This is a genomic window from Oligoflexus sp. (assembly GCF_035712445.1).
In the GTDB taxonomy this organism is placed as follows: domain Bacteria; phylum Bdellovibrionota_B; class Oligoflexia; order Oligoflexales; family Oligoflexaceae; genus Oligoflexus.
On record NZ_DASTAT010000031.1, the window covers coordinates 1 to 45,812 of the forward strand.

Below are 45,812 nucleotides of genomic sequence, written 5' to 3' on the forward strand. Positions count from 1 at the left end.
GTTACTTTCTCAGACTTGCTGACAGAGTTTAGGCGGGAACTGCTGGAAAAAGTCGAATTTGCAATGGACGGACCACGACTGCATTTTGATAAATCAACAATAATATCGACAGCCGTGGCCTAGTTTTGTCCAAACTTGAGAGAGCTGAGGTCGCCCTCAGCTCGTCTTTTCCATCAGAGTCAGGCTGTTTTCAGCCGTTTTTTGCAACCTTCAGCACCTGACCGATCCTCAGATCGGTGCGGCGCAGCTTGTTCATCTTCTTCAAAGACTGCACGCTGACGCCAAAGCGTTTGGCGATCTCGTGCAGATTATCCCCGCGGCGCACGCGGTAGGTACCCGAACCCCGGGTATCAGTGTCCGCCACAAGTCTTTTATCGTCGCGGTCGTTTTTGTTATCGTCTGCCTCCGCGATCTCGGTGCCGCGGATCTTCAGTTTCATGCCGGGACGAATGGTGCTGCTCGTGAGGCGGTTGAAAACTTTCAGCTGGCCGACGGTCATCCCGTATTTTTCAGCAATCATCGCGAGGTGCTCACCGCGTCTGACCCGATGGAACTTCTTGTTGGCCAGTGCAGCCTTGGGCGAACTGTCCGCCTTGTCCGCGCGATCGGCTTTTTCCACCTTCGCAATGCGGGTTGACGAAATATTCAAGCGCGCCGTGGCCAGACGTTCCTGATTGTCATTGACGTTGCTGACAAAGGTCTTGGGCACCCAGATCTTATAGTTCTGCGTACCGGGAGGCGTCATGCCCTTCACAAGATGCGGGTTCGCGACCTGCAGGGTGACCAGGGGCACGCTCGCATATTCGGAAACGGTATGCAGCGAGATGGGCGAGGGCACATTCACAGCGACCAGATCTTCGTTGGCATCCTGGGTTGGACGACGGAAGCCGTATTTTTCGGGATTGGTGCCGATCAGGAACGCAGCCATGAATTTAGGAATGTAGTCCATCGTCTCGGCCGGCAATTGCTTGTCTTTCACGAGCTGCCAGAAATCACGAGACTTGCCGCGCATGATCGCATTCATAATGCGCATCTCACCCGCGTTGTAGGCGGACAGAGCCAGATACCAGGAGTCGAACACGTTGTTCAGATCGGAAAGGTACATCGCCGCCGCGATGGTCGCGCGACGCGGGTCGCGACGTTCGTCGACGTAATTATCCACGCGCAGTCCATAGCGACGACCGGTGCCGGGAATAAATTGCCAAAAGCCGACAGCGGCCATGGGGGACTTCGCGTGCAGCACGAAACCGCTTTCGATCATGGCCAGGTAATAAAGCTCGGTGGGAATCCCGCGATCACGCAGCATGGCCACGATCATTTTTTTGTATGGCTGCCCGCGGTCCATGAAACGCTGAAAGGCTTCCGGATTTTTATTGACGAAGTAGTCGATCCATTTTTCGACCTTGTCGTTCAACTCGATGGGAATGCCGTTTTTCAGGGCCTGGTTGATTTCATCTTCCTCGGACCCGATCTCTGGAACAGTCTCGGCCGATTTGGTGGTTGATTCATCATCTATGGCTTCGTCGATTTCGGTGGGTTCAACTTCGGGTTGAACGGAACCGTCGTCTTCGGATTCAACTTCAGCAATGTCCGTGCTCTCTTCTTTATGCGAGGTCGTCGAGCAGCCATAGGGAAGCGCGACGCATAAAGAAAGGAACAAAGGGTTGAGATTTTTTAGCTTCATGATGTCCCCTTGTTTCGAGAAAGGCTCGACAAGTCGCTAGAGACTTTGGATGAGCACAAGTCTGAATGGTAGAAAACCCCGTCCGGCTCAGCGATGCGGCGAGTCAGGGTAAAAGATGACTCTATAATAACACAGCTTCCGCCGTTTTGCAGGGAGAGGTTACCTAGTCAATCTTGGTAAAACAAGAAGTTATTTGAATTGGCTTATTGGACTGGGGTGTTTTAAGGGCGCCCGGATAGGCGCCCAGAGAGAGGTCTTAACGGTAAAAGAAGGTCACGGCTGTGCCGCCGGCGATCACGCGGCCCGACACCTTGCGCTCCTGGGTGGCCCGGCCTTGCTCTGCTGCGAGGTTCCAATCGCCCGAAGGCAGGAAATACTCGCGATCCGCGCCGGAGTTCAGGAGGACGAGAAGCTCGGAGCGATTTTTGCCATTGGGGCTGACCTTCAGTTCAAAAAGGCCGCTGCCCAAGGCTTTCACCGACATCGACTGATCTATTTCTTCTTTGGTGGGAAGACGGAGACCCGCGAAGCGGCGGCGGATATTCACCATCTGTTTATAAAAATCAAAGAGATCCTTGAATTCTGCCTTTTTTTCCCAGTGGACGCGGTTGATCGCATCGCCGGCCTGGTAAGAGTCCGGGACGCCGCCCTTGGTACGCGCAAATTCTTCACCACTGTGAATAAAAGGAATGCCCTGCGAAACGAGGACGATGCCATTGGTAAACGCTGCTATGCGTTTTTTGTAGTCATTGCTCACCTGGAAAGTCTGAATGCCGGCCCAGGCGTTGATTTTATCCCAGAGGTTAAGGTTATCATGCGAGGTCGCGTAGTTGATGGTCTGAACAGGATCGTCGCCAAATGCAGACTGATAGATATCATCATTACCCAGACTGCCGCGCAAACCATTGATGATAGCCGTAGCATTGTATGTGTCGTTGAAGGCGTAACCGCCGCCATAGCCGCTATCGTTGTTCCCCTTGATGGCTTCACGATAGGTGAAGTTGAAACCGCCGAACTGCGCTTTCTCACCTTTGGCGTTGACCATTTTCTGAGCATTGGACAGACGATAGTGATTCGGATCCGGATCGGGAAGCGCGGTATAGGGTTCACCGTAACCGAGGATCTGCTTCTCGGGGAAACGTTGATAGAGATAGGTCATCCAATCGGTGATTTCCGCGTAATCGAATACGCCGGCAACGTCGAAGCGGAAGCCATCGATGTTATAGGTTTTCACCCAGTATTCGAGCGAATCCTGTATGTATTTTTTCACCATGGGATCTTTGGGGTCGATGGTGTTGCCGGTCCCGGTCAGCTGATAGCCGAAGCCTTCGTTGTCGAAGAGGAAGTATTTCCCGGTGATGTCGCCGAAATATTTCTCGCCTTCATCGGCTTCACGGAAGGGGCGCATCCAGGTGTGGTTGTAGACCACGTCCAGGACCACGCGGATGCCGGCTTTATGGAGTTCGTTGACCATGGTCTGGAATTCGCGCACGCGATTCTCATAATCCATCGGCGTCGTGGAGTAGCGTTCCTCGGGAACGTTGAAGTTCTCGGGATCGTAACCCCAGTTGTAGCAGTTCGGGCCATTTTTCGGATCTTTCAGGCCGCAGGTCGCGAAATCGTAGACGGGCATGATCTGAACATGCGTGACGCCGAGTTCCTTCAGATGCTCGATCCCGGTTTTGATATTGGGATTGGCTCCGTTCTGACCCTTGTAAAGATAGCTGGCGGCTTCGACGAGGCCCATGAACTTGCCGCGATTTTCCGGACTGACGCCCGAGCTGGCATCATTGGTGAAATCGCGGATGCTCAATTCATAAACAATCGAGTCCTCGCGATTGACGAGCGGCGGCGTGGGAGCCCAGCCATCCTTCGGCGCGATGCGCGCAGGATCCATGACGATACTATAATCGGTGCCTGGCTGGACCATCACGGAGTAAGGATCACGAACCGCGACATCATCCAGCAGGTACTGATAGCGCTTCAGATAGTGATTGCCGGGGACGGTGACGGCCCAGACGCCTGGCATTTTCACCTGATCACCGATGTAGCCCATGGGAATGGTCTGCCCATCGAGCCAGAGTTCGACGCTGTTCCGATCCGGCGACCAGATGGCGAACGTGGTCGCGGCCTCGTTATAGCTCGCGCCGAGACCTGGGAAATTCGTGGCTGTATCGAAGCTCGGACGATAAAAGCGGAAGCACTCATCGGTCGCAGCCGCGGAACGCTTGTCCTGAGCATACGCGCAGACGAAGGCCTCGCCTTTGGCATCGAATTGCTTTTCCAGGATCAGGGCATTCTTGGGAAACTCCGTGCCGTTTTCCAGAGAAGGTTTGGAACCGTCTATGGTGAATCGCGTGGTGACGCTCGGGCTGCCCATGGTCATCAGATCGACGAAACCACTCGGACCCCAGATCGGGCCGCCGCGGCCTTCGGCGATGACGCGCAGGCGTTTGGGAAAGGCGGGGCAGTTCAGTGGACCATCCCAGCGACCATCTATGACGTTGCCGCGCAGATAGCGATTGTAGGAGAGGAAGCAGCCATCATAGTGGGCGAAATCACGGGTTTTCTCGCCGTTGTCGGGATTGCTGAAGACCACGCGAATCGGTTGCTTCACAAGATTTTTGCCGGCATAGATGGGATCATCCCAGCGCGGCAGAGCGATGAAAAACCAGCCCGGCATGCCGGCGACCGGCTGCATCGCAGGACCGGGAAACGCACCCTGACTGGGAGTGGTGATCGCATTGTGGGGCTTGCCGCTGTCGTCGATGCCGCTGATATTGGCTTTGCCATCCAGATACCAGTACCAGGCGTTGACCTTGCTCCAGTTTTTCGGAGCCTGGAAATACACGTAGACGGGTTCTTTCTGAACTTCGATTTCAAGGGACGCTTTCAGAGCGGGATTATCGACCGCGCTCACCGAAACCAAGGCCTTGCCCGCTTTCAGGCCCGTGACGAAGCCGCTGTCGGTTAGCTCAATGAGGTCACTCGTCGTGGACCAGCGCACGCGGCCATCGTAGGCCATCTTTTTTCCATCAGCTAAAAGTGCGATGGCGCGTAGGCGTTGCTGCTTATCGACAGCGACAGGAAATTCTTCGATCGAGTCGATGCTCAGACTTTGAATGGACAGTTCCGATTGTGCCGCGATCACCGGGACCGCGGCTGCCGGGCGCGCGAACGTGCCCAGTAAAGCCAGGGCCAGAGTGAGGTTCCTGAGTTTCATGATAGTCCCCCTTGAAGTGGCTGACAAAGCGTTCCTCACAGACGGATGACGTCTGTAAGGTCAATTTTTCAGGCTAGCGCGCATTATTCTTCGCGGGCCCAGCGGGCGCAACAAAAAATACTTATTCCAACCCACAGGTGGGTTCCTATTTATGAAACAACTGTACCCGGTGAAAAAGGCAGTAGATCAGGCTTTTATGACCTTGATAGGGAAACTGCTGATGTCAGTGTTCACTGTTCTCGATCTATCTCAGAGCGGCTGGGGTGGCTTCTGCATGTGACGAGGATTCTTTACATTTTTTACGGGATCACGCAGGGCTTCCGACATTTTCGTGGTTTGAATGCGAAGTGAAGAGCGCCGCTCTGTGAGCGGCGTTCCCCGTTTGACTTTGTTCGAGTCTTAAAAAATATCAGTGGCTGCAGAATTTTTCTTAGCGCTGAAAGGCGCTGATGTATTGGCCTGTCGGTTGACAGCCGTAACTCCAATCCCCGTCGCTGTTGGCACCGACGAGAATGTTGCCTTTTTCCAGAGTCAGAAGGTTTTCCAGAAAGCGCGCACCGCCCGAACGGAACTGATCCATGACGCCCGCAAGAATCTTGGTATACGTCTCCCGCTCATAGACAGCCTGCTCCGCCGAGGTCACGAACAGCACGGGATCACTCATTTTCAAGTAGTTCCAGCTCGCCGACCCATGCATGTGATGATTGGTGCGATAAACGTGAACGCGCACGCGATCCGGAAAATCATTCAGGATGCGATCCTGCTCCTGCGCGTAGATGTCGCCGCCCAAGGCATAGGTGAAGCCATTGTATTCCAGTCGAAACGAAAGCGAGCGATGATTTTCATCATCCGACCATTCATTCGTATAGAGTGAATTGAGGATGAACATCCGTGTTCCGCCCCAGTTGAATTCATCTCCGCGGCGGAAGGTCCGGTTATCCCAAAAATTTTTCACGGGGATGCGCGGGCTGGATTCATCGTAACGATAGCCGACGTAAACCTTGCCATCTTTCTCGATTTTTCCTGCGTAATGATCGCCATGATAATGCGTGACGATGAAGTAATCGAGTTCCTTGATGCCATGCTGTTGCAGAAAAGGAACAAGGTAATCCTTTACCGCGAAATCCTGGCCGCTATCAATCAAGGCAATTTCCCCACTCGGCAGGCGAATCAGGGTGGCATCGCCGTGACTGACCCAAAGGGAAAGGATCCTTAATCCATAGCGTGAGAAATCCTCTTGAGGTCCTGCGGAGCGAAAGCTGCATTTGGGTGACAGAGGTCGGTTTTCGGTCACGCCTGCCGTCACAGGCAAAGACGTGCCCAGACCGGCTGCAATGAGCCAGTGCGCAATCGTTTTCAACATCGCGTGTTCTCCCTATGTTCTTTACTTAGTTCTTTGACAGCTCAAGGAAGAAAACACAAGCGAAGCTTTTATAAATGTTTTGCGAATTGATTTTATAATTTTTGACCGAGGAAAATGGCTCGCCATTCACTATCCGCAAGCAGCATTTTCCTTTCCTTGAGATCAAACATGCCGCCTTTGATTTGCACATGCGAGCACAGCTGACCAGCTGCGTTCTCCATGGTTTGCTCCACGCGCCACAGCTTTCTATGCACATCGCGAAAGCGGGTTTTTATGAGCAGACCTTCACCAGCCCTCACCTCGCGGCGATACTGAATATGCGCTTCGATCACCACAAGGCCGATGCCGCGGGCCTGCATGGATTCGATCGTCATATTCTGCGCATGGCAGATGTCCCATCGCGCCTCTTCAAAAATAGTTAAATAAGATGCGTGATTCAAATGTCCCATCGCATCCACCAGATCGTCCCTGACCTTCGTTTCATACAGATATTCCTGGGATTCCATGCGGCATACTCCTGACACGGGCGCTCGGAAAAGGCCTGAGTCTAACGATTCGCGTTCCGGGAGGCGAGGCGAAAGTGTCGATGGACCGCGCTTTCGCTGCGCACATCGACAAGGCCCGGTAAAACAAGGCGTTTCGGCCTTCGAAAGCCGGTGCCACTCGGGAAGGGAATTTCATGGCAGGATGCGTGACAAGCCTCCATGGGGGAGGCCCTTGAAGGAGTCTCGTATGCGCACATTTATAGCCCTCATGATGGGTCTTTACCTGGGCCCGATGGCCACAGGGCATGCAGCTCCCATCGTGGTGCCGCAGCCCAAGGTTTTTTCATCCCATAAAGATGTTTATAACAGCGGTTCCAGCGAGCACGTTCTGATGATCCTGCACCTGCCGAAGGATTCCGGTGCGGCATTCGTCGAAGTCTACAATCGCAGCAAACAGGAAATCAGCCTTTTTCAATTCACCCTGACCGCCCTGGGGCACGAAGGGGAGCTCGTATTTGATGATTTGCCTGCGGGCTGGTCGGCCGTCAAGGAAGTGCAGCTCACAAGTCTGCGCGAGCTGGCCATCCGTGATGTCAAAGCTTACAACGCCAATGCCGATGAAATCACGCCGCGACTTGTCATCCATCAGGTCACGACTCTTGGTAAAATGCCGAAAATCGGGAAACGAAAAATTTAAAATTCTTTCCAGCCTGCCTTCCGCCCATGCTATCATGTTACAAAAATCCACGAGGCATTTCATGGGCGCATTCCAGGCTTTGGCTGAAAAGTTGAGCTGTCCCGTTTGTTCAGGCAAAGTGCAGGGCGGCAAGGATGCTTTGCGCTGTGAAGGCTGCCAGGCGGTTTTTCCGGTCTGGGGCGACTTTCCCTGGGTCTTCGCCAACGCGAGTGAATGGAAGGCTGACTGGACGCAACGCTTCCGCTTCTATCTGCAGCAGCTGCACGACGATGTTCAAAATCTGAAAATGGAATTGAAACTGCTCGATCTTCTGCCGAAGACGCGCGAACGCCTGCAGCATCTGGTGCAGGCCAAGACCGAGCAGCATCGCGAGTTGGAAAAGCTCTTCGAGCCCCTGCTCCTGGGCCAAGGCCCGAGCTATGAGCAGCAGCTGGCGGCCCAGACTCCCTTGCCGGAAACCCAGCAGCTGATGGGTTACTACGGTAACGTCCTGAGGGACTGGGGCTGGGGTGAAGAGGAAAATCAAATCTGCGAAGATATCCTCGCGGCGATCTTAGGGCCGCATCCCCTCGGCACCATGCTGGTCCTGGGTACCGGCCCGAGCCGCCTTGCCTATGATATCCATCGGCGCCTCGGCGGCAAGGACACCATCGCGGTCGATATCAATCCCTTTTATCTGCTGGTCGCCGAGCGCATGCTCGCCGGTCGGAATTTGAATCTTTATGAATTCCCGATCGCGCCGACCGACGCCAAGGCCTGCGCCAGCCGCGTGAAATGCCGGGCGCCGGAGACGTTGAAGCAGGGTTTTTCCTTCCTGATGGCGGATGCGATGAATCCCTGCTTTCAGGATGCCAGCGTCGACACGCTCCTGACGCCTTGGCTCATAGATATCGTGCCCCAGGATTTCCGCAGCTTTGCCAAGAAACTCAATCGCATCATGAAGCCGGGCGCACGCTGGCTCAATTTCGGTTCGACGGTGTTTCATCACCGGCTGCAGCATCTTTGCTACAGCCGCGAGGAAATACCGGATATCCTCGCCGAGAGCGGCTTTGAGGTTCTGCAGATGCGCGAGAACGTGATCCCTTATCTGCGTTCGCCAGCGAGCTGTCAGCAGCGCAGTGAAAAAGTTTTCACCTTCATGGCGCGCAAGGTTCAGGAGGTCGCTCCGGGCCCCGCGTACACGCCGCTGCCCAACTGGTTGAGCGACACCGGGATGCCGGTTCCCATTCAGGCCGATATGCAGCAGCAGATGATCGTGAATTTAACTCTGACCCAGGTGCTGGCCCAGGTCGATGGGCAGAAGAGCCTTCAGCAGATCGCCGAGGTCATGGCGCCGACCTTCGAACTTCCCGCCAGCGACGTCCTGCCCATGCTGAAGCGCATGTTCGGACGCTTTGTCGAAGGTCGCGGCCGCAGCGTGAACTTCTAAATCAGCGGGGCATGCCGGGGAAGCGCTGGCCATAATAAGCCATAATTTCCTCAAGCTGCTCCTGATCCACTTCGTCAAAGGCGTCGGGATCATTCGAATCCACGTCAAAAACCGCCAGAAGCTCACCTTTCGGATTGAACACAGGCACCACAATTTCACTCTTGGTCGTGCTGGAACAGGCGATGTGCCCGGAAAAGGCCTCGACGTCGGGAACCAGCTGGGTCTTCCCCGTGCGAGCCGCAGCCCCGCAAACGCCACGGGCGAAAGGAATATCAATACAGCCGTGGGTGCCCTGATAGGGGCCAATTTTCAGGTGCTGATCGCGCACCACGCGATAAAATCCGGTCCAGTGATAGTAGCCGAAACTCTGGTGCAGTTCGCAAACCACAGTGGCCATGCCTGCCACCCAATCGGTTTCATTCTCAAGCAAGGCTTTGATGCTCGCGAACACGGAGCTATAATGGGCTCGTTTGCTGGCGGTCTCGGCATTCAGGGGGAGGGCGTCAAGCATGATGGTCTCCTCATAAGATCGAGGCCTGTTATAGAAGAAAGGCTCTGATTATGCAAATTCCCGTGGATCGCCTGGATCCTGAGACCCTGACCCGTGTGATCGAAGAGTTTGTCAGTCGGGAAGGCACGGACTACGGCCAGTCTAACCCGGACTTATTAGTGAAAGTGGAAGGCATACGGCGCAAGCTGAAAAGCGGGGAAGCCGTCCTATGTTACGATGAACTCAGCGAAAGTTGCCATATTTTGTCGCGCGAGGCCTTCCGCTCCCTACAAAAAGGCGGCGCACAACCTGCACAGGACCGGCCTAATGAAATCAGCCGGGATTTTTAAATACGCTTAACCCAATGATTTGCATGGGATATTAAGGTTTTTCCCGGACCCCATGGGTGTTATCTCAAGTTTCCGGCTGGTGCTCCGAATACGGGAGTAGATTGGAGGACAGCTGGCGCTTGTGCAGCACGTAAAGGGCAGGTCCATGAAAACCGTTCTGTTTTTTGACAACGCAAAACAGAATTCCCGCGATATCCGCAGGATGCTCGCGGTTGCGTCGTGTGACTGCCTGATTCCAGCCTCCCCGGAAGAATTCATCAAGGAGCTGCGCGAGGGGACTTACGACCTGCTCGTCTATGCTCTGGAATATCACGACATCGTCCGCCAGGAGATGGCGGGCAAGTTGATCGAAACGCCTGTGATTCTCCTGACCAACTCCAAGTTCGAAGAACTGTCTCCACTGCTCCCGGAAATTCCCGCAACCAATATCATTGCGAAAAATAGTGACGGAAGCCTGAAGCTGCGGGACATCGTCAGTACCGTGCGGAAGATCCTGCACGGGGAAGACATCTTCGGCGTGAAGCATTATCTGAGCTTTGGAACCCAGTCGGAAGTCTTCCACATCCGCGATTCGGCGGAACGTGGCGAATATATCGAAGCCATCGTGGAATTCTGCAAGCGCTTTCATCTGCGCAACACCGTGGTGCAGGCCGTCGAGCTTTTCTGTGAAGAGCTTTTGATGAATGCCATCTATGATGCGCCGCGCGATGCCGATGGCCAGTCGCTTTACAATCATCTGTCACGGAAGAATCGGGTCATCCTGAAACCCAAGCAGGCGGCTCGCATGGAGTTTGCCTGCGACGGTGAGAAGCTGGCCGTTTCCATTTCCGATCCCTTCGGTGCCATCACCTGGGATACGCTGCAGAAATTTTTGGTGCATTGCTTCGGTGGGGACCGGGAGAAGGTGCAGAACCTGACCAACGATTCCGGTGGCGCCGGCCTTGGACTTTATTTCTGCTTCGCGTCCGTGAATGCTTTCATCGTGAACGTCGATCCCGAAAAACGTTCCGAGTTTATCGGGATCTTCGATGTATCGGCGAGTCCCAAAGATCGTCATACCCGCTATTCAAGCCTGCATTTCTTTTCGACCGAGAAAAAATCCCTGGTCGCCCTTCGGGACAATCAAAAACGCATAGCCTGATCAAAGATTCGTTTTATTGGACGCCTGCGCCACGACCGGAGTCACGTATCCCAGGGGGATGAAGTCGGGCTTCACGGGATAATTGTAACTCTGATAGCCCTGCAGCTTCGGACGGCCTGCGGCATCCCAGGCGGACACCCAGACGGCGGCCAGCGCATCCGCACCGACGCTCAGACGCTCGACCAGAAAGTTCCGGTAGTCGCTCGCCACGGCTTTGGATGGTTTGCGTTCCGCTTTCTTCCGCAGGTTTTTATCGCTCTTTTTCACGAGAGAAGTTTTGCGATCGAGTTCATTCAAAGCATCCAGACGGGCGTGACTGGCCATGGTCAATTCCCAGGCCATGCGCAGAGGGTCCTTGTCCTTGCCAAAGATTTTTTGCGCCGGCTGCTCTTTCCGGGCTGCCATGAACATCGCCGCTTCCAGATCCAGGTTCTGCGCATCGACCTGCTCGGATTCAAAGTAACTGTGAAGCCCGCCCTGATCGTTGTGCCAGCCATCATAGTCGGCACTGGTGTGATGCGGGTTGGCCAGGTCACCGACGAAGTGGGCGAGGATTCCCGTATAAAGAAGAGCCTGGTCGATCAAGGCATTGCGATCCTCGGGTTTGGCTTTGGGATCGTTTTCCAATTTTTTGACCTCAGCAAGAGTCTTCGTCAGATCCTGACTCAGACGCTGCACGCGGAAAGGAGCATGACCGGCCTTGCTGATCTTATCGGCATCGGTTTCCCCCGGCGCGCAGCTCAACTCACCGGCCTTGCGGCTGCAGTTGGCGAGCAGAGCCTTTTTATAGCTTTCAAAATCAGCGGGAGCATCCTTGGCCTCCAGCTTTTTATTCTCGGGCAGAATATAATCGAGGTCCACGAAATGGCTCGGAGAATTGGCGGCATCGACCTCGGGACCAGCGGAGCGCCAGACGATATCGGGAACGTTCGCCAGATGACCCAGCATGTGCTCTTTTCTTTGCAGAAGGGCTCCAAAGGCGGCGACCTCAGGGTCCTTGTTTTCCGCTACAAGCCGAGTCGCGACGCGCGCGATCGCATTATGTCCCCGTTCACCCCAGGCCGATGCCTCGCTGGTGGAAAGAATCAGAACCCAGGCGGCGAGTATCGAAGTGCCAGCACGCATCATGAACCATTCCTTTCAATGAAGACTGACGAGCAGCTGCTCGGCCAGAGCATTTTCAACCACAGCGCGACCAATTTTCACGCCATCCAAGGCCGCTGAAACGATGCCGCCCGCAAAGCCTGCGCCTTCACCCGCCGGGAAAATGCCCGGATGGCTTTCCGACTGCAGACCTTTGTCGCGGTGCATGACGATCGGCGCCGAGGTTTTCGTTTCCACACCGGCGACGATCGCCTCGGGACTCAAAAAACCCTGCATGCGTTTATTGTATTCAGTCAAAGCTCCGCGCAGACTGTTCACGACAAAGTCCGGCAGGATCTTATCCAGACGGGCATTGGTCACACCGGGTTTGTAGCTCGATGAGAGCGTGCCTTTGCTGTCGCGTGCTTTCAAAAAGTCGGTGAGCCTTTGCGCAGGCGAGAAGTAGTTGCCGCCGCCAGCTGCGAAAGCCGCGCGTTCAATAGCCGCCTGAAAATGCATGCCGTCCAGCGGATGCCCGCGGTAGAAGTCCTCGCGCGTGACGTTCACCACGACCGCGGCGTTGGCAAAGCCGCTGTTCCGCGCATGGTAGCTCATGCCGTTGATAGCCAGGTGACCTTCCTGAGCGCCGGTGGGCATCAGGTGTCCGCCCGGGCACATGCAGAAGGTCCAGATGCCGCGACCTTCGGCCTGAGCGGCGAGCTTATATTCCGCGGCCGGAAGCACTGTGCAGCTGCCGAATTGAATTTTATCTATGACATCCTGCGGATGTTCAAAGCGGGCACCGATCGCGAACGGTTTGGGACCGATCGCAAGACCCTTGTCGAGGAGCATCTGATAGGTTTCACGCGCGCTGTGACCGATCGCCAGGACCAGGTGATCGGTATCAAGGCGCGTGCCGTCATGCAGCGTTACGCTGTAACGGGCATTGGTTCCACCGCTTTCGAAGTTGACGAAGCGTTTATTGAAGAGGAATTGCGTGCCGAGCGTTTCCAGATGCTGACGCGTGCGCTTGGCGATGATCATCAGATAATCCGTGCCGATGTGCGGATGCGCATCGTAGAGGATTTCATCCGGGGCTCCAAAACGCACCCACTGCTCAAAAAGATAGCGGATCAAAGGATGATTGCGACCACAGGTGAGCTTGCCGTCGGAAAAAGTTCCGGCACCGCCTTCCCCGTAGCAGTAGTTCGATTCGTTGTTGAAGTCGCTGTTTCTGAGAAGGCGGTGCACCGTGCGCATCCGATTCTCGACCGCTTCCCCGCGTTCGATCACGATACAGGGCTGGCCCATCTCGCTCAGGACCTGGGCCGCAAAAGTTCCGGCCGGGCCGCTGCCGATGATCACGGGCGGATGGCGGAAGCGTTTGCCTTGGAGGCTGATGCCTTCCATGGGGTGATAATGCGGGCGCTCGACGTAGGTTTCGACCTTTTCGCCCACATTGCGCAGAACCGCAGCGGTATCCACGCAATCGAAATTCACCTGGTAGTGATAGACGATGCGCGATTTTTTGCGGGCATCGAGGGATTTTTTTAAAATGCGGAGCGAGGTGATCTCCTGCTCGGGAATGCCGAGTTCCTGGGCCAGGAGAGGTCGCAGCTGCGCATCAGGATCACCCGATGCCACGGGAATACTCAGCTGTTTTAGGACAAGACTCATAACCACGTTCTCCTGCAAAGGCAGCACTTTGAGGGAAGGACTATAGGTCCCGGGTGCCCCATGTCAAATGAATTATGAACCAGGCAAGTCGTGAATGACGCAGTGCCTGGGCCCTCAGGCGGCACCAGGTGGCTTTCATGCTTGATTATGTTCATTAATTTCATTGGTTTAAGAATTTGTCTTAGTAACTAAGATAATGAGCCGATAAGCTAGAGGAAGGGAGGTGGCGCTTGAGTCAGGATGATGTCGTGAAAATTCGAAAGCTCTATCAGACTTTCTCTTTCGTTTCGATTCGCATGCACGAAGCGATCGGGCGCAAGGCTGGACTGTCGGGGACGGACCACAAGTATCTCGGCTTTTTAATCCAGAAGGGTCAGATGACGGCCGGGGAGTTGGCCGTCCTCTGCGGCTTAACAACCGGCGCCATTACGGGAATGATTGACCGCTTCGAAAAAAAAGGCCTCGTCCAAAGGCAGCCGTCGCCTGACGATCGCCGCAAAGTCATCATTGTTCCCGATAAAGCCAGGATCATGGAACTCCTGTCTCCGCTCTATCAAAACCACCAGGCGCAGATCGAGGGCGTGATCAGCCGGTATACAGAGGCCGAGCTTAAGCTGATCGAACGATTCCTTGGCGACCTGATTTCCGTCATCCATGACACCACTGCCGAACATAAGAACTAAAGTTTCACAGGAGTTCCCATGACCGCAAAAATCAAAGAATTCGTGCAATGCTTCTTTCACGGCACCAAAGCGGCGCTCAAAGTCGGCGATCATATCTCTCCTGGCAATGACTCCAACTATGAGGACGGACGAAGATCAAAATACGTTTACCTCACCTCGAATCTCACCGTTGCAGCTTGGGGTGCCGAACTTGCTGCCGGGGACAATCCCTGCTCCATCTATGTCGTCGAACCTACCGGAGAGCTGCAGGATGACCCGAACGTCACGAACAAAAGGTTTCCCGGCAATCCGACCAATTCCTTTCGGACCGCCAGTCCCCTTATGGTGGTCGGTGTGGTGACCGCCTGGCAAGGGCATTCCCAGGAAGAAATCGCAGCGCGCAAAGAAGCCCTTAAAACGCTGATGCAGAGCGGCGCGCAGATCATCGAAGACTAAGTCTTGCCCCTCTGGCAGGCGCCTAAGTAACGTGGCCCATCCCTGGCGGGATGAAGCCGTGCTGCGAGCGCCTGGTCGCAACTGCCTTAAGAAACACTACATTTATCCATAAACATTGAAATTTTTCTGATGCTTGCTATAACTGGACACTTTTTCCAGACGGAGGATCAGATTTGGCAACGATAACGAAGAAGGGGGCCGCGAGTGCACCGGCCGGCCAGTTCAATGATGTGGGGGGCAGTTTTCTCGGCCATCCCAAGGGCCTTTTCGTACTGTTCCTGACTGAGATGTGGGAGCGCATGAGTTACTACGGCATGCGTGCCCTGCTCGTGCTTTACATGGTGGATCACCTCTTTCTACGCCCCGATGTGAATACGCAGGTGGTGGGCTTCGCGACGATCAAGGGGATCCTGGAGTCGATCTTCGGAACACTTGAGATTCAACCTCTGGCTTCGCAGATCTACGGCCTGTACACAGGTCTGGTGTATGCCACGCCGCTGATTGGTGGCTGGGTGGCGGACCGTTGGCTCGGGCAGTATCGGACGGTGATCGTCGGTGGTATCCTCATGACCATCGGTCACTTCCTGATGGCCTTTGAAAACCTCTTCTTCCCCGCGCTCTTTTTCCTGATCATCGGTAACGGCGCCTTCAAGCCGAACATCTCGACTCAGGTCGGTGACCTCTACGGCAAGGATGACCCACGCCGTGACGGTGCGTTTACACTTTTTTATATGGGCATCAACCTCGGCGCCTTCCTCTCGCCGCTCGTGTGCGGAACGCTGGGACAGAAGCTCGGCTGGCACTGGGGCTTCGGCTCCGCGGGCGTGGGCATGATCATCGGCCTGATGGTCTATATCTTCGGTCAGCGTTTGATCCACGTGCATCCTGATCACGCCGGAGCCAAGCTGCAGAACAAGACCGAAGCGCAGAAAAATGCCAAGAAAGAACCCTTCACGCCTGCCGAATGGAAAGCCATCTGGGCTCTTATCATCCTCTGCGGACTGAACGTGGTCTTCTGGGCTGTTTATGAACAGCAGGGCAACACCATGCAGCTCTGGGCTGATAACCAAACCAACTGGAACCTTATGGGCTTCGAAGTGCCCTCGACCTGGTACCAGTCCTTCAACCCGCTCGCGATTCTGATCTTTGCACCGCTGCTCGGCATCTTCTGGAAAAAGCAGGCGGCCAAGGACAAGGAACCTTCCTCGGTCACGAAAATGGCCATCGGCTGTCTTCTGCTCGCCGCTGCGTTCTGCATCATGATCTTTGCCGCTTCGGTGGTGGGTGATGCGCGGGGCTCGGTGCTGTGGCTGGTCATGACCACGATGGTCCTGACGCTCGGTGAACTCTACCTTTCGCCTGTGGGCCTTTCGCTCGTGACCAAGGTGGCCCCGGCTCGCATCGTTTCGATGATGATGGGCATGTGGTTCCTGTCGAGCTTCCTCGGCAACTATCTGAGCGGTTACCTCGGCACCTTCTACAGCACCATGTCGAAGGGCAGCTTCTTTACGATGATGGCTGTGCTCGCGGCGATCGCGGCCGTGGCCATGGCAGCCTTCAATAAGCCTCTGCGTTCGGCGCTGGGGCACCACTGATCGGGTGCGGTGATGGTGTGACAAAGGTGCGGTGAAGTCGGGAATCTCTTCTCTCGACTTTCGCCGCCCTGACAGCCAGAATAGATGGACAGTTTTTCAAGGAGACCCGCCCATGTCGTTTCCCTGGCGCCATCTGTTTCTGGCTTTATTTTTGACCTCCTGTACGCACGTGGAAAGCGGACAGCCGCAGGTGATGCCGTCCCAGACGGGGCAGGCGGCGCCGGAAGCGGATGATGTGGAAAGCCTCGTGCGCCCCAAGCTGTCTGACTTCAATGCCTGCTACAAGGACGAGCAGCAGCAGAATCCCAAGGCCTTTGGCAAAGTGCTTATGTCCTTCACCATTCAAAAGGATGGTCGGACCAGCGATGTGCGTCTGCTCGCGAGCACGCTCAAAAGTCCGAATATGGAAGGCTGCCTTGTCGGCAGGATTGAAGCCTGGCAATTTCCTCCGCCGCGCGATGGTCAGGAGATCAAGGTTCGCTATCCTTTTTCATTCCAGCCCTAAGCCTTGACCATGACCGCCTATTCTTCTTGAGCAGGCCAGCTTATCCTTTGCATTATAGGCACTTATGGATGGAGCTGGCGGCGAATTCATCATGAATTAGCTCAATCCCTTCCCCTCGTTACACGACTCTTTTGAGAAGCGGGCGCAAATTCCGAAAATATTAAGGCAAGCCCGCTGACATCCTAAGAGGAGTGTGACTTTGGACTTGATGCAATTGACCCAAAACATTCTGCAGATCGTGGCCCCAGCAACCATAGGCATGATCGCTTTTGAGGCCGCCTATAGTTATGCGAAGCGCGATGGCGTTTATGAAATCAAAGACACGATCGCCAGCGTGATCACATCGCTTGGCTATCAGTGGATCCGAAAAATTTTGCTCGGTGCCGTGTTCGTCAGCGGTTTGGTGTGGGCGCAGAGCCTGAGTCCATTTGAATGGTCGATGACGAGTCCCTGGACCTGGCTTATGTGTTTCCTGCTCGTGGATTTCTTCTACTACTGGGATCATCGTCTGGGACATGAGCTGAATATTCTGTGGGCCTTTCACAATATTCATCATTCGTCCGAGAAATTCAATCTGGCCGTCGCCTCGCGCCTGTCGTGGGTCGAGGAAGCCTATCGCTGGATCTTCCTCGCGCTGCTGGCGCTGCTGGGTATTCCCGTGCCGATGATCGTTCTGATGAAGCTCTTGCACCGTGTTTATCAGGTGCCCGTGCATAGCATGTATATTGGGAAACTGGGCATACTGGAATATGTTCTGGCCACACCATCCCAGCATCGCGTGCATCATGGCCGCAACGAACAGTATCTGGATAAAAACTACGGCGGGGCGCTGTGCATCTGGGACCGTTTGTTTGGAACATTTGAACCGGAAGTTGAGACCGTGGAATTTGGCCTTGTGAAGCAGATCAATACGACCCATATCATCAAGATTCAAACGATTGGCCCCGAGCGTCTGTGGGCCGAGCTGCAGCAGCCTGGGACCTTCATGGAAAAAGTTTTGTATCTCTTTAAGAAACCGGGCTCGCCCATGCAGAGCGCGAAGCCCGATCAGGCCGCGAGCGTCAGTGTTCTGATGCCGCTGCGTGAAGTCTGCGAAGAACCCATGCCGCTGAATGAGTCAGCTTAAGGACGAGGATGGATGGGAGCGGGCCACCGCTCCCTTTCTTTTTAAAAAGGCTTGTCTTCGGCATCATAGTACCGCAGATCCAAAAGCCCGGCTTCGCTCGGATCCTCTTCCACAGCTTTTCGCTCCAGCCATTCTGTGAAGGACCAGACCTTCGGATCATGACGCCGCAGAACAAAGGGCCTTGATTTGAAGCGCAGAAGATCATCTTCCGAATCCAGGGCAGCGATCTCGCGCAGGAATGCGGCGGCATCTGAAAAGGCCAGATCCACATAAAGATACGGCGTCACACCCATGAAGCCGCGCACTGCGTGCAGACGATCTTTTTCCGGGCGGCGTGAGGCTTTTTCCAAACCGGGCTCGGAGCGTTTGGTGTAGGCATAACCGCGGTTGACGGTGAGTGAGTAAAGGTGCTTCTGACCCAGGCGTACGTGAATGATATTGGGGAGGTAACGGGCAAAGCGCGAACTGTTGAGGCCGTTCTCGCCGGTGAGGGTACGCAGGCCTTGCTCCCACTGCTCAAGATTGGAAATATCGTCCGGGATACCGCGAGCCAGCTGCGTGAGCGGCCAGTTGTTCAGTTCATCCTTGGTCCCGACGACCTCGGGCCCCATGCGCTGCATCATCGTCTGGGCGAGGCTGTATTCGGATTCGCCACGATTGTCCCGCGTGTTGCGACCTTTGGCGTAATCCTGAAGCCCCACGAAAATACGGAAAGCCGGTTCGGTCATGCGATTGCGCAGGGACTGGCGATAGTCTTCATCCGAGAAAAGAGCCGCAAAGAAGTCTTCGGACTCGGTGCGCGTATACATGACCCAATTCCAGGTATCCAGTTTGTGGAGGCTGCTCGCCCAGTAGCGGAAGCGTGCCGCCTCGTTATAATAAATTCTTTCATGCGCCGCATAGCTGATCAGCTGAACGCTGCGGGGAAAGCCGGGCAGGCTTTTCTGGGTTCCGGTCAGAACCTCGGCTGTGAACTGATGGCGATAGATCGCGAGCCATGCGTTGGGATTCTTTTCCGCGGCTTCTCCCTTCGGATTCCAGTTGTCGCCGAGCCAGATATCATCGAGCGTGATGCCCTCGGGTTTCACGCGACGCAGGGTTCTTTCAAAGGCGCGGCGATAGCGCTGCTCGGCTAAATCATCGAGGATGGCGGTTTTTTCCTTATAGGCTGGATAAAAGTCACTGTAAGACGCAAGACCCAGCTTGGGATCGAGTACGGACGGATCCTGCTCGGGTTTCAAAAACCACTTCCAGAAATATTCATCCACGCCGTTGGCGGCTGCCTGGTCAAAGCAGATGGGCCCGCGGGCAATGGCCTGGTTGATGATTTTCGATTCCTGGATCATGAAGCGGGCGCGGGCGAGGACAGGAATCGCTTCGAAATAAACAAAGGGATTGATGCTGGTGTAGCCGGGAAGTTTGGTCAAAGGCCCCTGGGGCCAAGCCTGATCCAGCATGAAGAGCCGTTCAAAGTAGGCCAGCTTATTCAGATTCAGATGCCAGACGGTGTGGGTTTTGGCTTCGATCACGCGGGCGATTTTTTCCAGGCGATAGTAAACCCTCCCTTCCGTTCCGGGATGATCCATCGGCAGCTCGCTTGTGATTTTGCTGATGGGGTTCGGAGCCGGTGTCGTGGAGCGCACGATCTGATAGAATTCACCCGGGTTTTCTTCGAGTTCAATATGCGCGAGGAAGGTATGTTCATAGATGTAGCGTGCGACCAGTTGATAGCGCAGATCATCATGATTGAAGAAATCCTCCCACTTGTGCACCACTGCATTCGGGGCCATGGCCGTGGAGCTGAATGCGCTTCGCTGGGGCTCGCGTAGGAATTTCTGAGCTTCTGCGCCCGGGCCCTGCGCACCGGCTTTGACCCAGTCCATCAGGGTCAGCAGTTCACTGTCGGGGATAGCGGCAAGACCAAGAGGCATACCGCCCAGCTGATGTTTGCTGGTGAGGCGGCGAAAGGCAGCGGCCGTGGTGGGGCACTCATACTTCTGCTGCATGTGCTGGCTGGCGAAGGTTCGTGCTTCGGGAAAGGCGAGCCTGGTGTTGCGTTCGCGGCCCAGTTCGAGCGCGAGGAAAAGCAGGGAGTCCTCGGCGGCCTCGCCGTTTTCAGGATCAGGAAGCACGGATGTGAAGCCGAGCTTTCGCCACTGTTCCACGGACCAGTTGTGGGAAAGCCGGGTATCCGGTGTTCCAAAGGTCACCGACTTATAGGGATCCACATTCAGCATGCCGCGCGCCAGCCCTTCGTAGGAGGTCATATTCAGTTGGCAGGGACCATTCGTACAGGAGTGACAGCCGATGCAGTATCGGGCGAGGATGGGCTGGATGCGATCGGTGTAATCATCCTTGGCTTCCAAAAAGCGATTGCCAGCCCGGTAGAGGGACAGGTGCTCGGCATAAGGCTGAGACTGGGCTGCGGCCGGTTCGATCAGAAGCAAAAGCCAAAACCACAGAACTCGATAAAGGGTTTTCATAAGCCTCCCTGATGGATAGATACGCGTTGTAAAGCTTGCCATTCCTTGTGTTCATGGCTTGATACGCGTCCTGGGCGAGGAGAGGAAGAGAAAAAAAGAGACGTATCAGGACTTTTCCCAGTGCGCCCCGACTTGATCGTATGAAGTTTCGCGAGCTTGCAGCGCTGCGCTGGGAAAAGGCTTGAGGCAGGAAATCGCTTACACTGTAAGTTGAGGGACGATCACGGCCTTGCCTGTGATCTGACGCGTGTACACGGCTTCAAGAGCTGCGCTCGCATGCTGCAGATCGAAACTTTTGGAAACCAAAGGTTTGATCGCGCCCTGCGCCAGCCACTGAAGCAGTTGATTCATCTCCGCCATGGCCTCGCGGGGTTGGCGTTTCATGAACTCTCCCCAGAAAACGCCCACGATCGAACAGCCTTTGAGCAGCGCCAGATTCAGAGGGATTTTAGGAATATCGCCGGCGGCAAAACCAATGACGAGGTAACGGCCGCCCCAACCGGTCGAACGCAAAGCTGCTTCCGTGTATGTTCCGCCAACGGGATCGCAGACCACGTCCACGCCCTTGTCACCCGTGATGTCTTTCAAACGAGCCCGCAGGTCCTCGCGTGAATAATCAATGAGGTGATCCGCACCACGACTCTGCGCCGCTTCGAGTTTATCCGCAGACGATGCGGCCGCGATCACGGTCGCGCCCATCAGTTTACCCAGCTCGACCGCAGCGAGCCCAATGCCACCACCAGCGCCCAGCACGAGGAGGGTTTCACCCTTTTGCAGCTGCGCACGATCCTTTAGAGCATGGAGACAGGTTCCATAGGTCATAGGCATCGCTGCAGCGGTCGCCCAATCCTGGTCCGGTGGCAAAGGAATAACCTGCGTTTCATGCGCAAGGATTTCTTCCGCGAACGCGCCTGATGGCATCACGACGAGAACAGCCATGCCTTCTTTCAGGCGACTGACGCCCGGGCCGAGGGCCGTGATCACGCCCGAACATTCCGAGCCTGGGATGAAGGGGAGGGTGGGTTTGAATTGATATTTACCCTGGACGATGAGGGCATCGGGAAAATTCACCGACGCCGCTTTCACGGAGATAAGGACCTGGCCCTTTTCCGGAGTCGGACGCGGACGATCTTCCACAGTCAGATGATCGAGGGATTGGAATTCACGACAAACCAAAGCTTTCATGCGGTCATCCTCTTTGAAATTTCCCCGGAGCATAGTGCGGAAACCGATGATTTTGCAAATCATATTCGCGAATTACTGGTTGATATTATTGATGAAAATGGGATGTAGTCAGAATCGGTGAGGGGTTTTTGCAAGTGCCGGCCAAATTCCGAAAAACGATGGTCAGGAGTTTTAGGGGCTTACACAGAAAAGTTTGCAAAAAGACCTGCCGTACTATTCAGAAAAATGGTTTTCTATCTGTGATAACAGGAAGATAAAATTTTTGCTTAATTGCAAAAAGAGACCGCCGATAAGTCTTTTGTAGGTTGTGATGGGAGGTGCCCATCGGTCTGAAACCCTCTTGGAGACTTCGCATGAAAAAGTTTACTTTCGCTCCTGTTTGTGTGGTTCTCGCGGCTTCCCTTTTTGTCGGCTGTGGTGCCAAGGATGAACGCGTGGCCCCATCCTCGGGCCTTGCCAGCGATGATGCGCAGAGTGAAGCAGCCGTGGCGGCGAGTTTCGGTGAAGCGATGGACAGCATGAGCGACACCAATATGTCGAGTAACTCGGGGACAGCCATGGCCCTGGAAAACGGCCTGGGTGTTGAGGTGCAGATCACCATGGACCGCAGCTGCGCGGCGTCGGATGATAAAGCCGTCGTGACGATAACGCGGGATAAGGAAATGAGCTGGAAACGTTCCAATGCGCGTATATCTGTGAGCGCTTCGGCCAGTATTGAAAATGATATCGTGCGCACCTGGTCGCTGGACGGTGGATCGGTCGGCTGCGAACTGAATAATAAGGTGGCGGCGATTGATTTCGAAGCGGATCTGACCGGCTATGAACTGGATGTTTCCATCAAGCGCAACGCCACCCGCAGTCTGGAAAAAACCGTCGCCCGGACCCGGGAAACCACAAAGCGGTCCTTGACCAGTGCTGTGGACGGCACCCGCCATGCGAAGTGGCTGTCCCAGGAAACCAATGACGACGGCAGCATCAGCCGCAGCAAAAGCATCAGCTTCAGCGTCAGCCGCACGGACAACTTCGTGGCGAAGGATGGCAGCGTGAAGGATCTGGCTCTGAGGGTGGAAACCAAGGAGGATCTGCAGGTGACCACGACCTGGGATAATCTTGCCCACGATCGCCAGCTTCTGTCGAAGCTGATCAGCTCGGGTGTGGTGAAGGCTTCGAAAGCTGCCGATAGTTATGTGGAAGCCAGCTTCAATAAACTTCTGATGAAGTTTGATGCCAAGGCCTGCTCGGTTTACTCAGGCAGCATGGAAGCCCGCATCTATGCGGAAGGTTCCACCGAGGCTGCGAAGATTTATATGCTGACGGCTGTTGAAGGCAGTATCACGGTCAAGGATGTGACCGATCCTGCGAATCCCAAAGATGTGGAAGACTTTGAATACTCGCCCTGTGATCTTAAGGATTTTAATTACTGAGCGAGGACGGGATCGAGTCCTCAGTGAACTGGTTGTCAGGGGAGCGAGGGCTAAGAACCCCCGCTCTTTTTTCTTCAGTGCGTGTGTTTCAGAAAGTGAAGCATGAAGGAATAGGCATCCAGATTCTGATCAATTTGCTGCGCAACGGAACTGCCCATGCCATGACCCGCATCAAAGCGCGTATAAAGCAGCGCCGGAGCGCCGGACGCGGAGGCCGCCTGCAGACGGGCCACCATCTTCCGGGAATGCCAGGGTGCGACGCGCATGTCGGTGGCTCCGACCTGCATCAGCATCGGAGGATAGTTCGTGCCATCCTTCAGGCGATGATAGGGCGAGTACGCGTACATCGCTTCGAACTGCTGCTTATCGGCAATGGTGCCATATTCCGTGGAATTGAAGGCGCCATTGGGTTCGCTTTCAATGCGAATCATATCGAAGTAACCCACCGAAGCCACCGCAGCCCCGAAGAGTTCAGGACGCTGGGTGATCGCAGCTCCCATCAAAAGGCCGCCGTTGGAACCGCCGATGATCGCGAGTTTTTTCGGAAGGACATAGTTCTTCGCCACCAGGTGCTCAGCGGCGGCGATGAAGTCATCAAACACATTTTGTTTTTTGGTCAGATATCCCTGCCGATGCCAGGCCTCGCCGAACTCACTGCCGCCGCGCAGGTTGGCGATCGCATAGCCGACGCCGGACTGAAGAAGGACCGCGCGCGAACCCAAAAACGAGGGTTCGATGCTGATGCTGAATCCACCGTAACCATTCAGCACGAAGGGAATAGGCGTGCCGGGTTTGGCACCTTTGGGCAGAATGATATTCACTGGAATCAGCGTGCCATCCTTTGACTTTGCCATCTCGCGAATGACAGTCACACCGGAAAGGTCCACGGGACTTTTTTCCTGCAGCGCTGTTTTCACCGTCGCTCCGCTTTGCGGCGAGAAGCGGTAGTAGGCTGTCGGCTCCAGATAGGATCTCTGCGCGAACAGGATATCACCGTTATCAAGCCCGACCACGTTGCTGACGCCCGAGACCGGCGCAGCCTTGGGTCCTTTTTTGCTTTTGCCGTTCAGATCAAAGGTCCGGATCTCGGAAGGCCCACCCAGCTGATAGGAAACATAGAGCGTCCCCTTGTGCACGGCAAAGCCCTCACCGCTCGTGATGTCGGTGATGATCGCTTCCTTGCCCTCGGGGATCACGACCTTGGCCTTGGCGAGGTTCACATCCTTAAGGCTCACGTTCATGACCTTGCCAAAGGGCGCGTCTTTCAGCGAGATGAAATAGAGATCACCGCGCTCGCCAAAGAAAAATTGCGCGATGTGATCGGGATAGTCGGCGATCATCTTCCATTGGCCATCCAGGCCTCTTAGAAAATGCTGAAATTCCCCGCCATCACCTTTCTGGACGGCAGCCAGCGCATAACCCGAGGGATGCACGTCGACGAAGAACATGGCGATGCGTGAAAAGTCCTTGCCCAGCTCAAAGCGATCCTTTTCCGTCGGTGTCCCCAGCTTGTGATAATAAAGCTGGGTATAAAACATCTTGTCCTGGGCGGGACGTTCGTCGCCGCGCGGATAACGCGTGTAATAGAAACCGCTGCTGTCCGGTGCCCAGGCGAGGTCGCCGCCGGCCGTGCCACCGTTCACACCGGGAACGGTTTCAAAAACCCGCTTGCCCGTCGCGATTTCAAAGACGGAGACATCACCGGATTCGCTGCCGTCCACCGACAAGGACGCGGCCACATATTTCGCATCGGGCGAGATTTCATACCAATCGATCGCCACCTTGCCTTTGGGTTCGATGGCATCCGGATCTATCACGATGCGTTCCTGGGCCGTTTGATCCGGCGAGGGCAGAGTCACGAGAAAGCGGCGCTGCTTCGGCGGCTGCTGCTTGAGCGCAAAGATCTGGCCTTTCACCGCCTTGAGATCGCGATAGCTGACCGAGGTGCTGCCCAATATTTCATTGAGTTGCTGGCGGATTTTATCGCGGCCTTCGAGGCCATCGAGATAGGAGCGGGCATACTCATTCTGCTGCTTGATGAATTCCTGAACGTCCTTGCTATCATTCGATTCCAGCCAGCGGTAAGGGTCGGTGACCTGGACGCCGTGATGCTCATCGACCACGGGTTTCACCAGAGTGGCTGGCGGGGGACCGAGTTTGGTCGCGGTTTTTTCCGCGGAGGTGTTCGCGGGCGGAACGGATGTGCAGCCAAAGATAAGAAAAAAGGCGGTCGAATAGGACAGCCATCGGGCAGGGGCGTGCATGAGAACTCCTTATGGGCAGATAACGAAGACCTGAATGCAGCAGGCCAGCTGCTGCTTTAGCACCTGGAAGGGGTGGTCATCAAGAAGAAGCCGCAGCCGTCGCGGCCCGAAGTGGAAGTTCGAAGAGCATGGTGTCGCGAGGGCCATCCCGCAGCATCATGTGCTCATGAATAAGGCCCATGGATTTAAAGCCGCATTTGCGCAGAACGCCCTGCGACGCCTTGTTACGACGATCACAGGAGGCCGTCAGACGAGTCAGGGGCATCCGTTCTTCGACATGGGCGATCAGTCTTTGCGCGGCTTCAGTCGCATAGCCCTGCCCCCACACATCGCGAGCCAGGGAAAAACCAAAGGCCGCATAGGGCAGCTGCTCATCCACTTCCAAGGAAACGGCGCCCAGCATGCGGGGATCGCTTTTTTTTCGAATGGCAAGGACGATGTAGCGCCGTGGATTGTCGTCCTGCCAATCCAGGACCTGCTGAACGAAGTCCTGAGTCTCTTTGAGAGTATTGGGCCCCCAATTCTGATAGCGCACCACATCAGGATCAGACGCGTAACGATGAATGGCCGTGACATCGTCTTTGGTGACTTCATCCAGAATCAGACGCTGACTTTCCAAATGGATGGGCATGCTGCGACTCTTTCTTCCAGTTCGTTTCATGATCCGCATGGTAGGGCATCAGTTTCAGGCAAACAATTACATTTTGCGCCGGCTGCATAATTGTCTGTAGACGGGCCGAACCGTGGGGAAGCCGGCCGTTTCGCAATGCGTATGATCATGGCAACGCATTCGGCGGCCTGCATTCCCGCAGCTTTTTTCAAGAGTTTCTGCAGTTTCCAGGTGATCCTGACATCCAAGTAATCTAGTATGGAAAGAGTACAATCCAGCAAAAGGCTCGCCGTGTTGCGGGCATTCGCCAGGGGGACCCTTGCATGGCCCGACCAAAGCAGCGCATGTTTTCGGCGCCGGACCTACTACCACCAGGGCTTCGCACCTGTTTTCTGGTCGTGGATATCGGCTTTATCCTCTATTGGGTCCTGGTGGCCTTCGAGCATATTCCGCGCGCGTGGTTATTCAAGAACCACGATGAACCCCTGCTCATGGATTGGAGCCGGTCCTTTCTGGTCCTTTATGCTTTGATTGCCTTCACGGGTCTTCTGACCCTTTACCTGGCCGCCCGCCGCTCGGGCAAGGCCCTGCCCATGGCGCTTTTATCGCTGGCTTTCTCATTCTGCGCGGGCCTTCAGGCACTCAGCTTCTGGACCCTGCGCAGCGATTTTTCCTGGATCTGGTGGCTGCCGAATCTCTTTCTTTTGCTTTATCCGCTGCCTTTTCTGCTCTTCATCGTGAGGCGCAGCGGCCGCTGAGTTCAATCGCGCAGCAGGATGGTTCCATCACGACCCAGCGCGAAGACGTCGCCGCCCGCTGTCACCTGCAGGGCTTCGGGCAGACCGATAACACCATACAAATGACTCCATAGTCTTTGGCCATCAGCCGCGTATTTTAAAATTAAATAACGATCGGCGGTTCCCGCCCATCCTGATTTCACATAACTCGAAGCCAGCACATACGCATAACCTCCAGCATCTGTCGCAATATCCACGGCGCGATCCTGGTAAGGTCCCTGATAAAGATCGAGAGTTTGCAGCTGCCCGTTCTCTGTGAGGTGCAGCACGCGGAGATCCCAGCCTGCGGTCTGATCCGTGACGCGGGTGCCGGTTAACCAAATCGAATGATCCGCGGCCAAGGTCAGCGCAGAGCCGCCCTGATCGAACTGCCAGAGTTCCCGACCATCCGCATCGAAGCGCATTGTTTTGCCGAGCGGCGCACGCATGTGGGTCGCCGTCACGGTTCCATCCGCCGCGCTTACGATCGCTGTGGTGGGAACATCATGCTTCCAAAGCAGAGCGCCATCGGCTGCGACACGAAAGAGCTGAGAAAAACCGCCTATGTAAAGGCTCTGATCAGGTCCCGAGGCGCCGCTGCGCCGGTCGAAGCCTAGACCATCATCACCACCGCTGTCATACCGAAAGGAAGCCTCCACCTCGCCCGCCGTGCTGTAACGCAGCGCGAGGATGTCGGCATCCCGCGCATCATTCACACCGAGCCACCAAAATCCCGCGTTCGCCAAGGCCACGAGGGTATTGCTGACGAAATGCGGCTCCTCCTTTTGCCAAAGCGGATCGAGCGTGAGCGGATCCAGGGCGACGAGCAGCGAATCGGTGCCGTCCGCTTTTTGCATGCTGAGGCTGAGATAAAGAATTCCCTCGTGCCACAGAAGATCGCGCGGCAGCCAGCTTTCACCCTGGGCAGCGGGAAATACACGACTGATCGCCAAACGTCCACCCAGGTCATAGCTGTTCACGAGTATGGCCTCGCCATAGGATTCCTGGCAGGTCACGTAACTCTGTCCCGACGGTGCAAGAGCAAGGTCAACGGGCTGGCAGTCACCCAAAGGGGCATTCCATTCCACACGCGCAGCGCCCAACGCAGTCCATGACAATGCAAAGCCGAGCAGCCAGAGGGCTTTCATAAGGGATCTCCATAATAGGTCGTGAAGCTCCCGAAAGAAGGCGTGGGCGAAGTGCATGTCTTTCGGAATGTGAATGTTGGGAAGGTTCCCTCTCTTTAATTAGCGATCCCCGTCTTTAAAATCAAGGTGAAATGCATGGGGCGCATTATGAAGAAAACGCGAACAGTATCGGGTTTGACAGCCTGAGGGGGGAGGGATAGCATGAACATTCAATCGCTCCCGATTTGAAGGAATAAAAGGTCATGAGTAACCATAAAGAAGCAGCTGATAACGAAGTCCAGAAAATCATGGAACAGGAGGCGCTGGATTATCACCGCCGTTCGCCGGCGGGAAAGATATACACGGGCATCAAAAAGCCTGCGGCGACGCAGCGTGATCTGACTCTGGCTTATTCTCCGGGTGTCGCCATTCCCTGTCTGGAAATTGAAAAGAATGAAGAGGACTCTTTCATCTACACAGGGCGCGGCAACCTGGTTGGCGTGATTTCCAACGGCACGGCGGTCCTGGGCCTGGGTGATATCGGCCCGCATGCAGCCAAGCCGGTGATGGAAGGCAAGGCCATGCTCTTCAAAAAATTTGCCGACATCGATGTCTTTGATATTGAAGTGGACGCCAAGGATCCTGATCAGTTCATCGCCTGCGTGAAAGCCCTGGAACCCACCTTCGGCGGGATCAACCTTGAGGATATCAAGGCGCCTGAGTGTTTTTACATTGAAGAAAAACTGCGCGAGCAGATGAATATACCTGTTTTTCATGATGATCAGCATGGGACGGCCATCATTGCTGCTGCAGCTTTTTTGAACGCGCTGGAAGTCGCCGAGAAAAAGATTGAAAACGTGCGCGTGGTATTTTCCGGTGCCGGTGCGGCGGCGATTGCCTGCGCCAATCTCTTTTTATCGCTCGGTGTGAAGCCGCGGAATCTGATTCTGTGTGACAGTAAGGGTGTGGTTCATAAAGGCCGCAAGGATTTGAATCAGTATAAGGAAAGGTTCGCGCTTGATATCGAGCTGCGGACTTTGGCCGAGGCGCTGGATGGTGCGGATGCCTTTGTCGGCGTATCGGTGGCCAAGGCCTTGAGTGCCGACATGATTCTGAAAATGGCGCTCAATCCCATTATCTTTGCACTCGCGAATCCCGAGCCGGAAATTCGGCCCGATGCGGCGCGTGCGGTGCGGCCGGATGCGATCGTGGCGACCGGGCGTTCGGATTATCCGAACCAGGTGAATAACGTGCTGGGTTTTCCCTTTATTTTCCGTGGGGCCCTGGATGTCCGGGCGCGGGTGATCAATGAGGAGATGAAGCTGGCCGCTGTGCGGGCGATTGCGGCGCTGGCGCGCGAGAGCGTGCCGGATGCCGTGATGAAGGCTTATAAGGATGGTGAAGTTTATCAGTTTGGTCGGGATTATTTGATTCCGAAGCCGGTGGATCCGCGGGTGCTGTTCCATGTCGCGCCCGCTGTCGCGAAGGCGGCGATGGATTCGGGGGTGGCGCGCCGGCCGATTGATATTGCGCGTTATGCGGAGCAGATCGAGCATATCCTTGGACCAACGCAGAGCATGATGCGGTCGATCCAGCGGCAGATTCATGCGGTGCATAAGAACAAACAGAGGAAGGCGCGGATCGTTATTCCGAATTCCTATGATCGGCGGATTTTAAGAGCCGCGGCGCAGGTCATTGATGAAGGGGATTTGGAAATTTCTTTGATTGGGAATCCTGAGCGGATTCTGATCAATGCCGAGAAGTTTGGGCTGATCAATTTTAGAGATAAGGTTGAGATCATCGCGCCGGTGCATAGCAAGAAATTTGATGAGTATGCCGCGCGGCTCTTTGAAGAGCGGCAGCGGAAAGGTGTGTCGCAGAGCGGGGCGCGGCAGCTGCTTCATAACTATAACTACTTTGCGGCGATGATGCTGCAGTGTGGGGATGCGGATGGGATTGTGTCGGGTGTGGTCGAGCCTTACGGGCCTTCCATTCGGCCGCTCTTGGAAGTGATCGGCGTGCATGATGAGCAGACGCTGGCTGGTATCTATATGGTGATGCAAAGGGATCGGCAGTTTTTCTTCGCGGATTGCACCGTCAATGAAAATCCGAATGCGGTGAAGCTGGCTGAGATTGTTTTGAGCACAGTGGCGGTGGCGGAGCGTTATACCAACGATCCGATTCGCGTGGCCATGCTGAGTTTTTCGAGTTTTGGTGCGAGCCGTTCGCCCGATGCCGGGAAGGTTGCCGAGGCGGTGAAGATCGTGAGGAAGCTGCGGCCGGAGCTGGAGATCGATGGAGAGATGCAGGCGGATGTGGCTTTGAATGAAGGGCTGAGGGAGCGGGAGTTTCCTTTCTGTGGTTTGACCGGGGATGCCAATGTTTTGATTTTCCCGGATCTGGCCTCGGCGAATATTTCGTATAAGATGATGGCGCAGATTGGGAATGCGTCTTTGATTGGACCGATTCTGCATGGGATGAGAAAGCCGGCGAATGTGCTGCAGATCAGCGCGACGACGGATGAGGTGGTGAATATGATTTATGTGACCGCGCATCAGGCTATGGAGCGTTGGTGAGGAAGGAAGGGATCTGGCGAGAGGCCAGATCCTTTTTTCTTATTTCAGGTCAGCGCCGCCGGCGAGCCAGTCGAGAAGGATTTTGCCTTCGTCGGTGTTTTTGAAGTTAGGTTCGTCTTGAGGCATAACTGAGCTGTCAGTAGCCTTGATCCGTTTCGCCATCTCAGCGGCGACAGGCTTGATTTGAGCCAATGACGTCAACTCGGTGTTTCTCGCACTGTTGCCTTTGCCGTGACAGTCACTTGTCGCACAGTTTTTGTCGATGATCGCTTGAGTGTTGGCTTCATAGGTGTAGGTTGAAGTTGGAGCAGCCTCTTCCTCATCATCTTTGCTGCCGCAAGCGGTGAGGACCAGACTCATGAAAGAGACAGAAATCAAGCTAAAAGCCAGTGCTTTCATAACGGGAACTCCAGTAGTGTAAAAATGGCTATAGAAAATGTTAGGGCTTTCCATAGCCGAGAGCAAGTGATCGCGCGCATTCTTAAAAGACTCTTTGCAGTTCCTGGAAGAAACTTTCCGTATCCTGCCATTTGCTGACGAAGGTATAGGGGTGAAGAACCACTGTGGGATCAGCATCTTCCACATGATTGGTGGTGCTGATGAGGGCCACGGGCCGGTTGATTTTATATTGATTGAGGATCTCCAGGACTTCGTCTCCGGTTCCATCTGAAAGATCGTAATCGACCATGAAGGCATCGTAGCCTTTCAGATTGGTGAGTTTGAATTGTTTCAGGCTGGAGACGCTGACAATGTCGAATCCATAGTCTTTCGAGGCTTTTTCGGCGATCGAAACAAACACGGGATCATCGTCGATCAGCAGTACTTTTTTCATGTCGCATCTCCTCTATCCAGGGCCCATGGCATCAGGTGCCCTCATTTTTTATCGAGGAAGAGTCGCAAAGACTGTCTTACCATTTGGGACGGATTGGGATTTGGGAAGGGTTCCGGATGGTTGGCGTTGAAAAGAGGAGGACGGAAGGGCGGGAATTAAAAGGCTCCAGCCGAGGGGCCGGAGCCGTTTTGTTCAGGTTCAGAGTGGAGGAAGTCCGAGGGCGCGTTCCAAACGTTCGATGCGAAGCTGCAAAGGCGTCAGGTCCGGTGTGGATCCGGTTTCACCTTTGGGCCCGCGCGGACCCACGGGACCGATGGGACCTTCGAGACCGGGATCGCCCTTGTCGCCCTTGTCACCTTTCGCACCTGTTTCGCCTTTGACGCCGCGCAAACCTTCGGGACCTTGCGGACCGATCGGGCCTGCAGGGCCGGTGGCGCCTGTGGCTCCGGTTTCGCCTTTAAGACCTTGTGGGCCTTGAGGGCCGGTAGGTCCGGGATCGCCTTTGTCGCCTTTGGGGCCTTGCAGTCCGGTGGTTCCTGTTTCGCCTTTGGGGCCTTGCAGTCCGGTGGTTCCTGTTTCGCCTTTGGGTCCTTGTAGGCCGGTTTCTCCTGTTTCGCCTTTCGGTCCTTGCGGGCCGGTGGGACCGGGATCGCCTTTGTCACCTTTCGGACCTTGTAGGCCGGTTTCTCCTGTTTCACCTTTGGGGCCGCGAAGGCCGGGTTCGCCTTGTAAGCCCTGTGGGCCTTGAGGTCCCATCGGGCCTATGGCACCGGTGGCACCTGTTTCGCCGCGAATGCCTTGAAGGCCTTGCGGGCCAATGGGTCCGGGATCACCTTTGTCGCCTTTCGGACCTGCGGGTCCGGTTTCTCCTTTGAGACCTTGAGGACCTGCAGGACCCGTGTCGCCTTTTGGACCTTGGGGGCCAATGGGTCCAAGGTCACCCTGCGGTCCTGTGGGACCTGCCTCACCTTGGGGGCCTGTTGGTCCTATCGGTCCTGTATCGCCTTTCACGCCTTGCGGGCCTATGGGTCCAATATCACCTTTGGGTCCTGCAGGGCCTGGGTCTCCTTGCGGTCCGCGTTCTCCTGTGGCACCGGATTCACCAGGAATGCCGCGCGGGCCTTGTGGTCCTGGATCTCCTTTGTCGCCTTTTTCACCGGGAAGACCTTGGGCGCCGGTGGCTCCTGTTTCACCGCGGATGCCTTGGAGGCCTTGTGGACCTTGAGGTCCTGGGTCTCCTTTGTCGCCTTTGTCGCCTTTTTCACCTTGTGGGCCTGCAAGTCCAACATCACCTTTCGGTCCGATGGGTCCTGCAGGTCCGATGTCGCCTTTTTCACCTTGTGGTCCGACGTCACCTTTCGGGCCTATGGGTCCTGTATCTCCTTTAGGTCCTGCGGGTCCGATTTCGCCTTGTGGGCCGCGTTCTCCTGTTGCACCCGATTCGCCTTGAATGCCGCGCGGGCCTTGTGGTCCTGGATCACCCTTGTCGCCTTTTTCACCGGGAAGACCTTGGGTGCCGGTGGCTCCTGTTTCGCCGCGAATGCCTTGGAGACCTTGTGGGCCTTGAGGTCCTGAGTCTCCTTTGTCACCTTTTTCACCTTGTGGTCCTGCAGGTCCAACATCACCTTTCGGGCCGCTGGGTCCAGCAGGTCCAATGTCGCCTTTTTCACCTTGTGGTCCGACGTCACCTTTGGGGCCTATGGGCCCTGCATCTCCTTTAGGTCCCGCGGGTCCGATTTCACCTTGTGGTCCTGTCGGTCCGATTTTTCCTTCTGGTCCCATGGGTCCAGCATCACCTTTTTCCCCTTTTTCTCCCTGCAAACCCTGGGGTCCGATCGGGCCTATTGCGCCCTGTGGTCCTGCAAGTCCGGTGTCGCCTTTTTCGCCCTTGGGTCCTGCAGGTCCGATTTCACCTTGTGGCCCGACGTCACCTTTCGGACCAACGGGTCCTGCATCTCCTTTTGGTCCCGCAGGTCCGATTTCACCTTGTGGTCCTGCAGGTCCAACATCACCTTTCGGGCCGCTGGGTCCAGCAGGTCCAATGTCGCCTTTTTCACCTTGTGGTCCGACGTCACCTTTCGGACCGCTGGGTCCAGCATCACCTTTGGGACCGGCAGGGCCTGTGTCGCCGTTGGGACCAACAGGACCCATGGCTCCAGCAGGACCCTCGGGACCGGGATCACCTTTTAAACCCTGGGGACCGGCAGGACCGGGATCACCTTTTGCGCCCGGTTCGCCTTTGATGCCGGATTCTCCGCGAGGTCCTGGATCGCCTTTATCACCTTTGGGGCCGGTCGGGCCGATGTCGCCTTTATCACCTTTAAGACCCTGCGGACCGATGGGACCCGTATCGCCCTTATCGCCTTTAGGGCCTGTGGGCCCGGCGGGACCTGTGGCTCCGGTATCCCCTTTCTCACCCTTTAATCCCTGCGGACCTGTAGGGCCGATATCGCCTTTTTCACCTTTGATGCCCTGCACACCCTGAGGCCCTTGTGGACCCTCATCGCCCATTTCCCCGCGAGGACCTTGCGGACCGGCAGCACCACGAGGTCCGGGTTCGCCCTGCTCACCACGAGGCCCAACAGGCCCGGACGGTCCCACGGGACCGACAACACCGCGCGGTCCTTCGGCACCGGGATCACCTTTGGGACCGATCAAACCCTGGGGACCAACAGGCCCGACATCACCCCGAGGACCTTGAGACCCCGATGGACCTGCAGGGCCCGTATCTCCGCGCAGACCCTGAGGCCCTCGATCGCCGTCCTTGCCTTTCCCGCTGAGCCAGAAGAATTCCAAACTTTGTTCCGTTTGATTGGGCCCACGAAGGATGAGTTGCAATTCAGAAGGATCGCGCATGGGCAAGGCTGGATCGAGGCTCACATCGCGGCCCAGCAGCATCACCGCCTGGCACGAAGAATCGAGCAATGTGGACTGTGTTTCAGGACCCCAGAGCAAAGTCGCCGAGGATTTCTCGCGAATCAAAACCTGCCAGGTCTGTTTTTCCAAACAGCTGGCCGTCTGCGTACGGCAGCTGCAGTTCGGCTCCGTGTAAATAACAGCCGCTCCCGACGCCACGGCCGTGAGCATCATCCTCGCACGTCCCGCCACCGTGCTGCTCGCTTTAGGAGCAATCAAAGGTTCGTTCGCATCGCGCTGGTCATTCAGGTTCCAGTCAAAGGTCAGCTGCCAACTGATCGTGTCATCAGGAAGATCCGAGGGATTCAGCTCAACATTCCCAAAACATTTCAGCCGAGGTTCCCGCAGCTCACAGCGAATGTTTTTGAAATCAAAAGCCGCGGTGAGCATCTCGTGCCCATTCCAAAGGCGGGCCTTGCTGGCCAGAAGCTCAAGATCCTGGGTATTCGGGTTCATATTCATATGGATCGGAAAACTGAGGCGATCCGTCTGGCTTTGGGCGATCGGAGCCAAAGCCATCCCGATCCCAAGCCCGAGAGCTTTCTTAAGCATATTCTTTCTCCCACAGACTCACATTGTGTGCGCACTCGGAGCGTGGGAGGTCGGTCTTGATAGAAATGTCAGCGAATTCCCAGCATTTTTACCAAGGCAGGCGAGTTTACGGACCTTTCGCAGACCTTACTTTTCGATCAGCGTCGCGCGGAATACCAAAGCTGCCTCGCCTTTTTTTCCAGAAAAATTTTTTTCTGGCCTTGAATCTCGGCCCAGCGGTCTCCCGAGGCGATGGCTTTCACCAAAAAATCGAAAAGGAAGAAATGCCTGCGTTCCGCCCGCTTGATGCGATGAGGCAGGACGGGATTGAAAATTCCTAAACTGCTAAACATCTGCCGCGGGTTCTTCTTCACCCAGTGCCAGGAGCCCATTTCCATGGTGAGGGGAATCATCACGCCCGGCAGTTTGAGATCCTGATGCTCAAGACTCAGATAATCCCAAAGATCGCCATGCGTGGTATAGGAGTGATGCTGCGGCTCCAGAACGTAGACATGATGCGGATAACTCTGATCGAGCAGCTTCTTCAAAGCCAGGATGCGGGGCGCATGCGGATAATAGCGCTGAGAATAGGCGTAAGGAAACCAGACGCGATCGACAAGTCCGAAACCGGAATGAACATCCAGGATCAAAGAGGTGCGGGCGGGGAACACCTGCTTGCGCACAAAATCACAAAGAGCCGCGGATTCCGTTTCCATCGGCTCGAATTCGTCGCCGCGATACCAGGGCAGCCAGTTGCCGATGCGGTGACCACCGACCAGGGGCAGCGTGCTGTGCTCGGCGTCGATGGGGGCATTGCGCATCAGATCCACGCCGCGGCCGTTGGCCCTGGTGTTCTGAAACATGCCGACCGGATTCACCAGCGGATAAAAGAGAATGCGGCAGCTGCTGAGCAGATGAATCAGAGTCTGATCCCACTGCACGAGTCGAATGAAGGATTTCAAGAACGAGGTGACGACGTGCGTGCCGATTTTTTCAAGGCCATGCACGCCGCCGACGAAAAGAAGGGTAGGCGCCGCGGGCTCGGTCGTTCCAAAGCGAAAGCTGAGAATGGGGAAGTCGTGATGCCGGTAGCGAACCCAGGCCTCTTCACGAACTTCCCCTACAGTGCTGATGCTATCGGCACAGGCGTAGAGGTCTTCCATTTCCGGAAAGTCTTTGAACGCAGAATACAAAATCACCACTCATTTCTGGAGGAGCGCAAATACTTGCGCCCATGCGCTTCGGAAAGTCGATCAAAATCCAATACCGTGAAAAGATCCAGGCACTGAAAATCCTGATCGAAAGCAGGAGCCCCATAAACCCGCGCACCCGCTTTCAAATAGGCGCCGAGGATCGGCGGCAGGAGGTTTTCTCCATCGCCGGCTCCGGTTTTCAGGATCATGGCCAGAAGCCCTTCGCGTTCAATGATGGAATAGCCGGACACAGGCTGAATTGGGAAGCGATCATCGAGGCAGCCGTTTTGATAAAGGTACTGATAGACCTGAACGAGATGGCGAAGATCGAGACTCTGGACGCTGGAGCAGCCAAAGAGATAGCGGCTTTGAATCGCGGCGCTATAGGCTGCGAGGCCGCGCCAGAGGAGGTGGACGAAGATGCCTTTGCTTCTTTTATCCGGTCGCACGCAGGCGCGGCTCAGTTCGAGCTTTCTGCCGGGCGTTTCCAGAAAGCTATCGATCATGAATTCACTGCAGGAATAAAAATCCTGGGTGAATTCCGAGCAGAGCAGCCGATAGCTGGCCAGCACTTCCCGCGTATCGCGATCCTGAATAATCATGAAGTCCGCATCCTGATCCCGTGCTTCCAGATCCAACCTGGGCGCCCCTTTTTTTCCAGCGAATTCCTCGATGAAGACGGCCGAGCGGAGGTCGATCACCTGACGGAATTCCTCAAGGCTGTCAGCTGTCTTGATAATGTAGCGGGCCTGTTCAAGATAAATGGGAACCTTGGCTCGCCAGGTGGATGGCAGCTCGGTATCCAGTCCCAAAGATTCGCTCGTCCACATCGGGGCTAAGGCGTGATCGGGTTGCATCGTCCACTCCTGGTTCGCAGAATGTTAATCCTCATGCTGAAAGGCTACGTCATTCATTTGAATCCGTATTAAATTCTGCGTAAAGAGTGCATAAATTACATGACGGCGGCCTGCGATCATGCTTCCATAAGGCCAAGGGGAATTTTATGCTGAAGACAATGCGAGCCCTGGTTCGTCTCGTTATGCTGGGTTGTGTGATCCTGAGCCTTTTGAGCATTGTGATGCTGCTCGGTGCTTTCCAGGGGCAGCGCACGATCAGGCGTAAAAAGCTGGTGGCTGCGGTGATGCAGGCGCACCTGAGGGCCATGAGCCGCTGTGCGGGTTTAGAGGTTCAGGTTTTGGGAACGAGGCCTTTGGATGACAGGCCTTTTCTTCTTCTGAGTAATCATGTTTCCTATTGGGACATCCTTGCCCTCGGTTCGCTTTTTCCTTTGGGCTTCATGGCGAAAGACTGTATTGAAAGCTGGCCTGTTCTGGGGACGGTCACTCGACTTTGTAATACTGTTTTTGTGAATCGTGAGAATGTGCGGGATCGTGTTCGTGCCCTGCGTCGACTTCAGACGCAGATTCATGATCTTTCGTACTGTGTTTTTCCTGAAGGGACGACAACCGCTGAAATCGCGCCGCGGCTTGAACTTTGGTGCCGGGGGAATATTGCGGTTCTCCGTGAACCCGGGGCTCCGGTGTGGTTGGCGGGACTTCATTATGAAAAGCATGCGGAAGAAGCCTGGATTGATGACGATGAGCTGCTGCCGCATCTTTTCCGGCGTCTGAAGGAGCCTTCCATTCGACTTACAATATACCTTGAACCTCTTCAGGTGAATCGAGCTGCGTCGCTTTCTGAGGCGGCGCGCGAGGCCTGGGAAGGAACGGTGGGCCTTTGTCAAAAGGCTCAATATGATGGGGATACTTCGGTGTCCACGCAGCCTGTGCGCCTGTGCGTCGTGAAAGATTCTGCCGCCTCGTAAGAACCTCCGTGCAAAGCTGATTTCCTGGGACTCTTTACCAAAAAGAAATAATTATTTCGGTGGTCTAAACTCCCGATGGTTGCCGGGGTTTATGGGTGTCTTTGGTCTTTGCTTAAAGACCTGCACCGGGACACCGAACAGTGATTCAAATGGATAGCTGGGGAATAGCAAGAGCCGTTCTTTACGCGACGAAGAATTCGACGTGATAATCAATAGGAGTCGTCCATGAAATTGAACTTAGGTCAGGGTTTGGTGGTAGTAGGCTTGGCGATGGGTCTGGCCGCCTGCGGACCGAAACTTCAGAGTGTTGCGGAGCAGGATGGCTCGAATACTGCGGATCCGTCACGGCGGGAAACTGTGAAGGTTGGCATCAGCCTTTCAGAAAAAGGCTCAGGTATGCGCCTCGCTGATGCGACGACTTTTTCCATGTCGTTGGATGGCTGTGCATCTGGTTTGAACTACCCCTCCATAACGGAGAACGATGTTACTGTCGATCTGTATAAGTTCGATCAGGGTTGTCTGATCAAACTCAACTCATTCTCTTTAAATTCCGTCAACTACGTTCTTTCGGCCGACACTTTTGAAAGTTGGACGGCAGGTGACATTGCCATCTTCCAAGATAGTGCCAATACCAACAATAAGCTGACTGTAAGAGTCGTTACGCAATTGCCAACTGCTATAGCCGGGTCAGAAACTGTATCCTATAGCTACACGCAATTGGTTGCCGGCGCGGATGAAAGTATTGCCAAATCGGTGGTGAGCGATACCCACACTGTAAGCGTGAATGGTGTCGATGCGGCGAAGGTGGAAATCACTTCTGTGAACATGACTGGTATGACGGCTCAGGGTGCTGGCCGCTTCACATTTGATGTGCTGTGTCTCCAGGGTGTCAGCTCAGGGTCTTGTGATACAAATCCATTGACCTCGCTCAAATATATGCTTGTAAAAGATACTTACTCGAATAACCCGACTTATGAGCAGCTCAATACCCTGTTCTCGACCGGTGGTACAGCTGTCGCTGCAGGTGATATTATTGCAACCGGCAACGGTGGCTTCAAAACTCAAGTTATGAGTACTCCAGATGAGATGGCTCTTCCAGGAAACTCAAATCTTCTGTTCATTGTTCAGTCGGGTGGTTCTTCCTACAAGTACTTCAATGTTGATGTTGCAGCGTTGACCTATTGATCACTGAGTGTTTGTAGCGAGCCGTGAAATCTGATTCAGGTTTCACGGCTCGTAGCCGTCAGAAGAGGTGGAACTTGCGGTTCAGCGTAACATGGATTTTATTTCTATTTGCCGGCCTCATGGGAAGCTGTGGCAATAATAAGATCGATGTCTCCGCAATTCCTCAATTTCGCTATTTTATTGAATCGAAATACACGAGCCAGGTGGAAAACACCCTTGTGATCGAAGGCCCAGGTGTGGAAGCATTGTCCTTTAAGCTAAGTGGACGTGGTTTCTCAGCTGAAGTGCCTCTGGATCAGGAAATTCCGGTTCGCCCACGAACTAAAATTCAATACAGTGAAGTGGGCGATTATGTCGTCAACATTCAGTTCTTCAAGAGTGATGGTACTCCGCTTCTGCAAGATACTTTAAAGTGGTCTTTCAGTCTGGAATCCCCTGACAATCCAATCGTCGGTTTTGCAAGTAACGCAACCAATACATCGCGTGTGGCCCTCCTCGTCTCTGAGAGCCGCGACCCTTTGACAAACGAGATTTGGATCGAAGGAGATCTTTCCATAGAAGAGAATCCAAAAGGGGCTTGGCGATCGATTCCTGAAGGGAGCAAAGTACCTATTCGTCTGACGGAAGAAGACGGAGTAAAAACTTTGCGCGTGAAGCTCCGCAACGATTATAAGAATGAAACTGAGTTAAAGACCGTCCAGATTCGCAAAAAAACCACTATGCCGGCCAACTGCCGGATTGAGGTTCGTGGTCAAGGTTCACAAAATAGGTATTTTGAGATCCTGCTTGCTGCGGATAATGATGGACCACTTTTTTATCGAGTTATTGGTGACATCGGTGAACTCTCAACTTTCAAGGAGTTCAATGGTTCCGGTGAGCGTGTGCCCATAATCATGACACAGGGTGCGGGGAAAAAGAGCCTGACGATACTGGTTCGAGACGAAGCCGAGAATTATTGCCCACGCAAAGACATTCTTGTGACCTCAGATCCTGACTATGAAGGCGAGGGGATTCGCATCAAAGATGGCAAGGTATGGACGGATAGCAATACACTCACTGTCCAACCCTGGACCGATGGCTTTGCAGACGATCAAGTTGAAATGTACATTCATGGGAATATCGTCGATGATGATGCTACCTTTCAGTGGATTCCATTCAGGCCTGAGTTGGATGTTACGCTTCAGCCAACGGAAGGTACACGCTGGGTTCGTGTCCAGTATCGAATCAATGGAAATTTGACAAGCTTCCGTGCGACTCCAGTCTATTTAAAACCATTCGTTCTTATCCAGATTGGGACAGAAACACCTTATAAAGTGATTGCCTCAAACATCATCCAACTCAACCACCTGACCCTGACCGGCTGCGTCGAGCCCTATAACCAGGTCGCGTTCGCCGCATCCTATAAATGCACGCCCAATGCCGCGGCGGCCACCATCGTCTATACGCTGAAAGACGGCAGCACCATCACAAAATCGGCGAATTTCCCGCCCTGATCAAAGAATGAAAGTAAGATGAAAGGATAAAGACATGGCCTGAAGCTGATAGCTTCCGCTGGTGTTTTTTTCGATGCTATTGACCTTGCCCGTGGAAGGGGAGGTGGCGACGACGGTATCATTCCGCTGCGAAAAACTTTGGATCAGCGTGCTGAGCGAACCGCCCAGAAAAAGTTCCGCCCGGCCGAGCTTCCAGTTCATTTTCTTTCCGACATAAATCGGCACACGAATCGACCCATTCCCCGAATAGGTGGACAGCGATGCCGATTGAAAATTCTCACCGTCGATCGTGGTTTGGGAATAGGAGGCGACGCTCATGCGCGAGAAAAGGACGAACTCCGGCGTCAGCTGCAGAAGCCAATTTTTTCCGCCGACAAAAGCCATCCAACCCGTGCGCGCGGTGAGGAAGAAGTTGCCGCCCGTGTTTTTCACGCCGCCCGCGCTATAGCTGACCTGGCCCGTATAAAGACCGAGTCCCAAACTCCAGCGCTCATTGCCGCCACCCAGTAGCCCGCGGCTCAGATTCCCCACATAATCGCCGCTCAGGGCAAAACTTTGCTGGGACAGCGGCGAACTCGTGCCGGTATTGATGCTGCCGCTGATGCTTTGCCCAAAACTGAGGTCCACAGCCACGCCGGCAAAGGCCGGGGCGCTACCCAGGCCAAAAGCCAAAAGAATGAGGCGCAAGCGGGTCATGGGAGTCCATTCGGATAAAGTTATGCGGGCATTCTCCCCATTATAGGTGGGAAAAGAAAGCCCCGGCAATGGGCAGGGCAAATCCTTGGGATTTTAGCAGGAAAGCTGGCGAATGCGCAAAATTGCGGTAAACCCTTAATCCTTCTCGAAATTTGGGACACCTCCCGGGAAAACTTGTGGGCTAGAAAAAGAAAAGTTAACCGGTGCACCTGTTGACATTCCTATTGTTGAAGCTGAAATGGAGTTGATAATGAAGCTGAAGAACATGCGGCCCCTATCCCATCACCGACTCAAACCCTGGATGCACATGGCTCTCGCGCTGGCAAGTCTGTCCAGCATCTATGCCTGTCAACCCTCGACCAAACTGGAAAATCTGCGGCATGGCGTTCCCGCCAGCATCGTTCCCGGCAGTTATAAGCTGACGGTCGATGCGGAAAAGAACGATGATGCATCCCTGGTTGCGATTGGCGAAGATGCCAAGGCCGTCGCGGAAGAACAGGGCTGCGAATTCGATGGCCTTCAACCCTTGTCCTGGGAACCAGGAGCCATCTCCGCGGATCTTGCCTCGACTTACCAGCTGAAACTGAAAGGCTGTGATCAGACCGAGGACCAGGTCGCGGACACTCTGCGCAAACTTCAAACCCTGGAAAGCATCAAAGACGTCGAAGCGGAAGCCTCGATCCAACTCGCAGTCGCGGAAAATGACCCCTACAAGAGCCGTCAGTATCACCTTGATAAGATCAAGCGTGAACAGACCTGTGATCTTTTGGGCGGCAAATCCGGTCAGCAGGTGATCGTGGCCGTTGTGGACTCGGGTGTCGACAAGGATCATGCGGACCTGCAGAGCCAGTTCCTGCGTGATGCCAATGGCCAGGTGATCGGCGCGAACTTCGTCGGCAAAGGTGCCAGCGGCCGTCCCGATACCAACTGGGATGACCAGAATGGTCACGGAACGCACGTCGCCGGCCTCGTCGGTGCGGCAGCCAATAACGGCGTCGGTGTCGTCGGTGTCGCGTCCTGCGCGAACGTGAAGATCATCCCTGTCCGTGTTATGGATGCCAGTGGCCGCGGTTCTTCGATCGAAATCGATCGCGGTGTGCAGTGGGCTGCGGCTCAAGGCGCTGACATCATCAACCTCTCACTCGGTGGCAATAACTTCTTTGCTCAACCGAAAAGCTCGCACCCCAGCGCTCTTTATTCGGACCTTGCCAGCAAGGGCGTCATCGTCTTTGCAGCGGCGGGTAACGAAAGCCTACGCCTTGGTGTGAACAACGGTCGCGGTTATGCCTACAGTTATCCTGCGTCTTATGACAATGTGATCTCTGTCGCCGCAACCGATTCCCGTGATGCTCTGGCTGGTTTCTCGAACCGCGGTGCAACCGTTGATATCGCGGCTCCTGGTGATCAGGATGTTTCCACCTATATGGGTGGCGGTTACAAAGCCTTGAGCGGAACGTCGATGGCCAGTCCTGTGGCCGCTGGTGCTTACGCATTGGCTCTGAGTATCGCCCGCACCTCGCCCAAGGAACGTCTGAAGCACAATGATCTTCAGTCTCTCCTTATGAAAGCCGTGCGGACCAGCAACCTGAGATCCGACGTCGCGTCGGGCGGTGTGATGGATACTCTGGCTCTGACCAATGCGCTCCTCGCTGGTCGCAGTCCTGACAATGAGACCCCTTCGATGCCGGCTCCTAATCCGACGCCTGCACCGAAGCCCACCCCAACGCCTGAGCAGCCGGCTCCTACCCAGCCGACTCCAAGCGGGATGAGCTTTGTGGGTCTTACCGATGGTCAGACTCTCTATTCCGCCACACGCTTTGCTGTGACGGGCTGGCCCAAGGATAGGACGGTGCGGATCTACCTTTACTGGGTAACCAGCAGTGATCCTACGCCTTACTCCTTCGCAACCCTGGATCGCAGCGACCTCGATGCGACCGGGACCAAGGTTCAGACTCCGGATTCCTATTATCTATATGGTAGCGGAACGCTGGTGGCTGAAGCGGTCGATAGTCGCGGTCAGCAGCTTCAGCTGATCCGGATTCGCCTGAACGGCCGTTAATAAAATCCTGCTTGAAACCTTACCGGAAGGGCCTAACGGCTCTTCCGGTAAGCGCATTTTCAGCCTTTTCCGTAAGTTTCTTCATACCTTTCCCCCGAACTGGCTATTCTGCCCTCGGCAAAGATTTTGGAATTTTCACAATTCTTCCTCGCTAAGTCTTCAGAAGCCATACCTAAATTAAAAAGCACCATGAGACCCTAAAGAATTTCGCCGTTTTGCCGATATTACAACATAGCTTTTTGTTGACTCTTCAGACTCTCATGACAAGGGGTTAGGGAACTATGAAACACTTCGCATCAGGATTATTGGTGACTTTGCTCCTGAGTATGCCGGCTTTTAGCGCAGGCACTGATGACCTGTCCAAGGCCAAAGCTCAGGTAGCGTTTGTTTACAAGCGTTTGGCCGGTGTCCCAGCCTCTAGCGCTGACATCAACACATGGGGTGCAGGTCTTGTCGCAGCTGCTGACAAAGCCGCCTACCTCACCGACGTTGTAGCCAAGGCAGCGACCGAGAACGACAAGTTCTACTCGGTGACTGTTTTGAACTTCGCACAAATAGAGGCGAGCGAAGAACGCGCTCTGTCCGATGGATCGGGGGCTACCAACTCGATCGGCGTGTTGAATGACTTGACCGCAACCGTCATCGGTATGGTTCGCGACGAGAAGGACTACCGCGCGATCCTTTCGGATGACGTGCTGTACATCCCGACCGGCGCTGCTTATGCCGCTGGTACAAACGCGATCTACGATACGCTTTATGCCAACGTGAAAAATGGCACTGCCCCACTCGGAAGTAGTTTGACCGCCACCACGCAGACAGGCGCCACTGGCCTCAGCGTTCAAGCTGGTATCTTCACCCTCCGCGGTTTCGGTTCGGTCTACTATGATGCCGGTACCAACCGCGCAGCCTTCCGCTTCACTTCGATGAACTACCTGTGCCGTGACTTGGAAGCCCTTTCCGATGTTTCGCGCGCAGACATCTATGTTCGTAAAGACGTGGATCGCGCTCCCGGTGGTGACGCGACCAAGTATCGTACCGAGTGCGTGGGTTGCCATGCAGGTATGGATCCTTTGACCAACGCCTTTGCTTACTATGACTTCGTAGTGCCAGCTCAGGCGAACGCCCCAGCTGCCATCACGATCGCAACGGCTCCGGTTCCCAAGATGAACCAGAACGCTGACGTGTTCCCACTCGGCAAAACTGTGGAAAACGATTCCTGGAAGAACCTCTGGCGTGAAGGTATCAACGCTGATATCTGGGAATCCACTGATCCTGTCAAGAACGAAGGTAACGGCGTGAAGTCGTTCGGCCAGTTGCTCGCGAACTCGAAAGCGTTCCCGAACTGTATGGCTCAACGCGCTTACAAGACTGTCTGCTTGAAGGACCTTTCGATCAAAGACGCAACAATCACACGATTGGGCGCCGAGTTCGCAAAGACCTTCAACATGAAAGAGCTGTTCAAGGAAGTTGCCGTGGATTGCGGCAGCAAGATCGGCATGTAAGAGCAGTCAGTAACAACGCTACTTTAAAGACGTAATAGAAAGGATCAAAGAAATGGTAATCTCAAGAAAGAGTTTGACTATATTCGGACTGGCACTGAGCGCTGCTCTTTTTGCCAACGGCTGTTCGACCAAGAAGCCCAACAAAGGTCCCGTGGTCTCCACAGGTACTGAAGATGGTGTTGGTGAACCAGGTACCCCTGGTGACGAGCCTGGTACCGATGGAACGACTTCCAAGAAGCCCAGCAAAGTTGAAGAACTTGCGAGCGCTTACGGTATCCTGAACTTCCGTCAGGTCGCAGCGACTCTCAATGCCCTGACAGGCGTGCAGCTGAACGCTCCTGCAGCGGCTGGCGGCATCGCACCTCAGGCGGAATACACCCGCGCTCTGTCCGCTTTGCCAACCGATCACTCAGCGGCAGCCATCTCCGCTGGTAAAGTCGCTTCGCTGACGAAGCTGGCCTCCACGTATTGCGATGTGCTCGCGAACAACGCTCAGTTGCTCGGAGCCAAATTCCCTGGTTTGACTCTCGCCGCGGTTCCAGCTGACTCGGCAGCCTTCGCCAAGACTTTGGTGGACGGCTTCTACGGTCCTGAAACGGCTCTGCAAGGTCCACGCGCTGCCGACATCGCAACTGTTGCAGCCACTGTGGATGCACTGAAAGGTATCACGGGCGCAACTGGCCCCGGCATCTTCATGGCAACCTGCGCAGGTATCGTAGCGAGCGGTGAGTTCTTCGTCTACTAAGACGATACGGTTCAGCAGGAACGTACAAACGGGAATGAATTTTTCATAACAGCATTAAAAATACGGGGTAATGGATATGAAATTTACAAGCAGAAGAGAAGAAATCCTGGCTAAACTCGCCGCGAAAGAATCCGCCGAGAAAGCCGAAAAAGCTGATAAGACTCAGCGCGCAATCGAAGCGGATGCTTCCAAGCCCGCTTTGCACGCTGACCATAAACTCCCAACCACGCGCCGTGAACTCCTCAGCGCTGGTCTGGTGAGTGGTTTGAGCTTCGCGGTCGTACCCAGCATCCTCAGCACTTTCGGTCAGCAAGCTCTTGCTGCACCCAACTGTGCGAAAGGTGGAGCTGCTGGTGCAGCCGGCGCGAAACTGCCAGGCTACCTGCACGTTGAACTTTCCGGTGGTCCAGCACTGTCCGGTAAC

Annotated in this window: 37 protein-coding genes; 18 read left to right on the forward strand and 19 right to left on the reverse strand. The window is 54.9% G+C overall.

Annotated elements, in window-relative coordinates:
- Positions 1-190: 190 nt before the first annotated feature.
- The 4 genes from VFO10_RS06760 to VFO10_RS06775 form a co-directional block, all read right to left on the reverse strand.
- Complete coding sequence (locus VFO10_RS06760) at positions 191-1,684, reverse strand: LysM peptidoglycan-binding domain-containing protein (RefSeq protein WP_325138361.1); 1,494 nt, start codon at positions 1,682-1,684, stop codon at positions 191-193.
- 256 nt (positions 1,685-1,940) lie between these two features.
- Positions 1,941-4,907 (reverse strand): alpha-amylase family glycosyl hydrolase, encoded by a 2,967-nt coding sequence (locus VFO10_RS06765; RefSeq protein ID WP_325138362.1) that lies wholly within the window; start codon positions 4,905-4,907, stop codon positions 1,941-1,943.
- A 430-nt stretch (positions 4,908-5,337) separates the two neighbouring features.
- Positions 5,338-6,270, reverse strand: coding sequence for a ComEC/Rec2 family competence protein (locus tag VFO10_RS06770; protein ID WP_325138363.1), 933 nt, complete (start codon positions 6,268-6,270; stop codon positions 5,338-5,340).
- 92 nt (positions 6,271-6,362) lie between these two features.
- Positions 6,363-6,776 carry an acyl-CoA thioesterase gene (locus tag VFO10_RS06775; protein WP_325138364.1) on the reverse strand — a complete coding sequence of 138 codons (414 nt, stop codon included), beginning with the start codon at positions 6,774-6,776 and terminating at the stop codon, positions 6,363-6,365.
- A 226-nt stretch (positions 6,777-7,002) separates the two neighbouring features.
- Between VFO10_RS06775 and VFO10_RS06780 the strand changes: the two genes are divergently transcribed.
- Both VFO10_RS06780 and VFO10_RS06785 read left to right on the forward strand, forming a co-directional pair.
- Positions 7,003-7,452, forward strand: a complete 450-nt coding sequence (locus tag VFO10_RS06780; protein ID WP_325138365.1) for a hypothetical protein — start codon at positions 7,003-7,005, stop codon at positions 7,450-7,452.
- Between the two features lie 61 nt (positions 7,453-7,513).
- Complete coding sequence (locus tag VFO10_RS06785) at positions 7,514-8,881, forward strand: class I SAM-dependent methyltransferase (RefSeq protein WP_325138366.1); 1,368 nt, start codon at positions 7,514-7,516, stop codon at positions 8,879-8,881.
- A gap of 1 nt (position 8,882) precedes the next feature.
- Here the strand turns inward: VFO10_RS06785 and VFO10_RS06790 are convergent, their stop codons facing one another.
- Positions 8,883-9,392 carry a GAF domain-containing protein gene (locus VFO10_RS06790; protein ID WP_325138367.1) on the reverse strand — a complete coding sequence of 170 codons (510 nt, stop codon included), beginning with the start codon at positions 9,390-9,392 and terminating at the stop codon, positions 8,883-8,885.
- A gap of 50 nt (positions 9,393-9,442) precedes the next feature.
- Between VFO10_RS06790 and VFO10_RS06795 the strand changes: the two genes are divergently transcribed.
- Both VFO10_RS06795 and VFO10_RS06800 read left to right on the forward strand, forming a co-directional pair.
- Entirely contained in the window at positions 9,443-9,721 is a 279-nt protein-coding gene (locus tag VFO10_RS06795) for a YheU family protein (RefSeq protein ID WP_325138368.1), read from the forward strand.
- A gap of 145 nt (positions 9,722-9,866) precedes the next feature.
- A complete protein-coding gene (locus VFO10_RS06800; protein WP_325138370.1) occupies positions 9,867-10,862 on the forward strand; it encodes a hypothetical protein in 996 nt (331 codons plus the stop codon).
- On the opposite strand, the gene VFO10_RS06805 is transcribed toward VFO10_RS06800, so the two are convergent.
- Complete coding sequence (locus tag VFO10_RS06805; protein ID WP_325138372.1) at positions 10,863-11,990, reverse strand: hypothetical protein; 1,128 nt, start codon at positions 11,988-11,990, stop codon at positions 10,863-10,865.
- Between the two features lie 12 nt (positions 11,991-12,002).
- A complete protein-coding gene (locus VFO10_RS06810; RefSeq protein WP_325138374.1) occupies positions 12,003-13,622 on the reverse strand; it encodes an NAD(P)/FAD-dependent oxidoreductase in 1,620 nt (539 codons plus the stop codon).
- Between the two features lie 230 nt (positions 13,623-13,852).
- On the opposite strand from VFO10_RS06810, the gene VFO10_RS06815 reads away from it, so the two are divergent.
- The 5 genes from VFO10_RS06815 to VFO10_RS06835 all read left to right on the forward strand — a co-directional run bounded on the left by VFO10_RS06815 (position 13,853) and on the right by VFO10_RS06835 (position 17,966).
- Positions 13,853-14,305, forward strand: a complete 453-nt coding sequence (locus tag VFO10_RS06815; protein WP_325138376.1) for a MarR family transcriptional regulator — start codon at positions 13,853-13,855, stop codon at positions 14,303-14,305.
- 18 nt (positions 14,306-14,323) lie between these two features.
- Positions 14,324-14,740: an NAD(+)--rifampin ADP-ribosyltransferase gene (arr, locus tag VFO10_RS06820; protein ID WP_325138378.1), complete on the forward strand. Its 417-nt coding sequence runs from the start codon at positions 14,324-14,326 to the stop codon at positions 14,738-14,740.
- 173 nt (positions 14,741-14,913) lie between these two features.
- On the forward strand, positions 14,914-16,335 hold the full coding sequence (locus tag VFO10_RS06825; protein ID WP_325138380.1) for a peptide MFS transporter: 1,422 nt from the start codon (positions 14,914-14,916) through the stop codon (positions 16,333-16,335).
- Between the two features lie 112 nt (positions 16,336-16,447).
- Positions 16,448-16,840 (forward strand): AgmX/PglI C-terminal domain-containing protein, encoded by a 393-nt coding sequence (locus tag VFO10_RS06830; protein WP_325138382.1) that lies wholly within the window; start codon positions 16,448-16,450, stop codon positions 16,838-16,840.
- 208 nt (positions 16,841-17,048) lie between these two features.
- Positions 17,049-17,966, forward strand: a complete 918-nt coding sequence (locus tag VFO10_RS06835; protein ID WP_325138426.1) for a sterol desaturase family protein — start codon at positions 17,049-17,051, stop codon at positions 17,964-17,966.
- Positions 17,967-18,007: 41 nt separating this feature from the next.
- Here the strand turns inward: VFO10_RS06835 and VFO10_RS06840 are convergent, their stop codons facing one another.
- Positions 18,008-20,449, reverse strand: a complete 2,442-nt coding sequence (locus VFO10_RS06840) for a fatty acid cis/trans isomerase (RefSeq protein WP_325138384.1) — start codon at positions 20,447-20,449, stop codon at positions 18,008-18,010.
- A 198-nt stretch (positions 20,450-20,647) separates the two neighbouring features.
- The gene (locus tag VFO10_RS06845; protein WP_325138385.1) at positions 20,648-21,634 is read right to left on the reverse strand and encodes an NADPH:quinone oxidoreductase family protein; all 987 of its coding nucleotides are present in this window, start codon (positions 21,632-21,634) and stop codon (positions 20,648-20,650) included.
- A 353-nt stretch (positions 21,635-21,987) separates the two neighbouring features.
- Between VFO10_RS06845 and VFO10_RS06850 the strand changes: the two genes are divergently transcribed.
- Positions 21,988-23,058, forward strand: coding sequence for a hypothetical protein (locus VFO10_RS06850; protein ID WP_325138387.1), 1,071 nt, complete (start codon positions 21,988-21,990; stop codon positions 23,056-23,058).
- Positions 23,059-23,132: 74 nt separating this feature from the next.
- On the opposite strand, the gene VFO10_RS06855 is transcribed toward VFO10_RS06850, so the two are convergent.
- The gene (locus VFO10_RS06855) at positions 23,133-25,322 is read right to left on the reverse strand and encodes a prolyl oligopeptidase family serine peptidase (RefSeq protein ID WP_325138389.1); all 2,190 of its coding nucleotides are present in this window, start codon (positions 25,320-25,322) and stop codon (positions 23,133-23,135) included.
- A 79-nt stretch (positions 25,323-25,401) separates the two neighbouring features.
- Positions 25,402-25,953: a GNAT family N-acetyltransferase gene (locus VFO10_RS06860; protein WP_325138391.1), complete on the reverse strand. Its 552-nt coding sequence runs from the start codon at positions 25,951-25,953 to the stop codon at positions 25,402-25,404.
- Between the two features lie 302 nt (positions 25,954-26,255).
- Between VFO10_RS06860 and VFO10_RS06865 the strand changes: the two genes are divergently transcribed.
- Positions 26,256-26,690: a DUF5360 family protein gene (locus tag VFO10_RS06865; protein WP_325138393.1), complete on the forward strand. Its 435-nt coding sequence runs from the start codon at positions 26,256-26,258 to the stop codon at positions 26,688-26,690.
- A gap of 2 nt (positions 26,691-26,692) precedes the next feature.
- On the opposite strand, the gene VFO10_RS06870 is transcribed toward VFO10_RS06865, so the two are convergent.
- A complete protein-coding gene (locus VFO10_RS06870) occupies positions 26,693-27,856 on the reverse strand; it encodes a PQQ-binding-like beta-propeller repeat protein (RefSeq protein ID WP_325138395.1) in 1,164 nt (387 codons plus the stop codon).
- Positions 27,857-28,098: 242 nt separating this feature from the next.
- Here VFO10_RS06870 and VFO10_RS06875 point away from each other — a divergent pair, with 242 nt between their 5' ends.
- Entirely contained in the window at positions 28,099-30,411 is a 2,313-nt protein-coding gene (locus tag VFO10_RS06875; RefSeq protein ID WP_325138397.1) for an NADP-dependent malic enzyme, read from the forward strand.
- A 39-nt stretch (positions 30,412-30,450) separates the two neighbouring features.
- On the opposite strand, the gene VFO10_RS06880 is transcribed toward VFO10_RS06875, so the two are convergent.
- From VFO10_RS06880 to VFO10_RS06900, 5 genes are all read right to left on the reverse strand, one after another.
- Positions 30,451-30,810, reverse strand: coding sequence for a hypothetical protein (locus VFO10_RS06880; protein ID WP_325138400.1), 360 nt, complete (start codon positions 30,808-30,810; stop codon positions 30,451-30,453).
- A gap of 82 nt (positions 30,811-30,892) precedes the next feature.
- Positions 30,893-31,243 (reverse strand): response regulator, encoded by a 351-nt coding sequence (locus VFO10_RS06885; RefSeq protein WP_325138402.1) that lies wholly within the window; start codon positions 31,241-31,243, stop codon positions 30,893-30,895.
- 198 nt (positions 31,244-31,441) lie between these two features.
- Positions 31,442-34,711 (reverse strand): hypothetical protein, encoded by a 3,270-nt coding sequence (locus tag VFO10_RS06890; RefSeq protein WP_325138404.1) that lies wholly within the window; start codon positions 34,709-34,711, stop codon positions 31,442-31,444.
- Positions 34,712-34,848: 137 nt separating this feature from the next.
- Entirely contained in the window at positions 34,849-35,853 is a 1,005-nt protein-coding gene (locus tag VFO10_RS06895; protein WP_325138407.1) for a M14 family zinc carboxypeptidase, read from the reverse strand.
- Between the two features lie 32 nt (positions 35,854-35,885).
- A complete protein-coding gene (locus VFO10_RS06900; RefSeq protein WP_325138409.1) occupies positions 35,886-36,740 on the reverse strand; it encodes a GNAT family N-acetyltransferase in 855 nt (284 codons plus the stop codon).
- Between the two features lie 146 nt (positions 36,741-36,886).
- On the opposite strand from VFO10_RS06900, the gene VFO10_RS06905 reads away from it, so the two are divergent.
- The 3 genes from VFO10_RS06905 to VFO10_RS06915 all read left to right on the forward strand — a co-directional run bounded on the left by VFO10_RS06905 (position 36,887) and on the right by VFO10_RS06915 (position 40,386).
- Positions 36,887-37,708: a lysophospholipid acyltransferase family protein gene (locus VFO10_RS06905; protein ID WP_325138410.1), complete on the forward strand. Its 822-nt coding sequence runs from the start codon at positions 36,887-36,889 to the stop codon at positions 37,706-37,708.
- A gap of 225 nt (positions 37,709-37,933) precedes the next feature.
- Positions 37,934-38,893, forward strand: coding sequence for a hypothetical protein (locus tag VFO10_RS06910; protein ID WP_325138412.1), 960 nt, complete (start codon positions 37,934-37,936; stop codon positions 38,891-38,893).
- A gap of 74 nt (positions 38,894-38,967) precedes the next feature.
- Complete coding sequence (locus VFO10_RS06915) at positions 38,968-40,386, forward strand: hypothetical protein (protein ID WP_325138415.1); 1,419 nt, start codon at positions 38,968-38,970, stop codon at positions 40,384-40,386.
- Here VFO10_RS06915 and VFO10_RS06920 read toward each other — a convergent pair whose 3' ends face one another.
- A complete protein-coding gene (locus tag VFO10_RS06920; RefSeq protein WP_325138416.1) occupies positions 40,387-41,082 on the reverse strand; it encodes a hypothetical protein in 696 nt (231 codons plus the stop codon).
- Between the two features lie 250 nt (positions 41,083-41,332).
- Between VFO10_RS06920 and VFO10_RS06925 the strand changes: the two genes are divergently transcribed.
- The 3 genes from VFO10_RS06925 to VFO10_RS06935 all read left to right on the forward strand — a co-directional run bounded on the left by VFO10_RS06925 (position 41,333) and on the right by VFO10_RS06935 (position 45,388).
- A complete protein-coding gene (locus VFO10_RS06925; RefSeq protein WP_325138418.1) occupies positions 41,333-43,141 on the forward strand; it encodes a S8 family peptidase in 1,809 nt (602 codons plus the stop codon).
- A 281-nt stretch (positions 43,142-43,422) separates the two neighbouring features.
- Positions 43,423-44,643, forward strand: a complete 1,221-nt coding sequence (locus VFO10_RS06930) for a hypothetical protein (RefSeq protein WP_325138420.1) — start codon at positions 43,423-43,425, stop codon at positions 44,641-44,643.
- Positions 44,644-44,695: 52 nt separating this feature from the next.
- The gene (locus VFO10_RS06935) at positions 44,696-45,388 is read left to right on the forward strand and encodes a hypothetical protein (protein ID WP_325138422.1); all 693 of its coding nucleotides are present in this window, start codon (positions 44,696-44,698) and stop codon (positions 45,386-45,388) included.
- Between the two features lie 43 nt (positions 45,389-45,431).
- Here VFO10_RS06935 and VFO10_RS06940 read toward each other — a convergent pair.
- On the reverse strand, positions 45,432-45,812 hold a 381-nt coding region (locus tag VFO10_RS06940), incomplete at its 5' end, for a hypothetical protein (protein ID WP_325138424.1).

Coding starts and splice junctions, on each gene's coding strand:
- VFO10_RS06760 (WP_325138361.1), bottom strand. CDS start 1,684: ATGAAGCTAAAAAATCTCAACCCTTTGTTCCTTTCTTTATGCGTCGCG.
- VFO10_RS06765 (WP_325138362.1), bottom strand. CDS start 4,907: ATGAAACTCAGGAACCTCACTCTGGCCCTGGCTTTACTGGGCACGTTC.
- VFO10_RS06770 (WP_325138363.1), bottom strand. CDS start 6,270: ATGTTGAAAACGATTGCGCACTGGCTCATTGCAGCCGGTCTGGGCACG.
- VFO10_RS06775 (WP_325138364.1), bottom strand. CDS start 6,776: ATGGAATCCCAGGAATATCTGTATGAAACGAAGGTCAGGGACGATCTG.
- VFO10_RS06780 (WP_325138365.1), top strand. CDS start 7,003: ATGCGCACATTTATAGCCCTCATGATGGGTCTTTACCTGGGCCCGATG.
- VFO10_RS06785 (WP_325138366.1), top strand. CDS start 7,514: ATGGGCGCATTCCAGGCTTTGGCTGAAAAGTTGAGCTGTCCCGTTTGT.
- VFO10_RS06790 (WP_325138367.1), bottom strand. CDS start 9,392: ATGCTTGACGCCCTCCCCCTGAATGCCGAGACCGCCAGCAAACGAGCC.
- VFO10_RS06795 (WP_325138368.1), top strand. CDS start 9,443: ATGCAAATTCCCGTGGATCGCCTGGATCCTGAGACCCTGACCCGTGTG.
- VFO10_RS06800 (WP_325138370.1), top strand. CDS start 9,867: ATGAAAACCGTTCTGTTTTTTGACAACGCAAAACAGAATTCCCGCGAT.
- VFO10_RS06805 (WP_325138372.1), bottom strand. CDS start 11,990: ATGATGCGTGCTGGCACTTCGATACTCGCCGCCTGGGTTCTGATTCTT.
- VFO10_RS06810 (WP_325138374.1), bottom strand. CDS start 13,622: ATGAGTCTTGTCCTAAAACAGCTGAGTATTCCCGTGGCATCGGGTGAT.
- arr (WP_325138378.1), top strand. CDS start 14,324: ATGACCGCAAAAATCAAAGAATTCGTGCAATGCTTCTTTCACGGCACC.
- VFO10_RS06830 (WP_325138382.1), top strand. CDS start 16,448: ATGTCGTTTCCCTGGCGCCATCTGTTTCTGGCTTTATTTTTGACCTCC.
- VFO10_RS06835 (WP_325138426.1), top strand. CDS start 17,049: ATGCAATTGACCCAAAACATTCTGCAGATCGTGGCCCCAGCAACCATA.
- VFO10_RS06840 (WP_325138384.1), bottom strand. CDS start 20,449: ATGAAAACCCTTTATCGAGTTCTGTGGTTTTGGCTTTTGCTTCTGATC.
- VFO10_RS06845 (WP_325138385.1), bottom strand. CDS start 21,634: ATGAAAGCTTTGGTTTGTCGTGAATTCCAATCCCTCGATCATCTGACT.
- VFO10_RS06850 (WP_325138387.1), top strand. CDS start 21,988: ATGAAAAAGTTTACTTTCGCTCCTGTTTGTGTGGTTCTCGCGGCTTCC.
- VFO10_RS06855 (WP_325138389.1), bottom strand. CDS start 25,322: ATGCACGCCCCTGCCCGATGGCTGTCCTATTCGACCGCCTTTTTTCTT.
- VFO10_RS06860 (WP_325138391.1), bottom strand. CDS start 25,953: ATGCCCATCCATTTGGAAAGTCAGCGTCTGATTCTGGATGAAGTCACC.
- VFO10_RS06865 (WP_325138393.1), top strand. CDS start 26,256: ATGGCCCGACCAAAGCAGCGCATGTTTTCGGCGCCGGACCTACTACCA.
- VFO10_RS06870 (WP_325138395.1), bottom strand. CDS start 27,856: ATGAAAGCCCTCTGGCTGCTCGGCTTTGCATTGTCATGGACTGCGTTG.
- VFO10_RS06875 (WP_325138397.1), top strand. CDS start 28,099: ATGAGTAACCATAAAGAAGCAGCTGATAACGAAGTCCAGAAAATCATG.
- VFO10_RS06880 (WP_325138400.1), bottom strand. CDS start 30,810: ATGAAAGCACTGGCTTTTAGCTTGATTTCTGTCTCTTTCATGAGTCTG.
- VFO10_RS06885 (WP_325138402.1), bottom strand. CDS start 31,243: ATGAAAAAAGTACTGCTGATCGACGATGATCCCGTGTTTGTTTCGATC.
- VFO10_RS06890 (WP_325138404.1), bottom strand. CDS start 34,711: ATGCTTAAGAAAGCTCTCGGGCTTGGGATCGGGATGGCTTTGGCTCCG.
- VFO10_RS06895 (WP_325138407.1), bottom strand. CDS start 35,853: ATGGAAGACCTCTACGCCTGTGCCGATAGCATCAGCACTGTAGGGGAA.
- VFO10_RS06900 (WP_325138409.1), bottom strand. CDS start 36,740: ATGCAACCCGATCACGCCTTAGCCCCGATGTGGACGAGCGAATCTTTG.
- VFO10_RS06905 (WP_325138410.1), top strand. CDS start 36,887: ATGCTGAAGACAATGCGAGCCCTGGTTCGTCTCGTTATGCTGGGTTGT.
- VFO10_RS06910 (WP_325138412.1), top strand. CDS start 37,934: ATGAAATTGAACTTAGGTCAGGGTTTGGTGGTAGTAGGCTTGGCGATG.
- VFO10_RS06920 (WP_325138416.1), bottom strand. CDS start 41,082: ATGACCCGCTTGCGCCTCATTCTTTTGGCTTTTGGCCTGGGTAGCGCC.
- VFO10_RS06925 (WP_325138418.1), top strand. CDS start 41,333: ATGAAGCTGAAGAACATGCGGCCCCTATCCCATCACCGACTCAAACCC.
- VFO10_RS06930 (WP_325138420.1), top strand. CDS start 43,423: ATGAAACACTTCGCATCAGGATTATTGGTGACTTTGCTCCTGAGTATG.
- VFO10_RS06935 (WP_325138422.1), top strand. CDS start 44,696: ATGGTAATCTCAAGAAAGAGTTTGACTATATTCGGACTGGCACTGAGC.